This window comes from Thiocystis violascens DSM 198 (assembly GCF_000227745.2).
Taxonomy (GTDB): Bacteria; Pseudomonadota; Gammaproteobacteria; order Chromatiales; family Chromatiaceae; genus Chromatium; species Chromatium violascens.
This window is the reverse complement of sequence record NC_018012.1, coordinates 4227686-4285356: the sequence shown is the minus strand read 5'-3', so window position 1 is coordinate 4285356 and position 57671 is coordinate 4227686. Positions and strand designations below refer to the sequence as shown.

Sequence of the window (57671 nt, the reverse complement as noted above, 5' to 3'; positions counted from 1 at the left end):
ACCTCGCGATCCTTCACCTCGGCCGTGCCGTTGGTGTAGACCTTGATCTTGTTCAGGGTCCGGCTGTTGAGGTCGTTGTCGGCGTCCCAGAGACCGCTGACGCCATGCGCCTGTTCGAGCGGGGTATCATGGGACATCGGCATCGCATTGGCCGCCTTGCACTCGACTTCGCACGCCTTGCAACCGATGCACAGAGTGGCGTCATAGAGAATCCCGACGGCATCGGGCGACAGTTCCTTGGGCGGTCGCGCCTGGGCCGTGGGAGCGGTCAATGCCGTCGCGGCACCAGCGAACACGACCTTGAAAAAATCACGACGATCAATGTTCATTGGTTTACCTCCTCTTCCGTCTTCGACGCGGCCGAGGCTGCGGTCTCGGCCTCAAGCTGTTTGAGCTGTTTATGCGCGCCCACGGCGTACACCACGGCCCCGCCGCCGATGGCGCCAGCCACCGCCGCCGCGCCGACAGTGACGCCGCCCGCGTGCTCGGTGAAGATCTCCGGGAACAGCGACGGCGGTGTCACCGATTCGACATCCGACTGTTCGTGCAATGCCTTGTGGAAGCCGACGCCCTGCTCGGCGCAGCCGAAGCAGGGGTGACCGATCCCGACCGGCCAGGTATTGGCGCCGACATCGCCGAACTCGATGGCGGGACAATTGGCATAGGTCTCTGGCCCCTTGCACCCGAGCTTGTAGAGACACCAGCCCTGACGATGGCCCTCGTCGCCGAACTGCTCGGCAAAGCGGGCTGCATCGAAATGCGGTCGGCGCTCGCAGTTGTCGTGGATCAGGCGCCCATAGGCAAAGGTCGGGCGGCCCTTGGCGTCGACCTCGGGCAGTTTCTTGAGGGTCAGGTAATAGAGCACGGTCGACAGCAGGTTGTAGGGCGAGGCGGGACAGCCGGGCAGATTGATGACGGGCAGCACGGTGCCGTCGGCCTTGACGATGCCTTCGCGCGTCAATGCCTCCTGGAGACCGACCGCTTCGGTCGGATTCGGCGCCGCGCTCTGTACCCCGCCCCAGGATGCGCAGGAACCGATCGCGACCGCCGCTGCGGCGTGCGGCGCGATCTCGTGCAACAACTGCTGCGGCGTCTTGCGCCCGATCTTGCAGTAGATGCCGCCGTCACGCATGGGCACCGAACCCTCGACGACCAGGATGAACTGGCCCTTGTTCTTTTCCAGCGACTCGTGCAGCGCCTGCTCGGCCTGATGACCGGCGGCGGCCATCAGGGTCTCCGAATAATCCAGCGAAATCAGATCGAGGATTAGTGTCTCGACGGCGGGATGCGTGGCGCGCAGCAGGGATTCGGTACAGCCCGTGCACTCCTGAAAATGTAGCCAAATCACTGTGGGACGCGCCTGGCTCTGCTCCAGGGCCGCCAGCACCTGACCGGACATGCCGAACGGCAGACCCATGGCCGCGGTGATGCCCAGGGTGAATTTGAGGAAACCGCGCCGGCTGATCCCCCGGATATCCAACTGATCCGCCAGATAAGGTCCAATCGCCGTTTCATTTGAAAAAACATCAACGTCTTTCATGGATACCGCCTTGCCGCCAGGAGCGCCGTCTGGATTCCGAGGGTCAATCCACTGCGGATCGACACCGTGCCTATTCTCAAAGTTAGTAATAATATTCTTATGTACTAGAATAGTTATAAGCCCAATTTCTTAAATTGTCTAATCGGAGACGATTCAATGTGTGAGCTTGGTCAATGGAGTGGCTTGACGGGCGGGGACGGACGAAAACCGAATGAAATACTGCGGATAAAGACCGAATAAAACGCTGATCTATTCAACCAGGTTTATTGATCGACCCTGATTGACATCGATTGACATTGATTTCTTGATGGCCCATCAATGATGATTGTCACTGCGTCCCTTGGGTCTCCGTGCTGAATTGAGAGGCGAACCGAGAGCAGTGAGCCTGACATGTTTGATTGACGGGGCCTTGCGATGTGGTTGGTCCGGCTGCCAGACTGACCGGAACGCCAACCGACCGGGCCTTCCGCGGTCGTGAACCCGATGTACAACTTGCGGTGACTAACCTGCGATGACGAACCTGTTCGCGAATCCAACCAACCCGCGCGATCCCCACCGCCAACCCAGGGCGGGGTCGTTTCCGACCATCATGGCCTTGAGCGGAACGCTGTTACTGACGCTCATGACCATTGCGCCTCCCGCCACGCCTGCGGCGCCAGCGACAGACAACAAATCCTGTCTGCGTTGTCACGCCATGGCGACACTGGCCTATCGCGATCCCGGCACGGGCGAGATTGTCGATCTGGCGATCGAGCCGCATGCGTTGTCGCATTCGGTTCACGGAGAACTCGACTGCATCGACTGCCATGAGGGAGACTTCGACCGCTATCCGCACCCGTCGGACGCAGCGAACGAGACACTGTCCTGCATCGGTTGTCATGAGAAGGACGATACGCAGGACAACATCGCGCGGTACAAATCGATCGATGCCGAATATGCCGAGAGCGTCCACGCCACCTCGGATGCAGCCGAAGCCGAGGGGTTCAGTTGCCATTCCTGTCACGACCCGCATGGCTTCCGCGCCTCGCAGGTCGGCGAGGAGATTGCCGCCATCGTCCGCGACGACAATCAGGTCTGTCTGTCCTGCCATGAGAAGGTGCGCGATCCACTGAGCGACCCGCATGCCTGGCTACCCAACCGGGAAAAACATTGGAATGCCGTGCGCTGTCTCGACTGTCACACCCCAGTCTCGGAGAATGGGAAAACCGTCTCGCATCAGGTTCTGAAGGCGGCAGACAGCAACCGGGACTGCGTCAACTGTCACTCCCGGGAATCCAGTCTGCTGAACCGACTCTATCAATATCGGTCGGAAGAAGATCTGGCCACCAAGGGCTGGCTCAACAAGGCGGTCTTCAACGAGGCCTATGTGGTCGGCATGAGCCGGAACGCCACGCTCGACCTCCTCGGTCTGATCGTCACCGGCCTGACGCTGCTGGTGCTTGCCGCGCATGGCTTCGGGCGTTACAAAGCCTACCAACGGACCAAAGGGGATCCGAAATGAACGCGCTGTATCTCTATTCAGGTTGGGTGCGCGCCTGGCATTGGCTCAATGCACTGCTGTTCCTGGTGCTGATCGTCTCCGGGGCCAGCATGCATTTTGCCGGAACCGGATGGCTGCTGAATTTCGAGACCGCGCGGCCGATCCATAATGTCGCTGGCATTTTTGTGACCATCGGCTGGATCGGCTTTGTCATCGGCAATCTGGTGACCGACAACGGACGCCACTATCGAGTGCACTTGCGCGGCTTTTTCCAGCGGCTGTTCTCGCAGATGCGCTATTACGGCTACGGCATCTTTCGCAGCGAGCCGCATCCCTTCCATCCGAGCGCCGAGATGAAGCTCAACACGCTGCAACAGCTCAGCTATCTGGGCGTCATGTATCTCTTGATGCCGGTGCTGATCCTGAGCGGCTGGGCCTTCCTGTTCTCGATCTATCTCCCGGAGACGCTGTTCGGTCTCGGGAGTGTCTGGGTCGTCGCCATGACGCACCTGACGGTCGCCTATTTTCTGGCGCTCTTCGTCCTGGTACACCTCTATATCATCACCACGGGCGATACCCTGACGTCGAATCTGCGCGCGATGATCACGGGCTGGCACCGGGAGACGCACCCGGAGTCACAGGGATAAGGCGATTCCGGAAATGAGTCTCCCCACTCAGAATGGCTGCAAGTCTTGTAGGGGCGATTTTAATCGCCCCTATATCCCCTGTATCCGCGCCCCCAACACGGCGAATGAATTCGCCCCGACAGTGGTACTTCCTTTTCCGGAAATCACCTCAGTGGCGCCATCGCCACCGGTGCCCTGTTTTTTTGATAACCCCAAGGGTTACAAATGACTATGAACCCCATCGCTCTGAAACCGCTCTCCCCGACCGCCAAACGTCGGCTCATCGTCACCGCGCTCGTCCTGATCGGACTGACAGTCGCCTACAAGGTGCTCTATCCGCTCGCCTTCGAGTCCTATGTCGGCAAAACCAACGCCCCGCTGACCTATGCCAGCAGCACGGCATTGACCAAGACAGAATTCGAGGCGCTGGCCCAGGAACTCAGCACAGACGCGCGCCATCGCAAGGCCGCGGCCATCGTCGACACCGATCAGGAGCCGTTCGCACGCCAGATCAAGATCGAGATGCTGATGAACACGGAGTCCTTCATCCGCGACACCGAGCCATCGCATATCAAGTATTTTCGCGAAGCTGGCATCCATCGTTACGAAGGCCCGCAAACCTGTCTGCATTGTCATGCCACGATCCAGGTCACGCATGGCGACGGAACCGTCAAAACGGTCGACACGCTCGGCGACATCGTTAATTCGGTTCATTTCAAGTTTCAAAGCGAATCGGGCGGTTTTTCCACCTATGGCTATGACGGGCGTCAGGTCAACAGCGGCGCGCACAAAATCCCGGTCGGTAAGATCAACCGTGCCTGCGGGATTCCGGGGAGTTTTACCTGGACGGGCTGGGCCGCGCTGGTCGAGAGCCGCCCGGAGCATGGCCAAGGCGAAGTGACGATGCGCAGCGAGGGCTGCGGTCAATGTCATATCGGCGGCAACTATCAGCCCGCCACCGAAAAGATGATGCCGATCGGCGATGTCCCCGCCGAGGCCAAGGACGGCATCGACTGCCTAATCTGCCATTCCACCGCTTACGACATGAATCAGCGTCATGTGATCCAGGACGACAAGGGGCTGCGCTGGAATCAGGATCGCAGTCTGCGCGCTGCGCTGACGGTCGGGCCAATCAACTCCGAGACCTGTCTGCGCTGTCATCAGCACAACATGGGCGGGGATGCCTATCGGCACAATAAAGCCGCGCAGGCGTTGGGACATGTCAATCAGCGCATCCTCCACCGGGGCGCGAAACGCGGCAATCCCTTCAGCCCGCACGACGACACCCACGCGGCGGCGGGCATCCAGTGTACCGACTGCCACGTTCCCGAGGGGCACAAGATCCCCCGCGGACGCAAGGGCGTGGATCTGGTCGCCAACGACCTCCCGACCAAGGATGTCACCTGCGAAAGCTGCCACACTCAGGCGCCGCACAACCAGTCCGAGCACAAGGCGCTGCTCAACGGCCATATCGCGCGGCTGGCCTGCGAAACCTGCCACATCAAGGAACTGGAAGCCGAGAACGTGGTGCTGCGCGACTGGGTACACCCGACCTGGGATCCCGAGGAAGGGCTGTTCGAACCGACCGACATCTATCGGTCGGGCAAGCCCGGCAAGGGTTTCACCTTCCTTTGGTTCAACGGCAACGGAACGTTTCTGGCCAACGCGCTCGGCAACAATCCGAACGGCTCGGAGGTTTACAATCCGCTGATGCAGCAGGTGGCGCGACTCGACGACCCCGAGATCATCGAGGCAGTGAGAGCGAAGGCCATCGAACTCAAACAGCAGTATCCGGACATCGACGTCGACTCCTATGTCCGGATGGCGACCGATCCGCTCTCGCAGTTGTCCCCGGAAATGCTCGCCAAGCGCGAGGCCATGATCCAGAAGAACCTGCGCGCCGCGATGAACCAGGGCGAAAGCCGGATCTATCCGTTCAAACTCTTCAACGCCATGATGTTCGAGGACATGACGAACCAGGGGCCGTTCGGGGCCATGATCCTGCCGTTCGACTACGCGAGCTATTACGAAACCGGCAATACGCCGGAATCGGTCAAGAAGGCCATTTCGGATCCCATCGTGCAACGCATGTATCAGGAGCCATTCAAGCTCTACATGATGGACGAGTTCATGTCCTATTTCGGCATTACCGAGGGCTGGAAAACGGTCTATCCGCTGGTCGATGGGCGGCTGGAGAATGTCGAGCCCCACTGGATGCGCCAGATGGGTACGCTGATGGTCAACCACGGCATCCAGGGCAAGGGCCGCGATTGCATCGAGTGTCACTCACCGGATAGCATCATGGACTTCAGGCAACTCGGGTATACGCCGGAGCGCGTGGCCGAACTGCAGGATCTCGACATCATCGAAAAACTTGAGGAACGGCCCGACAGCGCGGCGGCTCGGTCAGACACCGTCCAGCAATGATGTCCCGAATCGCTGAAACCGACGGCCAAGTCGCCCGCAAGCGGGCTCCTACACGCCCCGTAGGAGCCCGCTTGCGGGCGACGCCGATCAGAGGGAGGTTGTTGATGAACGGCTCCTAATGCCGATCGTCATCGAGTCGCCGCAAGGCCGTGGCGACTCGATGACGATCACTCTGGACGCGGTTTCGGCAGAACGATCATCCGTTCCACGTCCGCGAGACGAATCTCCCGCCCATCGATGGTTTGGAAGCGCCGCCCCTCCACACTCCCCCTTCGCACCTCGAAAGCGGTGATCTGACCGGTATTGGCGTTGACGACCTGGACCAGAACGACCTCGCGCGCATGTCGCCATCCCGTATACAGATGCAAAGCGCTGCCGAGGACCATCAAGGTCAGAACCGCCGACACGGCGAGTCGCATCACACCCGGCGGCAGCAGCGGCGGCCTTGGCGGCTCCAGACCCCGGGCAACCCGGTCGGACCGGATACGCGCGCGGATGACGCCATAGGCACCGAGGATCACGGCGGCGGTCAAGAGTAGTTTCCAGATCATGGCATGTACGATAACACGGCAAATCGACAGAAGCAGGCGACTTGGCGATGCGCATCCCGATCAGTTGCAACTGACCGACGCACGGCCTTAACATCAGACTTGTTGCCAAGGTCAGCCGCGAACGCAATCATCCGAACATGTATCGCCTAATGCCTGCCGCGCTCCTGTTGATGGCCTTGGCGCTTGCCGGTTGCCAGGAACCGAGCCGCCCCACCATGAGCATGGATCGCGCCGTGAGCAGCAGCGATCTGGATCAGCTCAAGCGGCATCTGTATTGGAAATCGAATGTCAATCTCGCGGACATCAATGGCGATTTTCCGCTCCATGTCGCGGCGCGAAATGGCCGCGTGACGATCGCCCGCGAACTCGTCACCCATGGCGCGGATCCCGGCGTGTTGAACCGCCATGGCAAAACGCCGCTTGAGGTCGCGCTGGCGAACGGCAAGACCCAAGTCGCGCAGATGCTGATTGAGCACGGTGCGCCCTTGAATCCGCAAGACATGCTCCTGCAACTGGCACGCGAAGGGATCGCGGATCGGGATGTCTTTGAATTCCTGTTGCGACGCGGCGCGGACATCGATTTACCCGACGCACGGGGCGAGACGCCGCTGCATATCGCCATCTCGGAGGGTCACCTTGGGACTGTTTCGCGACTGATCGGATATGGCGCCGAGGTGAACCAAGCGGATGCCAAAGGCCGTTTGACCTTGGAGATCGCCCAATCGCAGGACAAGGGACCGAACTCGACCAACATCGTCGACCTGTTGATCCGTAACGGCGCACGCGCCACCACCCGCGCCGGAATCGCTCCCGGCCCAAACCAGTCACTCAAGACCCAGGGGAAGCAAGAATGAGCGAGAAGCTCGAAGACCTGACCGTCAGCTATTCGGAAGACGGCATCGAGACCACCAAAGAACTGGGGAAAGTGATTCTCTCCAAGGGTAGCTGGACCACCATCGTCTTCCGCTATCAGGATTGGGATCGGGCCAAGGAGGATTACGGCCCCGAGAAATACACCATTCGACGTTATCAAAAACGCAATGGCGAGTATCGACAACAATCGAAGTTTAATATTTCCAGCCGCGCGCAGGCCAAATCACTCATCGACGCCCTGCAAGGATGGCTGGTGGAAGAGTGAACCTGAATTTGGCAAATTGAACCGCAAAGGCGCAAAGGACACGAAGAAAAACAGAGGCGGCCATATTCGGACATTAGACCAGCCCCGGTGACGTATCCTCGCTGAGCGCCCGTCGATAGACAACCCGATCCCGGCCCTGCGCCTTGGCGGCATAGAGCCGCTCATCGGCTTGCATGATGAGTGTGTCGATGCCCTCGTCCGGCGCGAGATCGCCGCTATTGGCGACACCCGCGCTGAAGGTGACGCTCAATGGCGTTCCATGAAAGTCGAAAACCTGATGCTTCAGGCTCTCCCGCAGTCTGGCGAGCATGGTTTCGATCTTGCGCTGGTGGCTATCGGTGACCACGACAATGAATTCCTCGCCGCCATAGCGTCCCACCAGATCATAAGGGCGGACGCTCTTGCCAAGCAGGGCCGCGAATTCCCTGAGCACCAGATCCCCGGCCGGATGGCCATGGGTATCGTTGATCTTTTTGAAATAATCCAGATCGATGAAGGCAATGGCGAAGCAATGCGCTTCGCGGGTGAATTCGGTCATGAGCGCACCGAGCCGCTCAAGCATGTAGCGTCGGTTGTAGAGACCGGTCAGCTCGTCATGGATGGACACCCGGTACAGCTCGGCCTCGGCGCGTTTGCGGGCGGTGATGTCGATGATGAGCCCTTCGATCATCCAGACCTGGCGCTTGCCATGATCATGGACAAAGACGCCCTGTTCGAAGACCCACTTTTCCTGCCGGTCAGCGGTGATGATCCGGTACTCCAGCGCGGCGGGTCGGTCGGCATCCCTAGCCTCCTGCCAGATCGCCCTGACCTGCTCGCGGTCCTGCGGGGCGACCAGGTCATTGTAGGCAATGACGCGATTGTGCAGCAGATCCTCACTGCGGTAGCCGGTCAGCTGCAGACAGCCCGCGGAGATGAATTCCATCGTCCAGTCATGGTCATGGCGACAGCGATAGGCGACGCCCGGCAGGTTGGCGATCAGCACGGATTTACTGCGCTCGCTCTCGCTCAAGGCGTCATTGATTTTTTTGAGCCGCAGATTCCAGTAGAAGGAGACACCGATCAGCGCGGCCAGCGTCCCGGCGATCCGCAGAATGAAACCGTAATCCATCGGTTTGACGATGGTGATATTGACGTGCCGGTTGACAATCTCCTCGCGCTCGCGCGGACTGATGGTGGCAATCCCCTTGTCGAGGATGTCGCGCAGCAGGGGTTCGCTTTGCAGCACGCCCATACGCAGACGGTTGACGTACTGCTCGGGCGCTTGTCCGGCGATTTTCAGGTTGAACAACCCTTCCTTGCGAATGGTGTAGGCGGCAACGGTCAGCGAGCGTAGCGTGAGATCCGCCGCGCGGTTCGAGACGGCCTGGAAGGCGTCGTTTTCGGTCGGCACCTGGAGGATGGTCAGATTGGGGAAGTCGCGCCGGATGCGTTCCTCCATCGAGGTTCCGCTGGGCAGAACGATGGTGGCATCGCTCAACTGAGTGGCGTCGGCGATGAAGGGATGCTCTTCGCGGGTGATGAAGACGCTGGGATCGATGAGCAGCGGCTCGGTGAAGGTCAGCCATTCCTCGCGCGCGGAGGTTCGATTCAGAAAGGGGAGGATCAGGACATCTCCAGCCTTGGACAGTTCGACCGCCGCATCCCAGTCCCGCGCGATGACCGGCGTGATTTCGATCCCCAGTCGTTGGGCTGCGAGCTCGACCAGATCGATGGCGATGCCGGTGATTCCGCCGCTTTCGTCCAGATGTTCGAATGGCGCCCAGTCCGGATCCGGCGCCAGTGTGATGGGGCCGAGTCTCCGCAGATAGGTCGTTTCTTCCGCGGTGAGCGCGACCGACGGCCCCGCTGCTTGCGTGATCGGCACGCCCAAGAACAGTGCCAGCAGCAAGCAGGCGGGGTTTAAGACGACCGCCATCCAGGGCGCGCGTCGCAACAATGCCAGCAGGAGAATCAATGGACGCAAGCGTCACATCCTGGTCGATACCTTGGGGTCGCGGATCTCGTCGCGTCCGGCCAACAGCGACCGTCCACGAGACGCGCCTTAACGCATCTGCTCCTGCATCAGCGTGAGAATCCGTCGACCGCTCTCGGATTGATCTGGCTTCCCAGTCGAGTCGAGCACAGAAACTCGCGATTCGGTGTCGTTGCCCACCACCTGAATCCGATACTGCTTGACGGGATCGATCTCGTTCTTGCGCCAGAACGCAAGCCGCGAACCTAGGCCAGGTTTTTTGCCTTCCGACCGCTCCGCGCCATCCTTGCCCGCGTAACGCACATAGAAAAGACCGCCGCTCTGATCGCGATCCTCGACCGCGAAACCCGCCCGATCCAAGGCGGATCCGGTCAGACGCCATGCCCGACGGAATTCTTCCGGAATCAGCAGGACTTGAGCGCCGCCTTCGGTCACCAACCGCGACCTTGGCCCCTGGGCTGGAGCGCCGGCTGGATCCGCGGTCACGGCGGCGCTTTCCTTCGCGGCACCCATGAAGACCATCAGACGCCTGAGCATCTCGGCTTCCTTGGCCGAATCGGTCCCGCTCGGCTCCCAAACGGTCCGGCTTCCGTCGCCGATGGCATTGGTGACCAGTTTCTCTTCCATCCCCCGGTGGGTCAGATGAATATCCGTGGTTCCCGCGCTCGCCCCCTCTTCGATGCGCAGACTGTATTGATCGCGGGTGGAGGTCGCGTAGACGCCTTCGATCAACTTGCCAGCCATTCGCGTCAAAAAGTCCTGCCGGATTTCCGCGCGATTATCGAGCCAGTCGGTTCGCATCACACCCACGGCGGGATTCTGTTCCGCGAGCAGGATGCCCTGCTCGCGCCAGAAAGCGATGACTTTTGGCCAAACCTGTTGAGGGGGCGCCTGAACCGCCAGCCAGCGTTCGTTGCCGGTTCGCTTGAGTTCGATGTTCGATACCGCGGGCAGGACTTCGCCATTCGAGGCGACCTGCTGACGTTGCGCGCGACTTCCGGTGTACTCCGAGAACGTCGCTGCCCCGCCACCGGAAGGGATATCCAGTGCGTCGTCGAAGTGACTGCTCGTGAGATCCGGCGGAATTTCAAGATTTTGGCCCGCCTCGCGTTGCTTCTTGTAGACAAGCCGCTGATCCGGGATCGCCTCGTCGAGACCAAGCGAGCTACAGCCAATCAGTTGGGAAAGTACGATCGACAGAGCAATCGCACCGACAAGCTTAAAACCTGATCTCAATGTCTGGAACTCTCGGTCAGTGTGGTCATCCTGTGACGACGCGGTGTGAAGACGCTGGACGGTGGTTGCCTCAAACGAGGCCGGCCAGCTCCATGGCATAGCGGACACGCGCATGATATTCCTCGGAAAGCCAGGTGAGTGGCAGACGAATCCCCCGCGCGCAAAGCCCCATTTCGGCGGCCGCCCATTTGACGGGGATTGGATTGGACTGCACGAACAACTCATGATGCAGCGCATCGAGCGGCTGGTTGAGCGCATGCGCCCCTTCGCGATCGCCGCTCAAGGCGGCCTCGCACATGGATTGCATCTGGCGTGGCGCCAGGTTGGAGGTGACCGAGATGACGCCATCTCCGCCGAGCAGCATGAATTCGCAGCCGCTCGCGTCATCGCCGCTGTAAAGCAAAAAATCGTCCCCGCAATCCTGACGCAGCCTAGGAACCCGCGCGAGATCCCCGGTGGCTTCCTTCACACCGATGATGTTCTCGATCGGCGCCAGCCGGGCGACCGTCTCGGGGAGCATGTCACAGGCGGTGCGCCCCGGCACGTTGTAGAGAATTTGCGGAAGATCCACTGCCTCGGCCACGGCCTTGTAATGCAGGTAGAGACCTTCCTGGGTCGGTTTGTTGTAATACGGGGTGACGAGCAGCGCGGCGGCGGCGCCGACATCCCGGGCGCAGCGGGTCAGGGTGATGGCCTCGCGGGTCGAATTCGCGCCGGTGCCCGCGATCACTGGGATCCGGCCGGCCGCGAAGTCCACCGTGCGGCCGATGACCTCGCAATGTTCGTCTTCGTCCAGGGTCGCCGACTCGCCGGTCGTGCCGACCGCGACGATGGCCGTGGTTCCGCCAGCGACATGGAAATCGACCAGACGTTTCAGACTGGCATCATCGATCCCTCCATCCGAATGCATGGGCGTTATAAGCGCAACGATGCTGCCGCGAAACATGCTTCAACTCCACTCGACCAGATCATTGGATGCAGGCTGGCATGGTAGCTTGCGCGACCCTGTCGAGACAACCGCCGAACGCCCTCGGTCGTCAGACAAAGGCGGCCTGGCAGAGCGACAGCAGCGCTGCGGGGAACAGACCGAGCCCGAGCAAGGACAGGCCGTTGAGCGTCATGGCCGCCCGCACGCCACCAGTCGTGACCAGTACGGGGGCGTTCGGCGCCGGACGGTCGAAATAGATGAACTTGACCACGCGCAGATAGTAGAAGGCACCGATGATGGAAAAGGCCACGGCCACCAGGGCCAGCCAGACCAGATCGAGGCGGATCACGGACTCCAGCACCAGAAGTTTGGCCATAAACCCGACTGTCGGCGGGACGCCAGCCATGGAAAACATGATGATCGCCATCATGGCCGCATACCAAGGATCGCGATCGTTGAGACCCTTGAGATCGTCCAGATTCTCGGCATCGAAACCCTCGCGGCTCAGGATGAGCAAAATCCCGAAGGCGCCGGCGGCCATGACCGCATAGACGATGGCGTAGAACATGGCGGACGCATAGCCCTGAGCCGAGCCGGCGAGCAGACCGAGAAAGATGAAGCCGACATGCGAAATGGTCGAATAGGCCAGCATGCGCTTGATGTTCGATTGCGCGATGGCGACTAGATTGCCCAGGCCCATCGAGAGGACGGCCAGGATGATCAGCATCCCCTGCCAATCGGCCAACAGGCCCTGCAGGCCATCCGCCAGCATGCGGATTGCCAGCGCAAAGGCGGCGATCTTGGGGGCGCTGCCCAGAATCAGTACGGCGGGCGTTGGCGCGCCTTCATAGATATCCGGCACCCACATGTGGAACGGCACGGCGCCGAATTTGAAACCGATGCCGATGACCAGAAAGGCGATCCCAAACACGAGCACCTTGTTCGACATGCCCTGCTCGGCGACGGCCTGTGCCACCGGGCCGAATTCGATGGACCCGGTCGCGCCATAGATCATCGAGATGCCATAGAGCAGCATGCCGGAGCCCAGCGCGCCCAGCACGAAATACTTCATGGCGGCCTCGGCGCCCGCCTTCGAGTCGCGGTCAAAGGCGACCAGCGCGTAGAGACAGAGCGCCTGAAGTTCGAGCCCGAGATAGATGGTCAGGAAGCTGTTGGCCGACACCATGATCAGCATCCCGAGGACCGCCAGCAGACCGAGGACATAGAATTCCCCGACCAGCATGCCGCGATCCTTGAGCCAGGGGCGCGCATAGATAAAGGCAAAGAGACTGACCAGCAGGATCGCGCCCTTGAGCAGATCGCTCATGGCGTCCCGGACCAGATTCCCGTCGAAGAAAATCTCGCGTTCGCCGCCGCCGACGGCGCCGGTGAGCGCGATCGCGACCACCAGGCCGAGCAAGCTCAGGGTGTGATTGAAACCCTTGTCCTTTTCCTTCAGATAGAGATCGACCACGAGCACCACGCAGGCGGTGATCAGGAGGGCGATCTCCGGCAAGATGGGCAGCAGATTGGCGGCGTCAAATGGCATGTGGTTCTTCCAATTCTAATGTGTCATCAGTCGGTGCCGGGGTTAGTGCGTCGCCGCCACGGGTCTGCCGTTCAGCTCGGCGATCGGCTCGGGCCGCGCCAGGACGCAATCGGCGCTCTCGGCGGCGGGCAGCTTGCAGACGCTGACCTGAGTGACCAGATTCTCGACCGTCGCATGCATGACGTTCATCAGCGGCGCGGGCCAGAGACCCAGCGCCAGCACGGCGGCGGCCAGCGCGCCCAGGTTGAAGGTCTCGCGAGCGTTCAGATCCCGCAGGACCGCGACCTTGTCGTTCTTGACCTCGCCGAAGACGACCCGCTTGACCATCCAGAGGGTAAAGGCCGCCGCCAGGATCAGCGTGGTCGCGGCCAGCACCGCCCACCAGAAATCAGCGCGGAAGGTGGCCAGGATGACCATGAACTCGCCTACAAATCCGGAAGTGCCCGGCAGGCCCGCGTTCGACATGGCGAAGAAGACCATGAAGGCGCCGAACCAGGGCATGGTGTTGACCACGCCGCCGTAGTCGGCGATCTCGCGCGAATGGACCCGGTCATAGAGCACGCCCACGCAGAGGAAGAGCGCGCCGGAGATGAAGCCGTGCGAGATCATCTGCACCATGCCGCCCTCGATGCCCATGACCGAACCGGACGACAGCGCCGGGTTCTGGATGATGCTGAAGACGATGAAGAAACCGAGCGTCACGAAGCCCATGTGCGCAATGGACGAATAGGCGATCAGCTTCTTCATGTCCTGCTGTACAAGGGCGACGAAGCCGATGTAAAGGATAGCGATAAGCGACAGCGCAATGATCAGCCAGGCCAGCGAGGCGCTGGCGTCCGGCGTGATCGGCATGGAGAAGCGCAGGAAACCGTAGCCGCCGATCTTCAGCATGATCGCCGCCAGGATCACCGAGCCGCCGGTCGGCGCCTCGACATGGGCGTCCGGCAGCCAGGTATGGACCGGAAACATCGGCACCTTGACCGCGAAGGCGAGCAGGAAAGCGATGAAGATCAGAATCTGCGCGGTCATGCCGAGTTGCAGTCCCTGGAAGTCCAGGATGCTGAAACTGCCGGACTGGAAGTACATGTAGATCAGCGCGACCAGCATGAAGACCGAGCCGAAGAAGGTATAGAGAAAGAATTTGATGGTCGCGTAGACCCGATTCGGTCCACCCCACACCCCGATGATGATAAACATCGGGATCAGCATCGCCTCCCAGAAGACATAGAAAAGGATGGCGTCCAGCGCCGCAAAGACCCCGACCATGATGCCGTTCATGATCAGGAAAGCAGCCATGTACTGCGACGGCTTGTAGGTGATGACCTCCCAGCCCGCGACGATCACGAAGATGGTGATGAAGGTCGTCAGGATGATCAGGGGCATGGAGATGCCGTCGACGCCCAGGAAATACTCGACGTTGAAGGTCGGAATCCAGGTCGAGCGTTCGACGAACTGCATCTGGGCGGTGGTCGAATCGAAACCGATCCAGAGTCCGAGGCTGACCAGGAAGGTCAGCACGGCGAAGGTCAGCGCGATCCATTTGGAGAGATTCGCGGATTTGTCGCCGCTCGCCAGGACCACCAGGCCGCCGATAATCGGCAGCCAGATGACCAGTGTCAGCAGGGGGAACTCATTCATTCAGGGTGTCTCCCTTGCGCGTCAGAGCGTCACGAAAAGCGTCAGCAGGCCAACCAGCCCGACGATCATCGCAATGGCGTAATGGTAGAGGAAACCGGTTTGCAGATGGCGCGCCGACTGGGCCATGCGGGCGACCCACTGGGCCGAACCGTTGACGATCGCCCCGTCGATCACCGCCCGGTCGCCGGTCATCCAGAGCGCCCGGCCCAGGTTGCGGCTCCCTCCGGCGAAGACCCGCTGATTGAAGTCGTCGAAACCATATTTGTCCTGCAGGATCCGGGTGACGGGTCCGCCCAATGCCTGCAACTGTTCGTCAATGCGCGGTTTGAACGCAAAGATACCCCACCAGATGACGGCCGCCAGCCCCAGTCCGGTCATGGCCAGGAAGAAGGGCAACGCGGTGAGTCCATGCTGGACGAAGGCCGCCTGACCGTGCCAGTGCTCTCGCAGATGATGAAGCGTGTCGTGCTCGTGGGCGACGACGATGGGACTCCAATCGCCAGAGGTGAACCAATCGGCGACCAGCAGCGGCTCGACGGTATACCAGCCGATAAAGACCGACGGGATCGCGAGCAGCACCAGCGGGACCGTCACCACCCAGGGCGTTTCATGCACATGATGCTTGGTGTGTTCGTCCATGCGCTCCTTGCCATGAAAGACCAGGAAGTACATACGGAAGCTGTAGAGCGCGGTGATCAGCACACCGACGGTGAGCAGTACCGAGGCATAGCCGGCGCCGAAGAGTTGCGAGGCGCCCACGGCCTCGATGATCGCATCCTTGGAAAAGAAGCCCGAGAAGCCGGGAAAGCCGATCAGCGCCAGCGAACCCAGCAGCGCCGTCACCCAGGTGATCGGCATGTATTTGCTTAAGCCCCCCATGTGACGGATATCCTGTTTGTGGTGCAGCGCGATGATGACCGAGCCCGCCGCCAGGAACAGCAGCGCCTTGAAAAAGGCGTGGGTCATGAGATGAAAAATGCCCGCCGCGTAGGCCGAGGCGCCCAGCGCCGTGACCATGTAACCGAGCTGCGAGAGCGTCGAATAGGCGACCACCCGCTTGATGTCGTTCTGGACCAGTCCGATCAGGCCCATGAAGAAGGCCGTGGTCGCGCCGATGATCAGCACGAAGCTGAGCGCCGCCTCGGAGAGCTCGTAGAGCGGCGACATGCGCGCCACCATGAAGACGCCGGCGGTGACCATGGTCGCGGCATGGATCAGTGCCGAGATCGGGGTTGGGCCTTCCATCGAATCCGGCAGCCAGACATGCAGCGGAACCTGGGCCGACTTGCCCATGGCGCCGATGAACAGCAGCACGCAGATCAAGGTCATCAGCGACACGCCGCCGAAGAGCGCGACCTGGGTGTCGGCAAATTCCGGCGCCCGAGCGAAGACCTCGGCGTAATCCATCGAATTGAAATACATCCCGACCGCGGCGATGCCGAGAATGAACCCGAAGTCGCCCACCCGATTGACCAGGAAGGCCTTGAGATTGGCGAAGATGGCGCTCTCGCGGGTGGACCAGAAGCCGATCAGCAGATAGGACACGAGGCCCACCGCCTCCCAGCCGAAGAACAACTGCATGAAGTTGTTCGACATCACCAGCATTAGCATCGAGAAGGTGAAGAGCGAGATATAGCTGAAGAAACGCTGATAGCTGTTCTTGCCGGTCAGCGCGCCATGCGGCCAGTTGTGCTCGTCATCGGCCATGTAGCCGATGGTATAGATGTGCACCATCAGCGAGACGAAGGTCACCGTGGCCATCATCAGGACCGTGAGCTTGTCGACCAGGAAGCCGACCTCGAAGCGGATGCCGTCCGAGACCATCCAGGTATAGACGGTGTCGTTGAACACTGGTTGATCGTGCCAGATGAACCGCGACAGCACCCAGAGCGAGAGTCCGGTGGAGATGCCCACGCCGGCGATCGTCACCGAATGCGAGGCGCGCCGCCCGATCTTGCCGCCGAGAAAACCGGCAACGATGGCGCCGATGAGTGGCGCGAGCACAATGGTCAGGTAGACGTTTTCCATCTCTTCATCACCCCTTCAGCGAATCCAGATCCTCGACATTGATGGTCTGCCGATTGCGGAATAAAACGACCAGAATCGCCAACCCGATGGCGGCCTCGGCCGCGGCGACGGTCAGGATGAAGAAGACGAAGACCTGTCCGGTCATGTCGCCGAGAAAATGCGCGAAGGCGACGAAGTTCATGTTGACCGCCAGCAGCATCAGCTCGATGCACATCAAGAGCAGGATGACGTTCTTACGATTCAGAAAGATCCCGGCAACGGCGATGGAGAAGAGAAAGCCGCCAAGGATCAGATAGTCGGAGAGTGCGATCATTCGGTCTCTTCCTTATCCTGAGAGTGGCCGCCCGCCAAGGCTGGCATCGGAACCCGGTCTTCCGTGGCCATCTTGACGATCCGAATCCGGTCCGGTCCCTTTTTGACGCTGACCTGACGGGACGGGTCGATGTACTTGGTGTCGGGCCGATGACGGAGCGTCAGCCGGATGGCGGCGACAATGGCGACCAGCAGAATCACCGAGGCGATCTCGACCGGATAGAGATACACCGTGTAGAGCAGCAGTCCGAGTTCGCGGGTATTGCTGACATCCGCGCCCAGTGGCGCGGGCGCTGGGAAGGTGTCCAGGCCGAAATTCGCCGGCCCCACGACCAGTAACATCTCGATGGCCATCACCACGGTCACCAGGGCGCCCAGCGGCAGATAGCGGATGAACCCGGCCCGCAGGGTCGCGATGTCCACATCGAGCATCATGACCACGAACAGGAACAGCACCATGACCGCGCCGACATAGACCAGGATCAGCACGATCCCCAGGAATTCGGCCTCCAGCAGCACCCAGAGCGCCGCGCTCGTGACAAAGGCCAGCACCAGGAAGAGCACCGCATGAACCGGATTGCGCCGGGTGATCACCATCCCCGCGGCCCATAGGGTGATGAGCGCGAAGACATAAAAGAGAAATTTTTCAAAGCCCATAATTAAACCGCGTCCAGAGCGATAGGTGGAGTTGTGAGTGAGAACAGGCTCACAGGAACCAATGAACGTCACCGCCGACGCGGTTTAAGCTATTTGATTCTTTCATCTTCTTATTCTTTGAATCGCGTCCAGCGCCAACGTCCGAAGTCGTCGCAACGGTGGATTTCAGTAACAACATTACATGCCACTCCAAGACGCGGTTCAACGGTAGGGCGCGTCGGCCGCGCGGGCCGCGGCAATCTCGGCCTCGTATTGATCCCCGATGGCGAGCAGTTTGTCCTTGGTCATGATGTGCTCGCCGCGATTCTCGAAGTGATATTCATAGATGCCGGTTTCGACGATGGAGTCGACCGGGCAGGACTCCTCGCAGAATCCGCAGTAGATGCACTTGAAGAGGTCGATCTCGTAGCGCGTGGTCCGCCGCGATCCATCCTCGCGCGGCTCGCACTCGATGGTAATGGCCAGCGCCGGACAGACCGCCTCGCACAGCTTGCAAGCAATGCAGCGTTCCTCGCCGTTCGGATAGCGACGTAGTGCGTGCAGCCCGCGGAAGCGCGGCGAGAGCGGTGCCTTCTCCTCCGGATACTGGACGGTGAATTTGCGCTTGAACAGATAGCCGCCGGTCAGGGAGAGCCCCTTGAACAGCTCGATCATGAACAAGCTCTGGAGATAGTCGCGCGCGGCTTTCAGCATCGGTTGTCTCCGGTTCAAGCGGACCACCAGGGCGGCAGTCGGTAAATCACCGCCAGCGCCACGACCAGGATCCAGACGATCGTGATCGGAATAAAGACCTTCCAGCCCAGGCGCATGATCTGGTCATAGCGGTACCGGGGAAAGGTCGCCCGGAACCACAGAAAGAGGAACATGAAGAAGAAGGTCTTCAGCAGCAGCCAGTGGAAGCCGTCATCGAGCAGAAAGACGCCGTCCACCCAGGACTGCGGAAGCGGCGACAGCCATCCGCCCGTAAACAGCAGGGCCGCCAGGGCCGAGACCAGGATCATGTTGGCGTATTCGGCCAGGAAGAAGACCGCGAAGGCCATGCCCGAATATTCCACATGGAAACCGGCGACGATCTCCGACTCACCTTCCGCCACGTCGAATGGCGCGCGGTTAGTTTCGGCGACCCCGGAAATCAGATAGACCCCGAACAGCGGCAGCAGCGGTAGCCAGAACCAGGTGAGGATACTGCCCGACTGGGCGTTGACGATATCGCCCAGATTGAGGCTCCCGGCCGCGACCAGTACCCCGACCAGCGCGAACCCCATGGCGATCTCGTAGGCGACGATCTGGGCGGCGGAACGCATGGCGCCGAGCAGCGCGTATTTGGAATTGGAGGACCAGCCGGCGATGATGATGCCATACACGCCGAGCGAGGTGAGCGCCAGGATATAAAGCAGACCGGCGTTGATATCCGCCAGCACCAGCCCTTCGTCGAAGGGGAACACCGCCCAGGCGGCCAACGCCGGGGCGATGGCGATCATGGGCGCCATCAGAAACAGGACTTTATCGGCCTTGGTCGGGATGATGATCTCTTTCATCATCAGCTTGACGGCGTCCGCGATCGGTTGCAGCCAGCCACGCCAGCCGACGCGATTCGGACCGATGCGGACCTGGATGTAGCCGATGACCTTGCGTTCGGCATAGGTGTAATAGGCCACCAAACCCAGCAGGGGCAGGACGATGACGGTGATCTTGAGCAGGATCTGGATCACCAGCGGGAGTGCGTTCCAAAGTTCGATCATCGTTGCCTCGTCACTACTCGCCAGTGGTCGACGGTTCGGTCATGCGCACGAGTCTGACCGGACCGATCTGATCGCCCAACCCCGCGCTCCCCTCGACACCGGCGGGGATGCAGGCGCAACCCGGCGGCACCCGCTCGTCGATGAAAACGCGCGCCAGCACCTCACGCTCGCTCACGTCGACATCGCTTGGCGCGGGCTGTTTCACCAGGACCAGATCCATGGCGGCGAGTCCCTCGCGGGCAGCCTGCTCGGGATGCAGATAAACACCGAAGGACGATCCCGGCAGTTGCGTCTGCTGAAGGGCTGGCGCGCGCCGGACCAGTGGGTCCGCGGCATAGATGGGTACGCCGCCGATCCGCATCAGGTCCGATTGGACCGGATGCTTGGTCACCTCGAAGTCATCGCGCGGGCGGTTATCAAACTCGATCTCGCCACAGATCGCGGCGAGCTCATCGTGCACCTGAGCCCCATCGCGATAATCGAAGCCTTTCAGATCCAGCAGATTGCCAAGCACCCGTAGCACCTTCCAGCCCGGACGCGCCTCGCCCGGCGGTGGTACGGCACCCTGGAAGCGCTGCCAGGTTCCGCTGGCATTCACATAAGTTCCCGAGGTTTCGGCGAAGGCGCCGATGGGCAGCAATACATCGGCCGCCGTCTCCAGGGACGGTGAACGGAAGGCCGAGCAGGCGACCACGAAATCGGCTTTGGCGCAGGCATCCATGGCTGCGGCGGGGTTGCCCAGATCGAGATCCGGTTCCACGCCCCAAAGGACCAAGGTCTTGAGCTGAGCGTTCAACATTCCGGCAACTGAAAAACCAGGTTGATCGGTCGGTCGAGCACCGGGCAAGCGATCCGGATGCGCTCCAGCCAGATAGGCGCCGACGCTGTTGGCGGAGGCAGGCAGATAGCCCAAGCGGCAATGAGCGGCATCGGCAATCGCATGGGCCAGCGCCTTGAGCAGCGCGTAATCCGGATGCGCCGCGGCGAGTGCGCCAAGCAGAACCAAGCCGACCCCCTGCTGGCCGACCTGACTCAGACAGGCTGCGGCGGCGGTATGCTCTTCGGTCGGCTCGCTCGCCGAGATGACAGCTCTCAGCACACCCGAGTCGGATACCCCAAGGGTTTTAGCGATCGCAGCCAGATCCGCGATCATCGCCGACGGCGTGCCGACCATCTGACGCGCCGGATGGTTCAATTCCAACCGGAGCGGATTGACGCAAACCACTTCAGCGCCCGCCAGAACCGCCTTGCGGACGCGGTGCGCCAGCAGCGGCTGTTCCTGACGAAGATCGCTGCCGATCAGCAGAATGCCCTGCTGAACCTCCAGTTCCGCGATCGGCACGCCCAGCCAGGGCAGGAGCGGATCGGCGGCGTCGCCGCTGAAATCCTGCTGACGCAGACGGTGATCGAGATTCGGGCAACCCAGATCGCGCGCGATCCGCTGGGCTAGATAGAATTCTTCCAGGGTCGCATTAGGGGCCATGAGCCAGCCCATGTCGGCGGCCTCGGCGGATTTAAGCCGTTCGGCGACCAAGGTCAGGGCATCCGACCAGTCGATCTCGCGCCAGACCCCATCCTGTTTGATCATTGGGCTATTGAGTCGGTCGTCGCTGTTGAGTCCGGCATAACTGTAGCGGTCACGATCCGAGATCCAGGTCTCGTTGACCGCCTCGTTCTCGTTCGGGTGTACGCGCATAACCCGCTGGCCGCGCACATGCAGACGCAGATTCGAGCCGACGCCATCGTGCGGCGCGATACTGTTCGCGCCGATTAGCTCCCAGGCGCGGGCGGTAAATCGATAGGGTTTAGAGGTCAACGCGCCCACCGGGCACAGGTCGATGACATTGCCCGAGAGTTCGTGGCTGACGGCGTGGGCGACGAAGGTGCCGATCCGCATGTCCTCGCCCCGGCCGGTCGCGCCCAGTTCGCGGACACCGGCAATCTCGGCGCAAAAACGCACGCAGCGGGTGCATTGAATGCAGCGCGTCATGTCGGTCGCGATCAACGGACCCAGATCCTCGTCCTTGACCACCCGCTTGCGCTCGGTGAACCGGGAGACATCGTCGCCATAACCCATGGCGACATCCTGTAACTCGCACTCGCCGCCCTGATCGCAGATCGGACAGTCCAGCGGGTGATTGATCAGCAGGAATTCCATCGTGCCCTGTTGGGCCTCGATCGCCTTGGGCGAGCGCGTCCAAACCTTCATGCCATTACCGACCGGCGTCGCGCAGGCGGGCACCGGCTTGGGGAAGGGGCGACCGCCCTGCTCCGCCTCGACCAGACACATCCGGCAATTCGCGGCGATGGACAGCTTTTTGTGATAACAGAACCGGGGAATGGAGACGCCCACGCGGTCGGCGACCGCGATGATCATCTCGCCCGGCGCCGCTTCGCAGGCGCGACCGTCGATCTCGATGGTGATCTTATCCGTCATGAGAGTGTCTTTCCTAAGCCGCCAGCGCGCGGCCATGCTCGATCAGATAGGCAAACTCGTGCCGATAGTGCTTGAGAAAGCTTTGCACCGGCATCGCCGCCGCATCGCCCAGGGCACAGATGGTGCGTCCGCCGATCCGACCCGCGACGCTTTCGAGCAGATCCAGATCCTCGGGGCGGCCCTTGCCGTCCAGAATCCGGCCAAGAACCCGTGCGAGCCAACCGGTTCCCTCACGGCAGGGCGTGCACTGACCGCAGGATTCGTGCATATAGAAGTGCGCCAGGTTGTGCAGCAGCTTGACCATGCAGGTACCCTCGGCGATCACGATGACCGCGCCCGAGCCCAGCATGGAACCCGCCTTGGCGATGCAGTCGTAATCCATGTCGACGCCCATCATCATTTCGCCCGGCACCACCGGCACCGAGGATCCGCCCGGAATCACCGCCTTCAGCGTCCGGCCATCCAGGACACCGCCCGCCAGTTCCAGCAGATCCCTGAACGGGGTACCCAAAGGAACCTCGAAATTGCCAGGGCTGTTGACATGACCGCTGACCGAAAACAGCTTGGGGCCACCGTTGTTGGGACGCCCCTGCTCCAGGAACCACTGGCCGCCCTTCTCCAGGATGACCGGGACCGAGGCGAGCGTTTCGGTATTGTTGATGGTCGTGGGCTGGCCATAGAGTCCGTATTGCGCCGGGAACGGCGGCTTGAAGCGCGGCTGCCCCTTCTTGCCCTCAATGGATTCGAGCAGTGCCGTCTCCTCGCCGCAGATATAGGCGCCGGCGCCCATGTGCGTGTAGAGATCGAAATCGACCCCGGAACCCTGAATGTCCTTGCCGAGCAGACCCGCCGCGTAAGCCTCCTGGATGGCGGCCTCGAAGCGTTCGATGGGCTCGTAAAATTCGCCGCGAATGTAGTTATAGCCGACGGTCGCGCCAATGCAGTAGCCGGCGATCGCCATGCCCTCGATCAACTGATGCGGGTTGTAGCGCAGGATGTCGCGATCCTTGCAGGTTCCCGGCTCGCCTTCGTCGGAATTGCAGACGATGTATTTCTGACCAGGCGCGGTGCGCGGCATGAAACTCCACTTGAGCCCGGTCGGGAAACCCGCGCCGCCGCGCCCGCGCAGATTGGATTTTTTGACTTCGTCGATCAACTGGTTTGGATCGATCTGGTCGCGCAGGATCTTTTCCCACTGCGCATAGCCGCCAAGGCCGCGATAGGCGTCCAGGGTATGACGCACATCCGCAGCGAGATGCAGGTTACGAAAGCAGACCGTATTCTGATTCTGGACCATGATCTCACTCCAACCCGTCGATCAGCTTGTCCAGCGACTCAGGGGACAGATTCTCGTGGTAGGTCTTGTCCACCAGCACCGCCGGCGCATCGCGGCAGGCGCCCAGACACTCGACCTCCTTGAAGGTGAAGCGGCCATCCGCCGTCGTTTCACCGGGATGCACGCCATACTTGGATTCGACGTGATGGATCAAGTCCTCGGAGCCGCGCAGCAGACAGGAAATACTGTTGCAGACACAGACCTTGTGTTTGCCCTGAGGCTCCAGATCGTACATCCCGTAAAAGGTCGCGACCTCATAGACCGAAACCTCGGGCATGTCGAGATAGACCGCCACCTCGTCCATCAACTCGCGCGTCAGCCAGCCGCCATTGGCATCCTGTACGAGGCTCAACGCGGGCATGACCGCCGATTGTTGCCACTCGGATGGATATTTCGCGATCAGGGCGTCGATGGCCGCGCGAATCTCCGCAGTGAAGAGGGTCGATTTGTCGCGATCATGGATGACGGCGAGGGGTACATTACGAAAACTCATCAGCGGTCGATCTCCCCGAACACGATATCCAGTGTGCCAATGATCGCCACGACATCGGCCAGCATGTGCCCCCTGGACATCTCGTCCAGCGCCGCCAGATGCGGGAAGCCGGGCGCGCGCACCTTCAGCCGATAGGGCTTGTTGGCGCCATCGGACACGATATAACAACCGAACTCGCCCTTGGGCGCCTCGACGGCGGCGTAGACCTCGCCGGGCGGCGTGCAATACCCCTCGGTAAAGAGTTTGAAGTGATGGATCAGGCTTTCCATGTCGTCCTTCACGGCCGCGCGCCTGGGCGGCATGACCTTGTGGTCATCGATCGCGACTGGTCCCGGATTGTCGCGTAGCCACTGCACGCATTGTTTAATGATTCGGTTGGATTGGCGCATCTCTTCCATGCGCACCAGATAGCGGTCATAGCAATCGCCATTGACGCCGACCGGAATATCGAAATCGACCTCGCCGTAGGCGGCATAAGGCTGCTTTTTGCGCAGATCCCATTCGACTCCGGAGCCGCGCAGCATGGGGCCGGTAAAGCCCAACTGGAGCGCGCGCTCGGGCGACACCACACCGATACCGACGGTACGCTGTTTCCAGATGCGGTTGTCGGTCAGCAGGGTTTCGTACTCGTCGACATGCGCGGGAAAGCGGTCGGCGAAATCGTCGATAAAATCGAGTAGCGAACCCTGACGGGCGTCGTTGCGCTTGGCAATCGTCTTCGCGCTATGCCATTTGGAGCTGCCCTGATACTGGGGCATTCGATCCGGCAGATCGCGATAGACACCGCCCGGACGATAATAGGTCGCGTGCAGTCGCGCGCCCGAGACCGCCTCGTAGCAGTCGAGCAGATCCTCGCGCTCGCGGAAGCAGTAAAGGAAGATACTCATGGCGCCGATATCGAGCCCATGCGCGCCGAGCCACATGAGGTGATTCAGGATGCGCGTGATCTCGTCGAACAGGGTACGGATGTATTGCGCGCGCACCGGCGCCTCGACCCCGAGCAATTTTTCGATAGCGCGCACATAGCCGTGCTCATTGCACATCATGGACACGTAGTCCAGCCGATCCATGTACCCGATACTCTGGTTGTAGGGCTTGGACTCGGCCAGCTTCTCGGTGCCCCGATGCAACAGCCCGATATGCGGATCGGCGCGCTCGATGACCTCGCCATCCATCTCCAACACCAGACGCAGCACGCCATGGGCGGACGGATGCTGAGGACCGAAGTTCAGGGTGTAATTGCGGATCTCAGGCATTGGCCGACTCCTTGCCATCCTCGGCCTTGACGTAGCGGCTATCCGCGCGGATCACCTTGGGAACCAGCACGCGGGGTTCAATGGACACCGGTTGATAGACGACGCGACGCTGCTCGGGGTCATACCGCATCTCGACCTGGCCGCTCAGCGGAAAATCCTTGCGGAAGGGATGACCGATAAAGCCATAGTCGGTCAGGATGCGCCGCAGATCCGGATGGCCACGGAAAAGAATCCCGTAGAGGTCGAATGCCTCGCGCTCGAACCAATTGGCCGTGGCCCACACCGGAATCACCGAGTCCACCATGGGCCGGTCACCACCGGCATAGACGCGCAGACGCAGACGACGATTGTGCGCCAGCGAGAGGAAATGGTAGACCACGGCAAAGCGCTTCGGATCGTCGGTCGCGACATCGAGATCCCGATCCACGCCTCGCCCGAAGCCGGTATTCGACGCCTCCTCGGTCTCCCACTCGGACTGACCGAAGGCCGCGTAATCCACACCGCAGAGGTCGATCAATTGCTCGAAGCGAAAATCCGCGTGATCGCGCAGAATCCAGGCGACCTCAAGCAGACGATCCGCTGGAACGATCAGCGTCAACTCGCCAAACTCGTCGAGCAGATCGCAGCCAAATTCCGCGAAGCGTTCGAGAATGGCGGCGGCAAGCGCATCGAGCCTGGCATTGCGGGTCAGGGAATGTATAGCCATGTGATCTGAAAACACTCAGCGGGCGATGGTATTCGTGCGGCGGATTTTATTCTGTAGCTGCAGAATGCCGTAGAGCAGCGCCTCCGCCGTCGGCGGACAGCCCGGCACATAGACATCGACCGGTACGATCCGATCACAACCGCGCACGACCGCATAGGAATAGTGGTAATAACCGCCGCCATTGGCGCAGGAACCCATCGAGATCACCCAACGCGGCTCGGCCATCTGGTCGTAGACTTTGCGGAGCGCCGGGGCCATTTTATTGACCAGCGTCCCGGCGACGATCATCACGTCCGACTGACGCGGACTCGGGCGAAAAACGATGCCGAAGCGGTCCAGGTCATAACGCGCGGCGCCGGCGTGCATCATCTCGATGGCGCAGCAAGCCAGACCAAAGGTCATGGGCCAGAGCGAACCGGTGCGCGCCCAGTTGATCAGCTTATCGGCGGTCGTAGTGACGACGCCTTCTTCAAGGATGCCTTCTATTCCCATTCCAGCGCCCCCCTTTTCCACTCGTAGAGAAAGCCAACGACCAGGATGCCGAGGAAGACCGCCATCACCCAGAAGGCAAGAATTCCGAGATCGCCGATCACGACAGCCCAGGGAAAGAGAAAGGCGATTTCCAGATCGAACACGATAAACAGGATCGCCACCAGATAGAAACGCACGTCGAACTTGAGACGGGCGGTCTCGAATGCTTCAAAGCCACATTCGTAAGGGGCGTCTTTGTCTTTGTCCGGCCGACGCGGCCCAAGCAGGTAGCCGAGCACGAGCGGACCGACGCCTACCAAGATCCCGACGAGGATGAAGAGCAGGATCGGAAGATAGTTCTCAAGCACTGTCCCCTCACTGTTATTTTTTTCATGCGTCTAGGCGATGAGGGAGTCTAGTGCAGCCGTTGCTTATATGTCAACCCGAAGATCAATCCAAAATATTAAGTTTTTCAAGCATTTGGGCCACTTTATTACCAAAAAAAAACGGCATGCCGCGTAGGCGGCATGCCGTAATTTTTTGCGATTGGTGCCGACGGCCAGACTCGAACTGGCACGGCTTACGCCACTACCCCCTCAAGATAGCGTGTCTACCAATTTCACCACGTCGGCAGGATAAATCATTTAGTCGTCTCTTCATTCGGAGCTGGAGTCACGTCCGCTGCTGGCGCTGAATCAGCCCCGTTATTCGCTCTCTCTGATGGCACCCCACCCTGAATCTCGGGAACTGTCTCAACCGCTCCAGGCAATGCGGGCACATCGGTCGCGGTATCAGCCTTGATCGATCCCGGCTCACCAGGAATCGCCGGGATGTCAGAGACCGGAGCCGGGTTCGGCTCGATCGCCTTGGGAGACTCATTGATGATCGCGGTATCGCCAAGGTCGTCCATCAAGCCGGCGGGTTCGTTCCCCTGAGTGGCATAATACGCCAGCGCCATACTTGTCAGGAAAAACAGGGTTGCTACGATAGCAGTGATTCGCGTCAAAAACGAGCCCGACCCCTGAGATCCGAAAACCGTCTGAGAGGCGCCACTCCCGAAGGCAGCGCCAGCATCCGCCCCTTTGCCATGCTGAATCAGCACCAGACCGATCAGTCCGAGCGACAAAAAGACTTGGGCAACTGTCAAAATGGTTTGCATGCGCTACTCTTTTTGGAAACTCAGCGGACGAGCCTTAGCCCGCCACCAGATCGCCAGCCTGACAGATCGCTAGAAAATCAGCAGCAACCAGAGAAGCTCCACCGATCAGGCCTCCATCGATATCGGCTTGCGACAGCAGATCGCGGGCATTCGCGGCTTTCATGCTGCCGCCATAGAGAATCCGGATCTTCTCGGCAATCGTTTGACTGCGTTCCGCGATCCGCTGACGGATGAACGCATGCACATCCTGAGCCTGCTCGGGAGTCGCAGTCATCCCCGTGCCAATCGCCCAGACCGGTTCATAGGCAATCTCGGCCTGATGGAACGCATCGATCCCAATTTGACTGATAACACCGTCGAGCTGACCGGCAATCACGTCTTCTGTCAGTCCCTGCTCACGCTGTTGCAGGGTTTCGCCGACGCAGAGAATGGGGATCATACCCTGACTCGCGCAGGCGGTCAGCTTTTCCGCGATGATCGCGTCCGTTTCGCCATAATATTCGCGGCGCTCGGAATGACCGCAGATGACATAGCAACAACCGAATTCGGCCAGCATAGCGGCGGACACTTCACCCGTGTAGGCGCCGACATCCTTGGTGCAGACATTCTGCGCGCCGAGTTTCACCGACGCGCCGGAAAGCAATCGTTCACCGAGAGACAGAAACGGAAACGGCGGGCAAACCACGATTTCCGTTTTGGAGATCGTCGACGCGCCAGCAACCACACCAGACAACAGCGCTTCGGCGCTCGCCCTGGTGCCGTTCATTTTCCAGTTTCCCGCGATCAATGGCTGGCGCATAACGGAACTCCATAAAGTGAGCCAGCGATCATAGCCATTTTTTTGCAGAATTCAAGCGCAAGTTTGGCGGCGGGCCGAGAATCGAGGCAACATTCAGCCAAGGGAACCATTTATACCCCCGGCCTCTTTCCTTTAAACTGACGACATGACAAAAGATAAAAAGAGCAAGACCCCCGGCAACGCGACCATCGCCCTCAACAAGAAGGCGGGCCACGATTTTTTCATCGAGCAGCGCATCGAGACCGGCATGGTCCTTGAGGGTTGGGAGGTCAAGAGCCTGCGCGCGGGGCGGATCCAGCTCAAGGAAAGCTACGTCAAGATCCTGCACGGCGAAGCCTTCCTCATCGGCACCCACATCTCGGCGCTGGCCGCCGCCTCCACCCATATCAATCCGGACCCCACGCGCAGCCGCAAGCTGCTGCTCAAGCGCCCCGAACTGAACCGACTGATCGGACTGATCGAACGCGCCGGATACACCCTGGTGCCAACCGCGATGTACTGGAAACGGGGCCGGGCCAAGCTCGAAATCGGCCTCGCCAAGGGCAAAAAACAGCACGACAAGCGCTCGACCGAGAAGGATCGCGACTGGCAGCGCGACAAGGAACGCCTGTTCAAGACCGGCTGAGCTTGCCGGGGAACCAAAGCGCGTCTATAGTGACCAATCGATCACCTGGGGGCGACATGGCTTCGACGTGGGTCGCAAAACCTGAGGTGCATGCCGAGGCGCGGTTACCTCGTAAATCCATCCGCAAACTTATAGTTGCCAACGACGACAACTACGCTCTCGCTGCTTAACCCAGCGAGCCTCTGACCGTTTCTCGCCTGTGGGCGACGGGTTCCAGGGGTAAAATTACACAGGATCGCGGAGATGGGCGTCCGGACCTGATCCGCTAAAACCTAACGGAATCGCTGACCGACCGCCCTGCCCTTCGGGCAATCGGGAAGCTAAAAAACAATAGAATGGGCTAAGCATGTAGAGCCAATGGCAGAGGGCTTGCGGACGCGGGTTCGATTCCCGCCGCCTCCACCAATTCAACATCCGCGACACTCCGTGAACGATCAAAACCCGCCTACGTGCGGGTTTTTTATTGCATTGCTTGTCCGAACCACGGGGAGCGGATCACCTGCCGCCTGTGCGCGACATCATTAGTAGTAGGGGCGAATTCATTCACCCCTTGTGCGGTGATCGAGATGTCGGTGTCGGACTAAGCGAAGACGCATCGACTCGGCGTACCCGTCTCGCATCAGCCCGCTGGCAAGGGCGCCACCAAAGAACCATAGAGTGAACGATTCAGAATGACAGGGAATGCCCTTAAAGACATCGAGCAGGTCGAATCCAGCCTCTGGGAGGCCGCCGATCAGCTCCGCGCCAACTCCAAACTGACCTCCAGCGAATACGTGATGCCGGTACTCGGCATCATCTTTCTGCGACACGCCTTCAACCGCTACAAGGCGGCCCGAGCCGCGATCGAGGCCGACCAGACGGCGGGCAGGATGCCCAAGCGCCCACTGGTCAAGGCCGACTTCCTCAAGCGGCGGGCGATGCTGCTGCCGCTGGAGGCGCGCTTCGACACCTTGCTCGAACGGCCAAAAGACGCCAACCTCGGCGCGGCACTGGTTGGGGCCATGAACGCCATCGAGGCCGACTTCGCGCCGCTCGCCGGTCAGCTCCCCAAGGACTACGAAGGCTTCGACCCCGATTTGCTCGAAAACCTGCTGCGCATCTTCGACAGCGAGGCGCTGCGCACCGCCTCGGGCGACGTGTTTGGGCGCATCTACGAATACTTCCTGATGAAGTTCGCCATCCAGGGCGCGCAGGACAGCGGCGAGTTCTTCACGCCGCCCGCGCTGGTGCAGACCCTCGTCAACGTCATCGAGCCCGATCATGGCATCGTCTTCGATCCCGCCTGCGGCTCGGGCGGCATGTTCGTGCAGTCCAGCCACTTCATCGAGGATCGCGGCGGGGACACCAGCCATCGGGTGACCTTCTACGGTCAGGAGAAGACCGGCACCACCATCCGGCTGGCCAAGATGAATCTCGCCGTGCATGGCCTGGAGGGCGACATCCGCGAGGCCAACACCTTCTACGAGGACGTACATAGCCTCTACGGTCGGTGCGACTTCGCCATGGCCAATCCGCCCTTCAACGTGGACATGGTCGATGCATCCCGCGTTGCGGGCGATTGCCGCCTGCCGTTTGGACTGCCAGGCACCACGAAGAACAAGCAGACGAAGAAGGAGACCGTCTCCAACGGCAATTATCTCTGGATCTCCTACTTCTGGAGCTACCTGAGCGAGACGGGGCGGGCCGGTTTCGTCATGTCCTCCCAGGCGTCTAGTGGTGGCCATGGGGAGGCGTTGGTGCGCCGCAAGCTGGTCGAGACCGGCGACGTGGACGTGATGATCGCCATCCGCTCCAACTTCTTCTACACCCGCACCGTTCCCTGCGAGCTGTGGCACCTGGACCGCAGCAAGCCCGAGGAACGGCGCGACCGGGTGCTGATGATCGACGCCCGTAACGTCTACCGGAAGGTGACGCGCAAGATCTACGACTTCAGCCCCGAGCAACTCGCCAATCTCACCGCCATCGTTTGGCTGTACCGAGGTCAGCGGCAACGCTTCCTGGATCTGGTCGCGGGCTATGTCGACCGCATCCGCGACGAGATCGCCCTGATCGAGGAGGCCGTGCTCGCCTTCGAGGAACGGCTCGTCGAGATCGAGGACGGGCTCAAGGCATTCGCCGATGGCATCGGCGCCATCGCGGACATCGAGGAGGCGCAACGGCAACCGCTGTCCGATGCACTGGCCGAGTTGACCGAGGCCGAGAGCGCCTACGAGACCGACCGCACGTCCCTGATGGATGCCCTGGCGACCTTCGCCGCGATGACAGCCAAGACACCGCCCGCTGGCAACACGGATCAGCACGCCGCCCGGCACGCCTTCGCCCCATTGGCCGAACGCATCAAGGGCCTGGTCAAACAGATCGATCTGCTCTACAAGCTCGCCGCCCGCGCCGCGCAATTGGCTCAGGATCTCGCTCGCGACGAGCCTGTAGGGGCGAATTCATTGGAGCTTGTAGGGGCGAATTCATTCGCCCGCGACGCCAAGGCCCTGTCACGCCGCCTCAAGCCGCTCGATGCCGAGCGCAAGACCGCCGTCGAGCAGATCAAGCTCGCCGTCTATTTCCACCGTCAGATCGTCTGGCTCCAGGAACGCTTTCCCAAGGCCGAATTCGTCGCCGTGCCGGGTCTGTGCAAGTCCGTCACTCGTGCAGAAATCGAGACCGCCGACTGGAGCCTGACCCCCGGTCGCTATGTCGGCGTCGCCCCACCCGAGGAGGACGAGGATTTCAATTTCGAGCAGACCCTGCTTGACATCCATGTTGAGTTGGCGGACTTGAATCGTGAGGCGGTCGAGTTGGCGACACGGATTCAGGCGAATTTTGAGGAGTTAGGCGTGTGAGGTTCGCTCCTATTCCATTCGTCACGCTTTACGCTGAGCCTTCCCGAAATGGGGTTTACAAGCCAGCTCCGTTTCGAGGGCGCGGAATCAAGTTGGTCAATATGGGCGAACTCTTTGGAAATGAGTTCATTGGATCCCAAGAAATGGAGCGCATCGAGTTATCCGCAGCTGAGCTGGGCAGGTCAGGACTTCAAGATGGTGACCTTTTATTTGGTAGGCGCTCTGTCGTCGAGGCTGGCGCCGGAAAATGTGCCTTAGTCGTTGCTCCAACAGAGCCGCTAACTTTCGAGTCATCAATCATCAGGGTGAGGCTGAATCAGGACAAAGCCAACCCGAGATTTTTCCATTATTTTTTTGCGTCCCCAGAAGGACGCGGATTAATCAGAACTATTGTCTCTGGCGCAACTGTAAAGGGGATACGTGGAAGTGAGCTTGCAAGGCTGCCGGTAGTTGCTCCACCCTTGCCTTTGCAGAATACAGTCGCCGAAATTCTGAAAGCCTACGACGACCTGATCGAAAACAACCGCCGGCGGATGGCGCTGCTGGAGGAGTCTGCGCGGCAGATCTACCGCGAATGGTTCGTCCGCCTGCGCTTCCCCGGCCATGAGCACACTCGCATCATCGAAGGTGTACCGGAAGGATGGGAGCGGACGACTTTTGGTGATCTGTGCTGCGAAATACGAGAGACCGTCAATCCCGAAGCGCTCGATCCGGACACTGCCTACATTGGCTTAGAACATATTCCCCGCCGATCAATCGCCCTGACTGAGTGGGGCACAGCGGAACAGGTGACGAGCAGCAAGCACCGATTCGCGGCGGGAGATGTCCTGTTCGGAAAGATCCGTCCGTACTTTCACAAGGTAGGGATCGCATTTCTGGACGGAGTAGCGTCCTCTGATGCGATCGTGCTTCGCCCTTACCACCCGCACCATCTTGGTTTCGTCTTGATGACCGCGTCGAGCGATCCGTTTGTGGCCACCACCGCTCAGACAATGCGAGAGGGCTCCAAGATGCCCCGCGCGGATTGGAAGCAGATGCGGGCATATCCTGCACCACTACCGCCGCCCGGACTGTTGGATAGCTTCCAGGCGACCATCGAGCCGATCGTGGAACAGTTAAGGACTCTCACGTTCGCCAACCAAAAACTCCGCACCGCCCGCGACATCCTCCTCCCCCGCCTGATGAGCGGCGAGATCGCGGTATGACGCTGGAAGACCAGCACACCGACCGCAAGTCGCTGCGCACCGTCACCGGCAAGAACCCGCATTGGGACGAGATAGCCAAGGACTGCGTCTGCTTCGCCAATAGCCAAGGCGGTCGACTCTTGATCGGGATCGAGGATAACGAGACAGAGCCGCCTGCCGGACAAGGGATTCCACCGGAACTGATCGATCGGCTGCGCAAACGGATCGGCGAGCTGACGGTGAACGTCCAGGCGTTGCCCGGCGTGCAGCGGGCCGCGAACGGTGGCGAATTCATCGAGTTGCTGATCGACCGCTCGCCGAGCGTCGCCTCGACCACGGATGGGCGCTACTTCCTGCGGGTGGGCGATAGCTGCCGACCGATCCTGGGGGATGACGTGCTGCGCTTGGCCAACGAGCGGCCAGGCCGCTCCTGGGAGTCGATGGAGGCCGGTGTCGTGTGTGCCGCGACGGATCCTGCCAAGCTCGCCGGTTTCGTGCAGGCGATCCGCGACTCCGACCGGGTCAAGGACTCGGTGAAGGAAAAAGGACCGGATGAGCTGCTGACCCATTACGGGCTTGCCCAAGGGGCAACGCTGACGCGGCTTGGTGTTCTGTTGCTCGGCACCATGACCGATCGGCGGGCCCTGGGCACCGCGCCCTTGGTGCAGGCGATCAAGTACGACATGCTGGGGCAGAAGATCAACAAGTGGGTGTGGGACGATTGTGCCTTTTCGCCGGTAGAACTGCTGGATGCCGTCTGGCAAGAGATCCCCGACTTTCGCGAAAGCTATGAAGTCCCGGAGGGGATGTTTCGATCCAGCGTGCCGGCCTACGACGAAAAGGTGGTGCGCGAGCTATTGGTCAACGCACTGGTGCACCGGCCCTACACGCAGCAGGGCGACATCTATTTGAATCTGCATCCGGATCGCCTGGAGGTGGTCAACCCCGGCCGGCTGCCCCTGGGGGTCACCCCACGCAACATCCTGCACGCCAGCCGCCGCCGCAACGACGCGCTGGCGCGGGTCTTTCACGACTTGAAGCTGATGGAGCGCGAGGGCAGCGGTTTCGATCTCATGTACGACCGGCTGTTGTCTCAGGGCCGACCGGCGCCGCTGATCGAGGAAGGCGCGGATTGGGTCAAGGTGACCATCCAGCGGCGTATCCTCAAGCCGGAGGTCATCCGGTTAATGGCCGCAGCCGATGCGCGTTTTCAGTTGACTCAGCGTGAGCGCATCACCCTCGGCGCCCTGGCGCAAACCGAAGGCATGCCGGCGCGCGCGCTGGCCAACATGCTGGAGACGGAGACCCTTGAACCCCTGGCGCTCTGGCTGGGGCGACTCCTCGAATGGGGCCTGGTGCACACGACCGGAAAGACCTCTGGGACGCGCTACTTCGTTGCGCCGGAGTGGTTACGCCAGGCAAATCTCGACGATAGAACCACCTTGACGCGGATTACACCGCATCGGTTGACGGCGCTGATCCTGGAGGACTTGGGGCGCTACCCCGACTCGTCCACCCCGGAGATCAACCGTCGGATCGGTACGGAGATTTCCGCCAAGACCGTCAAGCGCGCGCTGGATGGATTGGCGGCAACGGGCCAGGTGACCTATCGGGGAGAAAAGCGCTGGCGCCGGTATCGACTGGCTGACTCGTCGCCGGCAGCCTAAAGGACAACGGCAGCGGAAGTGTTTGAGCGAAGTCCTTCTCAGCGTGGCGCTGATTCGCTAAGGTCTCGACTGGAAAGGGTATTCATAAAGGACAAAGGGTGGTGAATGTCCTTTATGGTTCGATGGAATGTCCGATAGAGGAAATCCGATGGCCGTGACCGACATCAACAGCGAAGACCGCCTGGTCCAACAGACCTTCGCCAACCATCTGCATGAGGTGCTGGGTTGGGACCGTCTCTACGCCTGGAATCAGGAGACCTTCGGGCCGAATAGTACGCTTGGGCGCAACGACACGACCGAGGTCGTCCTGATCCGCGATCTGCGCGCGGCGCTCGTCCGGCTCAACCCGGAACTGCCGGAGCAGGCAATCGAGGAGGCCATCACCAAGCTGACCCGACAGGATTTCAGCCGCTCGCTGTTGCAGCACAACCAAGCGTTTTACCGCTTCATCCGCGACGGGGTGCCGGTCAGCTATCGGGATGCGAAAGGGCAGATGCGCCAGGGCTATGCCAAGGTCATCGACTTCCGTCAGCCGGAGAATAACCGCTTCCTGTGCGTGCGCGAACTGAAGCTCACCGGGCGACGCACCCCCAACTACAATCGTCGCGCCGATCTGGTCTGCTTCGTCAATGGCCTGCCGTTGGTTTTCATCGAACTGAAGGCGGTCTACAAGAACATCCGCGCCGGCTTCGACGGGAATCTGCGCGATTATCTGGATGAGCATGTCATCGCCCATGCCTTCCACCACAACGCCTTTCTGATCGTCAGCAACGGACATCGGGCGCGCTACGGCTCCATCACCAGCGGCTGGGAGCACTTCGCGGAATGGAAGCGCCAAGACGAGCGCGACCAGGGCAGCGTGGAGGCCGAGGTGCTGCTGAACGGTATGCTCGCCAAAGACCGCTTGCTCGATCTGGTGGAGAACTTCATCCTGTTCGACGCCAGCAAGGCAGGTGCCGTCAGGAAGATCGTCGCCAGCAATCATCAGGTTCTTGGCGTGAATCGAGCCGTTGATTCGGTCGTTCGACAAGAGGCGCTGAAACGCGCGTTTCCGCCGGGTCAACGCCTGCGCAGCCGGGTCATCGAGCTGCCGCTCGAATCCCGACAATTTCTCAAGGCGGCCGAAGAACCCAGCCCCTACATCCCCAAAGGACCGCTGGAGCTGATCGAGCGCGCGCATCCGGACCTTGGCCGGCTTGGCGTGTTCTGGCACACCCAGGGCAGCGGCAAGTCGTATTCGATGGCCTTCTTCACCGAGAAGGTCCGCCGGAGCGTACCGGGCAATTTCACCTTCGTCCTCATGACGGACCGCAACGACCTGGACAGCCAGATCTACAAGACCTTCGCTGGTTGTGGGGTGGCGGACGAACGGACGCCGCGGGCGGGCTCGGGGAAGGAACTGGAACAGTTGCTCAAGGAGAACCATCGTTACGTCTTCAGTCTGATCCACAAATTCAACCAGGACGTGAAGCCGAACGAGCCCTACAGCGAACGCGACGACATCATCGTGATCTCGGACGAGGCGCACCGGACCCAGGCCGGCAAGCTGGCGCGCAACATGCGACTGGCCCTGCCGAATGCCGCCTTCATCGGCTTCACCGGTACGCCGCTGTTCAAGCACGACGAACTGACCAAGCGCATCTTTGGCGGCTACGTCTCACGCTACGACTTCAAACGCTCCGAGGAAGACGGCGCCACGGTCAAGCTGGTCTATGAGAATCGCGGAGAGAAGCTCGGCATCGCTAGGCTCGATCTGAACGACCGCATCGCCGAGAAGATCGAGGAGGCCGAGTTGGACCCCGATCAGGAGGCGCTGCTGGAGAAACTGCTCGGCAAGGACTACGAGATCATCACGGCCGACGAGCGCCTGGACAGGATCGCCGACGACTTCGTCGAGCATTGCGCGACCCGTTGGGCGTCCGGCAAGGCGCTGTTGGTGTGCATCGACAAGATCACCTGCGCCCGCGTCCAGCAGCGGATCCTGCCGCGCTGGCAGGCCAAGGCGGCCGCCGTGCGCCGCGACGCGGATGCCAGGGAAACGGATCTCAAGGCCGCGACCGATCCGGACCTCCGGCAACGGCTGTACGCGCAACGCGATCGGCTGATGGAACAGGCCCGATGGCTCGACGAGACGATCATCGAGATCATCATCAGCGAGGGGCAGAACGAGGTCGCCGACTTCAGGAAATGGGGCTTCGACATCATCCCGCACCGAGCATTGATGAAGCAGGGTTTCGAGACGGTGGACGGCAAGCGGGTGGATGTCGAGACGGCCTTCAAGAACCCTGAACATCCCTTCCGTGTCGCCATCGTCTGCGCCATGTGGCTGACCGGGTTCGATGTGGAGTGCCTGTCCACCCTCTACCTCGACAAGCCGATGAAGGCCCACACCCTGATGCAGGGCGCCAACCGGCGCTACCCTGGTAAGGACTTCGGCCTGATCGTCGACTACAACGGCATGCTCAAGAGTCTGCGCTCGGCGCTCGCCCAGTATGCGCTTGGCGATGAAGGCGAGGGTGAGGAGGAGATCGTCGCGCCCATCGAGGAGCGGGTGCAGGCATTGTTGGAAGCCATCGAGGCGACCGAGGCCCATGTCCGTGGGCTCGGCTTCGAGATGCAATCCCTCATCGGCACTCAAGGATTTGCCCGCATCAAAGGCATCGCGGATGCCGTGGATGCCGTCTACACCAACGATGAGTCCAAGCGGCGTTTCGAGATCCTGGCCCGTCAGGTCTTCGTCCGTTTCCGGGCGCTGCTGATGGAACCGTCGGCGTTTGCCTACGCCGAACGGCACGACAACATCGAGGCCATCGACAAGAAGCTCACGGAGCGGCGCGACACGGCGGATGTCACCGAACTCTTGAAGGAACTGCATCGCATCGTGAATCAGGCGATCCGCGCCGAAAAGCCGGGCAATGACCAGGCCGAAGGGCTGACCTTCGACCTCAGCCAGATCGATTTGGAACAACTCCGCGACGAGTTCGCGACAAAGGTCAGGCGCAAGGCGACGGCGCTTCAGGACATCCGCGAGATCGTCGAGCAGAAGCTCGCCGAGATGCTCAGGCACAATCCGCAGCGGATGGATTACGACAAGCGCTACCAGGAGATCATCGCCGACTACAACCGCGAGAAGGACCGAGTCACCATCGAGGAGACCTTCAGCCGTCTGACGGACTTTCTGGCCGGTCTCGACGAGGAGCAACGGCGCGCCGCCGAGGAAGGCTTGGACGAGGATGAATTGGCGCTGTTCGATCTGCTGAAGAAAGACCATCTTCGGTCAGGCGGAGCGCGAACAGGTCAAACAGGCAAGCCAGAGGCTGTTGACCGCGCTGCGCGGACTGCTGGCGCCGCTGGAGCGCTGGACCGATAAGGAGCAGACCCAAGCCGAGGTGGAAATCTTCATTCTGGATCGGCTTTACAGTGATTTGCCGTCGCCGTCCTTCACTGAAGCGGACAAGCAGGAAGCGGCGGCGATCGTTTATCGGCATGTCTGGCAACAGTCGGTGAGCGGTGCGTTCCTTTCAGGATAGCGAATGGCCAAGCGATCCTGGACCCGCGCCAGCGATCGCCATCCAACGAAGTATCCACACATACCCTTTCGATTATTCTTCGGGAATCAAGGGGAGCAGTTTCGAGCCCTTCGGCTTCGCTCAGGGCGAAGAGCATAGCCGACGCAAGGATCGGCTTGTCGAATGGAACGAACGGGAAATCCTCGGACTCGGAGCGTGAAGCCGTTCGTGGTTCGAGTGCCTCACCACGAACGGCTTCAAGCGGCGAATCACACGAGCGGCTTCAAGCGGCGATCAAGGATTCCCGATCAGCACATAGATCGTGCTGTCGCCGGTCTCCGACAACCCGAGCCCCAGATAGGCGGGGCCGATCCAGGTATCCGATCCGAAGAAGATGCTCCCGCCGAAACGAGTCTCCTCCGGACTCAGGATCACATCCTCGCCCGTTCTCGGATTTTGGACGACACCGTCCGAAAGCCAGCCTCCCTCCAGCGAGGCACCCAAGTAGAGTCCACGTCCGATCGGCGGCGGCAGCGAGGCGATCTGGCGGTAGTAGGCGAGCGCGCCGAAGACCATGTCGTTGCCGCGGAACTGCTCGTTGGCAAAACCGGAGAGCTTGAGAAAACCGCCCAGCGGAAACTGATCGTAATACGGCATGGTGGCGCCGAAGCTGCTTCCGGCGCGGAGTCTGCCGGTGATCGTATTCGCCCCGAAGCTGTGGGCGGTGGTGGCGCTCAGCAGCGCGCGCGTGTAGTCGACATCCGCCCCCAGCGCGTGCAGCGGACTCAGCGACTCCAGCGCGATGCGCGTACCCGAGCGCGGCGCCCCGGCGCTATCGAGCGTGTCGTAGACGATGCGCCCATGCAGGCCGGTATCCGTGATCCGATCCTCCGGGAGTTCAAGCGAGCCGGTGTCCAGCGCAACCTCTGTCTGGCCGACATAGGGGCCGATCCGCAACTCCACGCCTCGCAGCGTGGTACCGGCATCCGCGCCGACCCGCACCCGCGTCACGTCGTAGCGCGCGACCCGCTGATCCCCGACAAAGACGCTGTACGGACTCTGGCTGTAATCCAGAAAAGGCGCGACGAAGGCGGCCCGGTCGAGATCCAGCGGCTGGTAGAGTTCGGTGTGCAGGCTCGGCGCATTGCCGAGCGTCAGTTCGGTGCTCCATTCGGCCCCGAGCTGGTTGACCCAGGTCTGATCGTAGGTGGCGCGCAATCCGAAACGGCTGTCGCCTTGATTGTCGGATGCCAGACCCAGCCCAAATCCCAAATAGCCCGGCCCCCATGCCTTCTCGACCGCATCGACAATAAGCAGATCGGAGCCGTCGCGCCGGGGCTCGAAACGGTAGCTGATTCGCTCGAAGTCGCCACGCCCATAGACCTTCTCAATTTCCGCGTCCAGCCGCGCGCGGTCGAAGGGCTGCTGCGCCTGGTTCTCGACCAGGCCATCGAAGACGCCGGCGTTCACCCGCTCCAGACCCGCGATCCGCACCTCGCCCACTCGCTGGACCGGTTGGCCGGGGCCAAAACGCGCGCGCTTCCAGGCCGCGTACTCGGCCTCGCTCAGACGGTAGCGCGCCAGCCTGGGAGCGGCCTTGCGGGCCGCCGTCACGCCGGTGGCGATCGCATCGGCGGCGCGCGCGAAGTCGCCGGAGCCGATGTCGCCTAGATCCGGGACGATCAGCACATCACGCTTGGGGTCGATCTGTTTGAGCGAGGCTTCCACGTTCTGCTCGGTCAGGATGGCGATCATCTGACCGGTGACGCCGAGAATGCTGCCAAGCTGCTCGCGCGGGAGAAACCCGGATCCCAGGTTGACCACGATGAGCGTATCGACCCCCATCGAACGGGCCACGTCGACCGGCAGGTTGCGCACCAGTCCGCCGTCCACGTAGATGCGTCCCTCCCATTCCATGGGCGCGAACACGCCAGGCACCGCCATGCTGGCGCGCATGGCGACCGGCAGCGGCCCCCGGTCGAAGACCACCATCTCGCCGTTTTCCAGATTGGTGGCGACGGCTCGGAACGGGATCGGCAGGGCATCGAAGTCCTGGACCGTTTCCACGCCCTTGACCAGATCGTTGAAGAACAACTGGACCTTCTGACCCGAAATAGCCCCCTTGGGCAGGCGCAGATTGCCTTCGCGCACCCCGACCGTGAAATTCCAGGTCGGGTTGAAAGAAGTTTCCTTGCGCCGCGCCGCCCACGCCTCGCGCGGCGGGTTGTCGTCGAAAAGCGCGCCCCAGTCCACCTGCGTCACCCGCCGTTCCAACTCGTCCGCCGGCACGCCCGCCGCATAGACCCCACCCACCAACGAACCCATGCTGGTTCCCGCGATGGCGTGAATGGGGATGCGCAGTTCCTCCAGAACCTTGAGCACGCCGATATGCGCCGAGCCTTTCGCGCCGCCGCCCGCGAGCACCAGGCCAATGCGCGGACGCTGAGGCTCGCGCGCGTCCGCCGGGACGGCCAGCGACAAGGCAACGAGCAGCGTGGCGAAGAGTGCGAACAGGTTCCGTTTCATGAGAGCCTCGTCAGAATCCAGCGGAGTAAAGGGGCAGCGGCGCGTATCGATCGACACGACGGCCCCAGCGGGATACATATCATACCGGCAACCGCGCACCGATCGACGCTGCGACATCCAGACGCTGGCGACAACTCGGACCGCTCCGGTCATCAACGGGATCGACCCTTGTGATACGCTCGCTATTCTGGCGCATCTAGATCCCATGACCAACCGCGATTCCGAGACACCAACGATGTACGCGACACCCGAGACCGGCGACGGCTGGATCACCGCTCTGCTCGACACGGACGACGTCGGTTTCGTCGTCACGGCGCGTTTCGCCATCTCGACAGCCTTTCGCGACCTCGTCGGCGATCGCGAAGCGGACCTGGTCTTCGCGGCGCGCAGCCGGCTGGCGCGCATGGGGATCAATATCCTCCCGCTCGGCGCCCCCAGTTTCAACAGTCATCACTGCGACCTCCAACTGCACATCGCCGCCGCCATCCACTCCTATGGCATCGCGCCGCATCTGGAACGCATCGTGGTGCCCGGACTGCGGGTCGGCCGGCTGGTGTTCTGTCCGACGGACAATCGGCTCGGTTCGTCGGACATCCATCGGCTGATTCGCGAGAACGCGCTGCAAGTCCCGGCCGGATTCTCGCTCGACGGCAACGGTTATCTGATTCTGCGCCCGCAACGTCAGATCTTTCGCTTCCAGAAACCACTGACCCCCGAGGAGGTCACCGCCATCGCGACCCACGCGGACGGCAAGGATCTGCTCAACCGGCTGCAAATCCGCGAAGCGGTCGACCATATCGAGCTGTTGCCCAAGGACGGTCTGGTGACCGCCTGTTCCATGTTCCTGCACCGTCACTACGTGGTGCTGCGCAACCTGGACGATTCGCTGGGCTTCCATCTCCAGGCCACGGTCCTCGACCCGGTCTCCACGCGCGGCACCAATGTGTATCTGGAATTCGTCAATCGCACCGAGCAGCTCATCATCAATCCGAGCGTCGCGGCCTCGGTGCACGAGGCGATCCTGCTCAAGCCCAAGCCCCGATACTGGCATGGCCACGGCATCCCCACGGCGCCACTGTCAACCGCGACCGACAGCGAAACAAGCGCTCTGTCTCATCTCATTGGAGCGAGCGGTGACATTGCCTGCAAGTCGCTGCTGGCGATTTTCGACCGACTGGAGGCGAGCCCGGTCACTGACCGCTATTCGCATCGGATGATGGCCGTTTCCCGCGAGCCGCGCGCCTTATTGGATGGAGCGGACCCCGATCAGGTCTGGACCCAGCCGCGCGAACCGCGCGATCCGCGCGGGGGCACCGATCTGGCGGCGGGCCTGGTGGCCGAGGGGCTGGATCTGCACCTGCGCACCGAGTACGGGACGCGCATCCTGGCGGATCTGCCGGACGGCGCGCGCGCGACCCTGCTGCTCGGCTATTTCCCGAATCTGATCGAGCACACCGAGATCTGCGCCGCCGCCCTGCGTCAGCGCGTCGCCCGCATCGTCTTCCGGCGCGCCTCCTTCGAGCATGGCCCCTTCCTCTCCTCGCGCGACCATGGCCGACTGGCCGATTACGAGGGTCTGGGGCTGGAGGTCTTCTGGTGCAACGAATCGCGCGGCCAAGTCGTTCGGCATGTCTTCCGGGGCTTGCGCGGCTATTTCACCACGCCGGACAAGGTCGACCGTTTCCGCTCCTGCCTGATCTTCGCCATCTATGGCTCGGTCAAACCCTTGAACGATAACGCCGCCCACCAAATCGAACGTCTGCTCGGCAATCTGAAAAACCTGTTCGGCAGCGACATCGGCATTCTGACCGGCGGCGGACCGGGCGCCATGCAGCAGGTCACGGACGCCGCTCACAAACTTGGACTGATGGTCGGATCGAGCTTCATCGAGACCATCGACCAGGAACTCAACCAGACCGCCGAGTTCTACCAGACCTTTCAGGCGCGCAGCCGTCAGGCCCGCCAGCGCTGGTTCGAGATCGCCAGCTTTCATCTCTTTCTGGTGGGCGGGGTCGGCACGCTGGAAGAGGTCGGACTCACCCTGACCGACATGAAACTCGGCGTCATCGAGACCAGTCCGGTGGTCTTTTTCGACGGCTCGGGCGGCGATTTCTATTGGGAGGGCCTGCGTCTGCAACTCGCCGAAATGGGCCGCCAGGGCCGCGTGCCGGCCAGACTACTCGACCACATTCTGATGACGACCGACCCGGACGCCATCCCGGACTTCTACAAACGGACATTGCGTCTGGGCTGATGGGGCTCGTGACATCGCGCGGGAAAACCGCGAGAATTCAAGCAATCCAATCGCGCGCAAGCCTTCCGGCCATCGAGCCGCGGATCGGCCGGCGCGTGATCCGCATCAAATCGACGCGCATCCCGACCACACTTGAGACATCAACGTGTCCACATCGATCACCTTCGAACATCCGCTTAACGAACGCATCCGAATCTTTCTGCGGCTCGAACATCTGTTCGAGCGATTCGAGCATTTCGTCCGTCAATTCGACCCCTCCGCCACGCGGGCCGCGATCGATGCCTTGCTGGAGATCGTCGCCATCACGGCACGCTCGGACATCAAGAACGAAATTCTCAAGGAGCTTGAACATCATATCGGCGCCATCCATCGGCTCGCCGACAAGCCCGGCGTCGACCCCAAGGCGCTCGAACAGGTGCTGAGCGACCTTGACGATGCGATCGACGGCGTCCGACACATCGGCAGCCCCATTGGTCAGACGGCCCGCGAGGACGACTTTCTCAAGGCCATCGCTCAACGCAGCAGCATTCCTGGCGGCGCCTGCAGCTTCGACCTGCCGCACTACCATTTCTGGCTGATCCAACCTCCCGAGATACGTCAGACGCGCTTCGACCATTGGCTGCTTGACCTCACGCCAGCCTTCAGCGCCATCGATCTCGCGCTCTCCCTGATTCGGGGCAGCACCGCGCCGCGCCGGGTCTTGGCCGAGGGGGGCTTCTTTCAAGAGGCGTTGGATCTCGATGCATCGGCGCAGATGCTGCGCGTCGGACTCGACGCCTCCGAGGCGCTCTACCCCGAGATCAGCGGACATAAAAACCGCTTCAGCATCCGGTTCATGGCGATCGAATCCAGCGGCCGCCCCGCCCAGCGTTGCGATGACGTCTCCTTCAAACTCACCTGTTGCGTGTTGTAACCATGGCTACGATCGTTGCCTGTCCCCATTGCGGAAAGCCGGTGGAATGGACCGAAACCTCGACCTGGCGTCCCTTCTGCAGCAAACGCTGCCGTCTGATCGATCTCGGCGACTGGCTGGAAGAAAATCACCGGATCAGCGATTGCGCGGATGACCCGAGCGAGGATCCGCCGCCATCCGACGCACACGATACCCATCATTAGACTTGCGGCGATTGCATTTCAAAGACGACTTGCGGATTCAACCGCCCACCCATGACTTTTTTCGTCGTCACGGTCTTCCTGCTGGTCTATCTGGGCATGCTCCTCGGCGGTCTGCCCTTCCTGCAACTGGACCGCACCGGCGTGGTGCTGTTGGGCGCGATCGCGCTGGTGGCATCGGAAACCGTCCCCATGGATCAGGTCTGGCGGGCCATTCACCTGCCGACGCTGGCGCTACTGTTTTCCTTCATGGTGATCTCGGCGCAACTGCGACTCGGCGGTTTTTACGGCTGGGCGGTCGGGCGGCTGGGCCGGCTCGACCTGTCGCCGCCCGCGCTGCTGGGCGCGCTGATCGCCGTCGCCGCCGGTTTGTCGGCGGTCTTCAGCAATGACATCGTCTGTCTCGCCATGGCGCCGGTGCTGGTGGAGGTCTGTCTTGACCGGCGACTCGACCCCATCCCCTACCTGCTGAGCCTCGCCTGCGCCGCCAATGTCGGCTCGGCGGCGACCCTCATCGGCAACCCGCAAAACATGCTGATCGGCGAGACCCTGGCGCTGTCGTTCGCCGAGTATCTGCTCGTCGCCGCCATTCCAGTGATGCTGGGACTGATCGTCACCTGGGGCATCGTCGCGGGACTCACCCGAGGACGCTGGCAACTTCGGGCGTCGCCGCCAGAACCGCCGACACACGAACGCACCGCCGAACACTGGCCCACGCTCAACCGCTGGCAAAGCATCAAGGGGCTGACGGTCGCGACGGTGCTGTTCGCCGGTTTTCTCTTCATCCCCTGGCCGCGCGCGCTGATGGCGCTGGCCGGGGCCGCGCTCCTGCTGACCAGCCGACGACTGCATTCGTTCCGCATGCTGGGGCTGGTGGACTGGCAATTGCTGGTACTGTTCATCGGCCTTTTCATCGTCAATCACGCACTGCAACAAACCGGCCTGCCCGCCCAGGCCGTCGCCGCGCTGGCGACCCAGGGCGTCGATTTGCACGCGCCGACACCACTCTTCGTGACCAGTTTCCTGCTCAGCAATCTGGTCTCCAATGTCCCGGCGGTCATGCTCCTGCTGCCCGTGGCGACCGACCCGATCAGCGGCCCGCTGCTGGCGCTGTCGAGTACGCTGGCGGGCAATCTGCTGATTGTCGGCAGTATCGCCAACATCATCGTCATCCAGGCCGCCGATCGGCGGGGCATCCGCATCGACTGGCGCGGCCACGCGCGTATCGGCGTGCCGGTGACATTGGCGACGTTGGCGATCGCGGCCCTCGCATTGTGGCTGGGACAGCGACTGGACGGCTAAGGTGATTTCCGGAAATGACTTGACCAAGCGTCAAACCCCGTAGGAACCCGCTTGCGGGCGACGGTTGGGCACACGGAAGGCAGCCTGGCGGGTCACGTCGCCCGCAAGCGGGCTCCTACGGGTAGGATCAATCACCTTAAGCCATGCGCCCACGCGAGCATCGCCCCTGGGATAAGGAGACAGGCGCGGGCTTTTGTGGGATCTTAAGACCCCAAGCACCGCCTGACTCCAACCGCCACGCCAGCAGCGGCATTTTTTTTGCTTATCTCTCCCAACTCAAGCCAAGGAATTCACCCCAGATGTCGATTTTGGTTGCCCTGAACCACAAGACCGAATATCACTTCGATCGCTCGGTCAACCTCTCGCCCCATGTCGTGCGTCTGCGCCCCGCGCCGCACTGCCGCACGGCGATCCGCTCCTATTCGCTCAAGGTCGAACCGGCGGAACACTTCATCAACTGGCAGCAGGACGCCTACGGCAACTATCTGGCCCGCTTGGTCTTCCCGGAAAAGACCCGGAAACTCTCGGTCGAGGTCGATGTGATCGCCGAGATGATCACCATCAATCCCTTTGATTTCTTTCTGGAAGATTACGCGTTTTATTATCCCTTCGAGTACGACCCCGAGCTGCGCAAGGAACTGGCGCCCTATCTGGAGATCACCGAGGACGGCCCGCTGCTGAAAAAATGGCTGAAGGATGTCGACCGCACCAAGCGCGAGACCGTCTATTTCCTGGTCGACCTCAACCAGCGCCTTCAGCAGGACATCGGCTATGTCATCCGCCTGGAGCCGGGCGTGCAGACCTGCGAACAGACCCTGGGCACCGGCAAGGGCTCCTGCCGCGACACCGGCTGGCTTTTGGTGCAGATCCTGCGCCATCTTGGACTGGCCGCACGCTTCGTCTCCGGCTATCTGGTGCAGTTGACGGCGGACGTGAAGTCGCTCGACGGTCCGTCCGGCCCCGAGAAGGATTTCACCGACCTGCACGCCTGGGCCGAGGTCTATGTGCCGGGCGCCGGCTGGATCGGGCTCGATCCCACCTCCGGCCTCTTCGCCAGCGAGGGTCATATCCCGCTCGCCTGCTCGCCCGCCCCGCGCAGCGCCGCGCCCATCACCGGCGCGACCGACGAGTGCGAGGTGGAGTTCTATTTCCATAACGAGATCGCGCGCATCCACGAAGACCCGCGCGTCACCAAACCTTACACGCCCGAGCAATGGGAGTCGATCGAGTCGCTCGGCCATCAGGTCGACGCCGAGCTGAAGGCCAATGACGTGCGTCTGACCATGGGCGGCGAGCCCACCTTCGTCTCCATCGACGACATGGACGGCGCCGAGTGGAATATCGACGCGCTGGGGCCGACCAAGAAGCCGCTGGCCGAGGATCTGATGCGCCGGCTGAAAAAGCGTTTCGCGCCCGGCGGACTGCTGCACATCGGTCAGGGCAAATGGTATCCGGGCGAGCAACTGCCGCGCTGGGCGCTGTCCTGCTACTGGCGCAAGGACGGCGAGCCGGTATGGCACGACCCCGATCTGTTCGGGCTGGAGAACACCAGCTACGGTCACGGCCCCGCCGAGGCCGAGCGCTTCATCCGCACCCTCGCCCGCCATCTGGGCGTCGATCCGGACCACGCCGACAAGGCCCACGAGGATGTCTGGTATTACCTCTGGAAGGAGGCGCGTCTGCCGGTCAACGTCGATCCGCTCGACAACAAGCTCAAGGACCCCAACGAACGCAAGCGCATCGCCCGGCTGTTCAGCGAGGGGCTGGATAAAGTCACCGGCTACCTGCTGCCGTTGCGCTGGTGGGGCTTCGGGATCGATGGGGGCTGGAAGAGCGGGCGCTGGACCTTCCGTGACGGCAACCTCTTTCTGATCCCCGGCGATTCGCCGATGGGCTTCCGTCTCCCGCTGGATGCCCTGCCCTATGTCCCGGACAGCAAACTGGACCGGGTGCCCGAACGCAACCCCTTCGAGCCGGTCGCGCCGCTGCGCTCGCCCTTCGACGAGGTCGCCCGCCGCTACAGCCGGCTGGTCGAACCGGCCCAGGCGCCCCAGACCATCCGCGAACAGGGCGTGCAGCCGCGCGATCTGGCCGCGCGTTACGGACGGCTCGCGCCCGCCGATCACGCGCATCAGGACGTGCGCCAACAGATCGCGCTGCCCGACGACCTGCACCCCGACCTGATCCGTACCGCGCTCTGCATCGAGCCGCGCGAGGGCCGGCTCTACTGCTTCATGCCGCCGCTGACCCATCTGGAGCACTGGCTGGATCTGGTGATGTGCATCGAGGACACGGCCGCCGAACTCAAGCTGCCGATCATCATCGAGGGCTATGAGCCGCCGAAGGATTTCCGCTTGCAGAAGCTCGCGGTCACCCCGGACCCCGGCGTCATCGAGGTCAACATCCACCCGGCCGAACGCTGGGACGACATGGTGCGCGACACCGCCATCCTCTACGAAGAGGCGCGGCTCGCCCGGCTCGGCACCGAGAAGTTCATGCTCGACGGACGCCACACCGGCACCGGCGGCGGCAACCATGTCACCCTCGGCGGCCCCACGCCAGCGGACAGCCCGCTGCTGCGCAAGCCCGATCTGGTGCAGAGCCTGATCGCCTACTGGCAGCATCACCCGAGCCTGTCCTATCTCTTCTCCGGCATGTTCATCGGCCCCACCAGTCAGGCCCCACGGGTCGACGAGGCGCGCGACGACCGGCTCTACGAACTGGATATCGCCTTCCAGCAGATGCCGACCGGCGAGATCCCCCAGCCCTGGATCGTCGACCGGGTGCTACGCAATCTGCTGACCGACGTCACCGGCAACACCCACCGCACCGAGTTCTGCATCGACAAGCTCTACTCGCCCGACTCCTCGGCGGGCCGACAGGGTCTGGTGGAGTTCCGCGGCTTCGAGATGCCGCCGCATTATCAGATGAGCTTGGCGCAGTTGCTGCTGCTGCGTACCCTGGTCGCCCGTTTCTGGAAAGAACCCTACGCCCGCAAACCCATCCGCTGGGGCACCGAGCTGCATGATCGCTTCCTCCTGCCGCATTTCGCGCGGCAGGACTTCGAGGACGTGATCTGCGACATGCGCCGCGCCGGCTATCCGATCGACGCAGCCTGGTTCGATCCCTTCTTCGAGTTCCGTTTCCCGCATTACGGCGATCTCGTCACCGAGAACGGCATCAACATGGAACTGCGCGCCGCCATCGAACCCTGGCATGTGCTGGGCGAGGAAGTCACCGCGCAAGGCACCTCGCGCTTCGTCGACAGCTCGGTGGAACGCATGCAAGTCAAGGTCAACGGCATGGTCGGCGACCGCCATGTGCTGGTCTGCAACGGTCGGCGCGTCCCGCTGCGCCCGACCGGACGCAAGGCCGAATTCGTCGCCGGCATCCGCTTCAAGGCGTGGAGTCCGCCATCGGGTCTGCACCCAACGATCCCGGCCCACAGCCCGCTGGTCTTCGAGATCGTCGATCTCTGGAACCGGCGCAGCCTGGGCGGCTGCACCTACTATGTCGCCCACCCCGGCGGCCGCAGCGAGAGCAACTTCCCGGTCAACAGCTATGAAGCCGAGAGTCGACGCATCGCCCGCTTCCGGCTGATGGGGCATACGCCAGGGGTGATCGATCCGCCGCCCGAGGAGCCGGCGGGCGAGCATCCCTATACGCTGGATCTAAGGTATCGTCCGGGATGCTGAGTCACCCCTCACGTCAGCGTAGCCAGGGCTTCCAGCCCTGGAGAACCAGGCCGGGATGGCCTGACTACGCAGCTCCAAGTGCGCGTTCCTACTGGTTCGGGAAAACCGATAGGTGGCGAGGAGTCGATGAGCGGCATCAAATCTCCCTCCAGACCCGTGATGTTACAACGCGAGACTCTTTGCCTCCTCGGTCTCCGTGTGCCTCGTGGGCTATCACTGAACGTGAGTGACAGGCTACGATAAACGCTCGTCCATGCAAGACAAGGCTCTTTTATGGCTACACTTCACGCCAGTATCCCCGACGACCTGCAACGGCAGGTTCAAGCGATCGCTCGGGCGCGCGGCGTTCCCTTGCGGCTTGTGGTTGAGGAGGCCCTGCGGTGCATCGTCGCATCTGAACCGTTCGCGAGCGATGCCGAAGCCGATGCAGAGATCGAAAGGCTGCAAGCGGATGTGTTGAAGGACCACCCGTGGGAGACATAAGGCGTGGGGATATCGTGCTCGCGGCGGCAGCGGGCGACTACGGTAAGCCAAGACCCTGGCTGGTCGTCCAGGCCGACAAGTATATTGGCGCCGACGGTCCGGACTCTATCCTCGTCTGTCCCTTTACCAGTCACCAAGAGACCCTGCCCTACCGCGTTCCGGTTAGTCTTCCATACGGAGACGCTGTCCGAGCGTCCTGGGCAATGACGGATAAGCTCATGGCCGTGAAACGGGAACGTATTCGAGCGTCCGTCGGCAGGGTGTCGTCTCAGGAATTCGCCGCAATCGAATCCGCGATCGCAGATCTTCTGGGATTGGCCTTGGCGCAGTAGGCCAGTTGAAAATTCAAGTTCACACAGTAGATCGACATCAGGCCGGACGGGGTATTCACCCCGTCCGGAACGTTTCTCCACAGGTGCGGCGGCAACGGTTGGCGGCCGATAAACGTGCGGGACGGGGTGAATATACCCCGTCCCGCCTCAGACATCGCAAAGGACGCTCATCAGGCCACGCGTCGCAGCGGCTCACCAGACACCAGCAGGCAGGCAGGCATAGTGCAGACAGGCCAGGATGTCGTCACGCTCCAATTCCGGATGATCGGCCAGGATCTCATCCCAGCCCATGCCAGCGGACACGAGGTCGAGGATCACCTCCACCGGCCAGCGCAGATGGCGGATGCAGGGTTTGCCATGGCAAATGTCCGGGTCGAGAGTAATACGGCTCAAATCAGGCATGACGGGATCTCTACGGTGTCCATGCACGAAGGCTAGTCACATAGCATTACCCATATCTCGACAGCGGGCTGACGCTGGCGAGGCTGGACATCAAGCCCAGTCGCGTGTGACATTCGCTCCCTTTAAATCGATAGGGGCTGAGACCGATGTTGCAGGTGCACGATGAGGCAGGCAGCTGTGGTGTGCAAACCAAGACCAAGGGGTTGTCATGAGCGCACTGGCCAGCGAATTTGCGAGCATCGACCTTGGCGACCAGCGTCTCAATCGGCGCGCGCGCCGCGTGCTGGAGAAGCTCGGCACGAAACCGACGGTGAGCATTCCTACGGCGTGCGGCGGTTGGGGCGAGACCCGCGCCGCTTACCGCCTGTTCGACCAGGCGAAGGTCACCGCCGAGCGTGTGCTCGCGCCCCATCTCGCCTGCACCGAAGCACGGCTGCGCGCGCATCCGCGGGTGTTGTGCATCCAGGATACGACCGAGCTTGATTTCACGACCAAGAAGGCACTGATCGCGGATCTGGGGCCGCTGAATTATGAGCGTCGCTGGGGGATGTACTTGCATCCCACCTTGGCGGTCACACCCGAGCGCGTTCCGTTGGGTCTGCTGGATCTCCACAGTTGGGCGCGTGAACCGGGCAGTCTCGGGCAATCGAAGGGGCCGCATCGCCCCTTGGAGGAGAAGGAGAGCGTGCGCTGGGTTGATGGCTTTGCCCGCGTCAATGCGCTGGCCGAGCAGCTGCCTGACACGCGGTTGACGTACCTGGCCGACCGGGAGGGCGACCTCTATGATCTGTTTGTCGAAGCGCCTTGTCCGGAGCAGGGTGCCGACTGGCTGATCCGTGGTCAATATCATGACCGCCTGCTGGCCGATGGGCGCAAGCTGCGCGCGGCGCTCGATGAGGCGGCGGTGCTGACCGAGGTCACCTTTGAGCGTCCGCCCGCGCGCGGGCGCCGCGCTCGCACCGTCGAGCAACAGATCAAAGTGGTGCGCGTCACCCTGAAGGCGCCGTGGCGACCCGATCGCACCCTGGCGGATGTCACGGTGACCGCGTTGCTGGCCACCGAGGTGAATCCACCGGCCGACGAAGACCCGCTCGACTGGTTATTGCTGACCAACCTCACCGTCGAGACCCCTGCGCAAGCCCTTGAAAAACTGGCTTGGTATCTGTGCCGCTGGCAGATCGAGGTGTTTTTCAAGATTTTGAAAAGCGGCTGTCGCATTGAAGAATTACAACTCGAAAAGCGCGCCCGCCTGGAGCCAGCGATCGCGTTCTATCTGATCATTGCCTGGCGCGTCCTGTTCCTCACGCGACGCGGGCGCGACTGTCCGGAGATGCCGTGCGATGTCGTCTTTGACGAGGCCGAATGGAAGGCGGTCTATCTCGTCACCCAGCGAAAAGCACCCCCCGCTGAACCGCCCTCTCTCGATACCATGGTGCGCCTGGTCGCCACCTTGGGCGGTTTCCTCAATCGCAAAAGCGATGGCTTTCCGGGTCCTAAAACCCTCTGGATCGGGCTTCAGCGGGCGGCTGACTTTGTGCTGGCGCTCCAAGCTCAACGCTCCGTCGACGCGAGTTGTGGGTAATGATATGGCTTAGTCTGTCAGGCCGTACCAGCAGGACCGCTTTAATTCTACTTTGTTAGCTTGACATAAGCTTATGATTTTCAAATATTATTTTCAGGGAAAATTTTATTTGGAAATGGCAGATCATGGCTAACGCGATTGGTAGCGAAACCAGGGCAATCGCATCAACGCATTAGCGCATACTGTTAGACAATCCGTACTGCGGCCCCAATGATTTGAGTCTTTAGAATCTTGGGGAGATCTCGCCGATGTGCGACTTGAGTGTGGAGCGATCGATTGCGCACCATTTTGCCCCGCTGGACGAGCCGCGCAGCGCGATCCAACGACGGCACCTCTTAAGTGAGATGATCGTGATCACCATCGCGGCGTCCTTCAGTGGCGCCGACGGTTGGGTGGGTGTCGAGACGTTCGGACAGGCCAAGGAGGCGTGGCTGCGCACGTTTCTGAAACTGCCCGCGGGCATTCCGTCGCACGACACCTTCGGGCGGGTGTTTGCGCTCATCGATCCCGCACAGTTTGCCGCCTGCTTTCGCCAATGGAGCGCGTCGGTGGCCGAACTGATCCCCGAAGAGATCATTGCCGTCGATGGCAAGACCCTGCGCCGCTCCCACAGCCGCGGCAAGGGCTTGGCGGCGTTGCACCTGGTCAGTGCCTGGGCGACGGCCAATCGGGTGGTGCTCGGACAGGTCGCCACCGACGCCAAATCCAATGAGATCACGGCCATTCCACGTCTGCTGGAGTGGCTGAAGCTGGAGGGCTGCATCGTCACCATCGACGCCATGGGCTGCCAGACCAAGATTGCCGCGCAGATCATCCACCAGGGAGGGGACTATGTGCTCGCGCTCAAAGGCAACCAGGAAACGCTGGCCGCCGAGGTCGAGGAGGCGTTCATCGACGCCGACGCCAGAGGCTACGCCGGTGTCGATTCGGCATTCCTCGAAACCGTCGAGCGAGGGCATGGTCGTCTCGAAACCCGTCGCTACCAAACCTTGGGCGATCTTTCCGGCGTGCCGCACAGCGCCTCGTGGGAGGCAATGAACATGATCGGCATGGTTGAATCGCGCCGTGAGGTCGCCGGCAAGGTCTCGGTCGAGACCCGCTATTTCATTGGCAGCATCGGCACCAGCGCCGCGCGCTTTGCCCACGCAGTACGCGGTCACTGGGGCATCGAAAACGGGTTGCATTGGAATCTCGATATCGCCTTTCGTGAGGATGAGTGCCGTGTCCGCGATCCGGTGGCGCGCGAGAATCTTGCCGTCCTGCGTCACCTCGCCCTCTCGCGCCTCAAGAATGACGGCACCAAGCTCGGCATCCAGAACAAACGCTTGAAAGCCGGTTGGGACGAGTCCTACCTGTCGAAATTGCTCTTCGAGTCGCCTCAGAGGAAGGGCGACGCTGATACATCGGTACCCGCTAATGTTAGCAGCGCTTGATGCGATTGCCCTGGTAGCGAAACCGATGCGATGTTAAAAAACATGGTTGGTAACCTCTCCGCTCATCTGGAGGATTATCACGAATTTTTTCAAAACGAAACAGCTGATGGTCATGAACTGAGTCGAGCTTACATCATGGGTCTTCTCAAAACTGAAGCCGGAAAACGGAATCTCGAACGCATCAACGAAGAAATTGATGTGTCCGGTGGTGATGGTTATCAACGGATCCAACAGTTCATCACAGATTCACCGTGGTCGGCGGGAAACCTCATCGGTGCGATCGCCCAAGACACCTCAAGTCTGTATGCGAATCAGCCGAATTATCGCGGTCGGGATGTCGGCTACATCATTGATGAGTCAGCGCATCTCAAGAAAGGCAAGTATTCCGTTGGCGTCGCGCGGCAATATGCCGGTGTCATTGGTAAGGTTGAGAATTGCCAGGTGGGCGTTTATGCCAGCTTAGTTTGGGAATCACAGAGCACGTTAATTAATGAGCGGTTGTTCCTTCCAACGTCCTGGACCGCTGATTTAAAGCGATGTGACCAAGCGGGTATTCCTGAAGAGGCACGTCAGTTTAAAACGAAGATCGAACTCGCACTGGAGATGATTCAATCCGATCTGGCGGCGGGCGTAGACATTGGTTGGGTGGGCGGTGATGGCCTGTACGGACACGGGTTAGAGCTTGGTGTTTCTTTAGATAACATAGGGTTAAATTTTCTGCTTGATGTTCATTGCGATCAGATGATCTATCCCCTCAAACCCATTCTATCGGTTCCGGAATCCGCTGGGCGAGGACGAAAGCCAACCAAACTTCAAGCTGATCGCGACCCCACGCAAGTGAGATGGTATGCCGACCATCTTTATCCTTTCCAATGGCGCACGATGGCCGTTCGCAATGGGGCCAAAGGGCCGATCACGCTGTCCGTTCATACCGCTCCCGTGTGGGTTTGGGATGGCAAGTCGGAGCGCGTGACCGAGCGGGTATTGGTCATCAGCCGAAATCACGCGGACAACAAGATCAAATACTCACTCAGTAATGTCGATTATCGGAGCACCCCGATCGAAAGGCTGGCTTACATGCAAGCACAGCGCTATTGGGTTGAACGGGCATTTCAAGAAGCCAAAAGCGAATTAGGAATGTCAGATTATCAAGTCAGAAAATGGAATGCCTGGCACCACCATATGGCGCTGGTGATGTTGTCGCTGTCCTTTATTGTTAAAGAGCGTCTTTTGCACAAAACCGATTATCCATTGGTGAGTTGCCGTGATCTTCGGCTTCTCATCATCGCTTTACTACTCAACGATCCGGATGCGGTCGAAAAAAGAATCCAGCAAATGCGGGTCAGGCATGAGCAAAGGCGCAAGGATATCGAGCGTTATTACAAGCTGACCGCGACGGGATAGTCAATGCGTTTGAATTAAAGTAACAAAGTAGAATTACAAGCTGACCGCGACGGGATAGTCAATGCGTTTGAATTAAAGTAACAAAGTAGAATTAAACATTCCATTAAAATTGATGCCTCCTTTACAACATCTATATTAAAAATGCAACTGTATCACTACACAGACGTTAATGCTCTCAAATCTATTCTTGAAAATCAAAAACTATGGCTTACAGAAATAAAATACATGAATGATTTTAATGAACAGACTGAAGGAATTGAAATAATTAGAGCTGTTTTTGGCAACGATTATAATCCTCTACTAAACTCATGTATCGATCAACGCACTACATCTCTCAGAACATTTGTTGGTTCTTTTTCCCGTGACGAAAATAAATTAAGTCAGTGGAGAGGATACTGCCCAAAAGATGGAGGCTACTGCATTGAATTTGAATTGCCAGACGTAAGTGATGAGTTGTACGCCTGCGTATATAAAGATACAGATAAAAAGGAATTATCCGAGAAACTGCTTCGCGAAGTGGCAGATTTTTATAGTGAATCAACCCATGGAAAAAACGAACAAATTAGATTAAGGGTATGGCGCACAATTTCAACTTTTAAAAATGAAGGTTTTTTTGAAGAAAGCGAACACAGGCTACTAAAGGCATGCTGGACCAACTCTAAAGACTTGAAATTCAGGACAAAAGGAAACACAATTATTCCTTATGTGGAGTACGAAATTAAACCAGAATTCATTAATTCGATTAGAATTGGCCCCTGTGCAAATACAAATCTGGCCAAAGATGGTTTAGAATTACTTATTGAACATTTGCATTTCACAAAAGGATTTTTTGAAACCTCTGCCCCAGAAATAAAAGTGTCAAATATAACATTGCGGCCATAAGATGGGAAAAGAGTCAGGTCTCGCGACAGGGCGAACGCGTTTAAACATTCCGTTTTTCGGGTAGTTGACGGATGCTCGCGAGAAACGACTGTCGGAGTTTCTCATGTCAGCCAGCTTTCTTGAGCATTTTGCGTCCCGGAAGGTCCCCGGATCGAGCGTCACAAGCGGCATGCCCTAGCCGATCTTGTGCTGTTGACGATCTGCAGCGGTCGTCAGCGGGGCGAACGGTTGGGAGGCCATTGAGGAGTTCGGGCACGAAAAGCCGGATTGGTTGCGTCAGTTTGCCCCCTTTGAAAATGGCGTGCCTTCCCATGACTGCGTTGCGAACGTGATCGCGCGTCTCTCCCCGAAGGGATTTCAGGCGTGTTTGTTGAGTTGGACCCAGTCGATCGCCGAGATGACGGACGGGGAGGTGGTCGCCGTCGACGGGAAGACGGCACGCGGTTCGCGTGACCGCCGGCGGGGGCGTTCGCCGTTGCAGATGGTCAGTGCCTGGGCCTGTCACAATCGCCTCGTGTTGGGCCAGGAGGCGACGCGCGAGAAGTCCAATGAGATCACGGCCATCCCCAAGTTGCTGGAACTGCTGGAACTGCGTGGTTGTTTAGTGACCATTGATGCCATGGGCTGCCAGACCGCGATCGCGGCTCAGATCATCGCGCAAGGCGCTGATGATGTCCTGGGTCTGAAGGGCAACCAGAGCACCCTGCAGGAGGCCGTTGAAGACTATTGGAGCGTCGCGCAGCAGGCTGATTTTGCCCATGTCCAGGCTGACTTCACGGAGGAACTGGACAAAGATCATGGTCAGATGGAGGTGCGCCGTTACTGGATCACCGACGATCTGCGGACCCTGCCCAACGTGGCCCGGTGGGCCGGCTTGCGCAGCATCGGGATGGTCGAGCGCGCCTGTGTTAGCAACGGCCAGGAAAGCCTTGAGCGCCGGTACTTCATCAACGCCATGGCGCCCGAGGCCGCCCGTTTCGCCCACGCCGTGCGCGAGCACTGGGGCGTGGAAAACCGCCTGCACTGGCGCCTGGACGTGATCTTCGGTGACGATGCCAGCCGCATCCGCAAGGGCCAGGCCCCCGCCATCATGACCTCGGTGCACCACCTGAGCATGAACCTGTTCGATCAGGAGGGGTCGGCGATCAGCTTGGCCAAGAAGCGCCGCAAGGCCGCGTGGAACGACGGCTACCGCGCTAAGGTGGTGTTCGGCTGAGAATTTAAACGCGCTCGCCCTGGGTCTCACGAGACTCGTCCAATGACCTGCCCCGTCCGTTGGCAACGATGCGAGCCCCTACAGGATCGCTAACCCTACAGACCCGACTCGCCCGCCAAGCGTCGCAGTTTTTCAACCAGCCTCGGGTTATAAAAGGGAACGCATCGCGTACCTTACTCTTGGCCCGCTCCCAATATTTCAGTTGTTTTGGAGCCGTCCCCAACCGGCATGATGTGATTGGACAGCTCGTGTTTCTTCATGGGAATGAGAGCCGAATGGTAAGCGACGCGCACCCTACCGGGCTATCGAGCTGACCCGCTTTCCACGGATCGCGACGGGGCTTCCTTTGATGATGAGCTTGTCGGCAGTCTGGGCCGAAGGTCGACAAACTAACGACAGCGCCAGCGCGACTTTCGTCATCGCCAAACACCGAGAACGCCCGTCCTCCCAGCGATCAGGTATGCTGTTTTCATCACCTGGTCATTCTCAACGATGCCAAACTCAAACCCCGGATCTGTTCACTGCCCGAGGAGGAGCCGGGGATGCGCTTTTTCAACACCGAAGGTCCGAATCGCGCGGACGACCATTACTCCCTGCCGCCCCTGTCGCGCTGGGATCTGGACGCCATTCTGACCCTAATCGAGCAAAAGAAGTATTTTCTGCTCCACGCCCCGCGCCAGACCGGCAAGACGACCTGTCTGCTGGCGCTGATGGACTATCTGAACCGGGAAGGCCGTTATC

48 protein-coding genes, 1 tRNA gene, 1 other RNA gene and 1 pseudogene (2 of these 51 running past the window's edge) are annotated in these 57671 nt (G+C 60.8%); 26 read left to right on the top strand and 25 right to left on the bottom strand.

Annotated features, from left to right (window positions below; genetic code table 11):
* On the bottom strand, nucleotides 1–329 hold the 5' portion of the coding sequence (gene hybA, locus THIVI_RS19025) for a hydrogenase 2 operon protein HybA (RefSeq protein ID WP_014780160.1). Its footprint begins 703 nt before the window's first position; the window shows 329 of its 1032 coding nt (coding positions 1–329); the start codon lies at nucleotides 327–329; its stop codon lies beyond the left edge, outside the window.
* Entirely contained in the window at nucleotides 326–1540 is a 1215-nt protein-coding gene (locus THIVI_RS19020; RefSeq protein WP_014780159.1) for a hydrogenase small subunit, read from the bottom strand. Before THIVI_RS19020 ends, hybA begins: the two co-directional genes overlap by 4 nt.
* A gap of 511 nt (nucleotides 1541–2051) precedes the next feature.
* Here THIVI_RS19020 and THIVI_RS19015 point away from each other — a divergent pair.
* From THIVI_RS19015 to THIVI_RS19005, 3 genes are all read left to right on the top strand, one after another.
* Nucleotides 2052–3041 (top strand): ammonia-forming cytochrome c nitrite reductase subunit c552, encoded by a 990-nt coding sequence (locus tag THIVI_RS19015; RefSeq protein WP_014780158.1) that lies wholly within the window; start codon nucleotides 2052–2054, stop codon nucleotides 3039–3041.
* On the top strand, nucleotides 3038–3667 hold the full coding sequence (locus THIVI_RS19010) for a cytochrome b/b6 domain-containing protein (protein ID WP_014780157.1): 630 nt from the start codon (nucleotides 3038–3040) through the stop codon (nucleotides 3665–3667). Before THIVI_RS19015 ends, THIVI_RS19010 begins: the two co-directional genes overlap by 4 nt.
* Before the next feature lie 204 nt (nucleotides 3668–3871).
* On the top strand, nucleotides 3872–6073 hold the full coding sequence (locus THIVI_RS19005) for a multiheme c-type cytochrome (protein WP_014780155.1): 2202 nt from the start codon (nucleotides 3872–3874) through the stop codon (nucleotides 6071–6073).
* Nucleotides 6074–6240: 167 nt separating this feature from the next.
* On the opposite strand, the gene THIVI_RS19000 is transcribed toward THIVI_RS19005, so the two are convergent.
* Nucleotides 6241–6624, bottom strand: a complete 384-nt coding sequence (locus THIVI_RS19000) for a hypothetical protein (RefSeq protein ID WP_014780154.1) — start codon at nucleotides 6622–6624, stop codon at nucleotides 6241–6243.
* Nucleotides 6625–6773: 149 nt separating this feature from the next.
* On the opposite strand from THIVI_RS19000, the gene THIVI_RS18995 reads away from it, so the two are divergent.
* Both THIVI_RS18995 and THIVI_RS18990 read left to right on the top strand, forming a co-directional pair.
* Nucleotides 6774–7478 (top strand): ankyrin repeat domain-containing protein, encoded by a 705-nt coding sequence (locus tag THIVI_RS18995; protein WP_245537312.1) that lies wholly within the window; start codon nucleotides 6774–6776, stop codon nucleotides 7476–7478.
* On the top strand, nucleotides 7475–7762 hold the full coding sequence (locus tag THIVI_RS18990; protein ID WP_014780152.1) for a hypothetical protein: 288 nt from the start codon (nucleotides 7475–7477) through the stop codon (nucleotides 7760–7762). The genes THIVI_RS18995 and THIVI_RS18990 overlap by 4 nt, the downstream gene beginning before the upstream one ends.
* 73 nt (nucleotides 7763–7835) lie before the next feature.
* On the opposite strand, the gene THIVI_RS18985 is transcribed toward THIVI_RS18990, so the two are convergent.
* The gene (locus THIVI_RS18985; protein ID WP_157174668.1) at nucleotides 7836–9680 is read right to left on the bottom strand and encodes a diguanylate cyclase; all 1845 of its coding nucleotides are present in this window, start codon (nucleotides 9678–9680) and stop codon (nucleotides 7836–7838) included.
* On the opposite strand from THIVI_RS18985, the pseudogene THIVI_RS25905 reads away from it, so the two are divergent.
* Nucleotides 9667–9756: pseudogene (locus THIVI_RS25905) on the top strand (IS5/IS1182 family transposase); the annotation flags it as partial. The gene THIVI_RS18985 and the pseudogene THIVI_RS25905 overlap by 14 nt on opposite strands.
* A gap of 50 nt (nucleotides 9757–9806) precedes the next feature.
* Here the strand turns inward: THIVI_RS25905 and bamC are convergent.
* The 19 genes from bamC to tpiA all read right to left on the bottom strand — a co-directional run bounded on the left by bamC (nucleotide 9807) and on the right by tpiA (nucleotide 28484).
* Nucleotides 9807–10973 carry an outer membrane protein assembly factor BamC gene (bamC, locus tag THIVI_RS18980; RefSeq protein ID WP_041447098.1) on the bottom strand — a complete coding sequence of 389 codons (1167 nt, stop codon included), beginning with the start codon at nucleotides 10971–10973 and terminating at the stop codon, nucleotides 9807–9809.
* 70 nt (nucleotides 10974–11043) lie between these two features.
* Nucleotides 11044–11919 (bottom strand): 4-hydroxy-tetrahydrodipicolinate synthase, encoded by an 876-nt coding sequence (gene dapA, locus THIVI_RS18975; RefSeq protein WP_014780149.1) that lies wholly within the window; start codon nucleotides 11917–11919, stop codon nucleotides 11044–11046.
* A 91-nt stretch (nucleotides 11920–12010) separates the two neighbouring features.
* Nucleotides 12011–13450 (bottom strand): NADH-quinone oxidoreductase subunit NuoN, encoded by a 1440-nt coding sequence (gene nuoN, locus THIVI_RS18970; protein ID WP_014780148.1) that lies wholly within the window; start codon nucleotides 13448–13450, stop codon nucleotides 12011–12013.
* Between the two features lie 42 nt (nucleotides 13451–13492).
* Nucleotides 13493–15088, bottom strand: coding sequence for an NADH-quinone oxidoreductase subunit M (locus tag THIVI_RS18965; protein WP_014780147.1), 1596 nt, complete (start codon nucleotides 15086–15088; stop codon nucleotides 13493–13495).
* Nucleotides 15089–15109: 21 nt separating this feature from the next.
* Complete coding sequence (nuoL, locus tag THIVI_RS18960) at nucleotides 15110–17116, bottom strand: NADH-quinone oxidoreductase subunit L (protein WP_014780146.1); 2007 nt, start codon at nucleotides 17114–17116, stop codon at nucleotides 15110–15112.
* A 7-nt stretch (nucleotides 17117–17123) separates the two neighbouring features.
* Nucleotides 17124–17429: an NADH-quinone oxidoreductase subunit NuoK gene (gene nuoK / locus THIVI_RS18955; protein WP_014780145.1), complete on the bottom strand. Its 306-nt coding sequence runs from the start codon at nucleotides 17427–17429 to the stop codon at nucleotides 17124–17126.
* Nucleotides 17426–18085 carry an NADH-quinone oxidoreductase subunit J gene (locus THIVI_RS18950; protein WP_014780144.1) on the bottom strand — a complete coding sequence of 220 codons (660 nt, stop codon included), beginning with the start codon at nucleotides 18083–18085 and terminating at the stop codon, nucleotides 17426–17428. Before THIVI_RS18950 ends, nuoK begins: the two co-directional genes overlap by 4 nt.
* 201 nt (nucleotides 18086–18286) lie before the next feature.
* Nucleotides 18287–18778, bottom strand: a complete 492-nt coding sequence (nuoI, locus tag THIVI_RS18945) for an NADH-quinone oxidoreductase subunit NuoI (protein ID WP_014780143.1) — start codon at nucleotides 18776–18778, stop codon at nucleotides 18287–18289.
* Between the two features lie 14 nt (nucleotides 18779–18792).
* Nucleotides 18793–19827: an NADH-quinone oxidoreductase subunit NuoH gene (gene nuoH, locus THIVI_RS18940; RefSeq protein WP_014780142.1), complete on the bottom strand. Its 1035-nt coding sequence runs from the start codon at nucleotides 19825–19827 to the stop codon at nucleotides 18793–18795.
* Nucleotides 19828–19840: 13 nt separating this feature from the next.
* A complete protein-coding gene (gene nuoG / locus THIVI_RS18935) occupies nucleotides 19841–22264 on the bottom strand; it encodes an NADH-quinone oxidoreductase subunit NuoG (protein WP_014780141.1) in 2424 nt (807 codons plus the stop codon).
* Nucleotides 22265–22277: 13 nt separating this feature from the next.
* Nucleotides 22278–23561: an NADH-quinone oxidoreductase subunit NuoF gene (nuoF, locus tag THIVI_RS18930; RefSeq protein WP_014780140.1), complete on the bottom strand. Its 1284-nt coding sequence runs from the start codon at nucleotides 23559–23561 to the stop codon at nucleotides 22278–22280.
* 4 nt (nucleotides 23562–23565) lie between these two features.
* Nucleotides 23566–24093, bottom strand: coding sequence for an NADH-quinone oxidoreductase subunit NuoE family protein (locus tag THIVI_RS18925; protein ID WP_014780139.1), 528 nt, complete (start codon nucleotides 24091–24093; stop codon nucleotides 23566–23568).
* A complete protein-coding gene (locus THIVI_RS18920) occupies nucleotides 24093–25349 on the bottom strand; it encodes an NADH-quinone oxidoreductase subunit D (RefSeq protein ID WP_014780138.1) in 1257 nt (418 codons plus the stop codon). The genes THIVI_RS18925 and THIVI_RS18920 overlap by 1 nt, the downstream gene beginning before the upstream one ends.
* Nucleotides 25342–26055 carry an NADH-quinone oxidoreductase subunit C gene (locus tag THIVI_RS18915; RefSeq protein ID WP_014780137.1) on the bottom strand — a complete coding sequence of 238 codons (714 nt, stop codon included), beginning with the start codon at nucleotides 26053–26055 and terminating at the stop codon, nucleotides 25342–25344. The genes THIVI_RS18920 and THIVI_RS18915 overlap by 8 nt, the downstream gene beginning before the upstream one ends.
* Before the next feature lie 15 nt (nucleotides 26056–26070).
* Nucleotides 26071–26547 (bottom strand): NuoB/complex I 20 kDa subunit family protein, encoded by a 477-nt coding sequence (locus THIVI_RS18910; RefSeq protein WP_014780136.1) that lies wholly within the window; start codon nucleotides 26545–26547, stop codon nucleotides 26071–26073.
* On the bottom strand, nucleotides 26538–26894 hold the full coding sequence (locus THIVI_RS18905) for an NADH-quinone oxidoreductase subunit A (RefSeq protein ID WP_014780135.1): 357 nt from the start codon (nucleotides 26892–26894) through the stop codon (nucleotides 26538–26540). The genes THIVI_RS18910 and THIVI_RS18905 overlap by 10 nt, the downstream gene beginning before the upstream one ends.
* A gap of 179 nt (nucleotides 26895–27073) precedes the next feature.
* A tRNA-Leu gene (locus THIVI_RS18900) sits at nucleotides 27074–27158 on the bottom strand.
* Between the two features lie 8 nt (nucleotides 27159–27166).
* On the bottom strand, nucleotides 27167–27685 hold the full coding sequence (secG, locus tag THIVI_RS26360) for a preprotein translocase subunit SecG (RefSeq protein WP_014780134.1): 519 nt from the start codon (nucleotides 27683–27685) through the stop codon (nucleotides 27167–27169).
* Nucleotides 27686–27719: 34 nt separating this feature from the next.
* Nucleotides 27720–28484: a triose-phosphate isomerase gene (tpiA, locus tag THIVI_RS18890; protein WP_014780133.1), complete on the bottom strand. Its 765-nt coding sequence runs from the start codon at nucleotides 28482–28484 to the stop codon at nucleotides 27720–27722.
* 145 nt (nucleotides 28485–28629) lie between these two features.
* Here tpiA and smpB point away from each other — a divergent pair, with 145 nt between their 5' ends.
* The 7 genes from smpB (at nucleotide 28630) to THIVI_RS25400 (ending at nucleotide 38327) form a co-directional block, all read left to right on the top strand.
* Nucleotides 28630–29109 carry an SsrA-binding protein SmpB gene (gene smpB / locus THIVI_RS18885; RefSeq protein WP_014780132.1) on the top strand — a complete coding sequence of 160 codons (480 nt, stop codon included), beginning with the start codon at nucleotides 28630–28632 and terminating at the stop codon, nucleotides 29107–29109.
* Nucleotides 29110–29156: 47 nt separating this feature from the next.
* Nucleotides 29157–29514, top strand: a transfer-messenger RNA (tmRNA) gene (gene ssrA, locus THIVI_RS24045).
* A 266-nt stretch (nucleotides 29515–29780) separates the two neighbouring features.
* A complete protein-coding gene (locus tag THIVI_RS18880) occupies nucleotides 29781–31946 on the top strand; it encodes a type I restriction-modification system subunit M (protein WP_014780131.1) in 2166 nt (721 codons plus the stop codon).
* Nucleotides 31947–32047: 101 nt separating this feature from the next.
* Entirely contained in the window at nucleotides 32048–33151 is a 1104-nt protein-coding gene (locus THIVI_RS18875; protein WP_014780130.1) for a restriction endonuclease subunit S, read from the top strand.
* On the top strand, nucleotides 33148–34797 hold the full coding sequence (locus THIVI_RS18870; protein WP_014780129.1) for an ATP-binding protein: 1650 nt from the start codon (nucleotides 33148–33150) through the stop codon (nucleotides 34795–34797). Before THIVI_RS18875 ends, THIVI_RS18870 begins: the two co-directional genes overlap by 4 nt.
* A gap of 148 nt (nucleotides 34798–34945) precedes the next feature.
* Nucleotides 34946–38167 (top strand): type I restriction endonuclease subunit R, encoded by a 3222-nt coding sequence (locus THIVI_RS18865; protein WP_217160916.1) that lies wholly within the window; start codon nucleotides 34946–34948, stop codon nucleotides 38165–38167.
* Nucleotides 38118–38327 (top strand): hypothetical protein, encoded by a 210-nt coding sequence (locus tag THIVI_RS25400; protein ID WP_217160915.1) that lies wholly within the window; start codon nucleotides 38118–38120, stop codon nucleotides 38325–38327. Before THIVI_RS18865 ends, THIVI_RS25400 begins: the two co-directional genes overlap by 50 nt.
* 273 nt (nucleotides 38328–38600) lie before the next feature.
* Here the strand turns inward: THIVI_RS25400 and THIVI_RS18860 are convergent, their stop codons facing one another.
* Nucleotides 38601–40832, bottom strand: coding sequence for a patatin-like phospholipase family protein (locus THIVI_RS18860; protein ID WP_014780128.1), 2232 nt, complete (start codon nucleotides 40830–40832; stop codon nucleotides 38601–38603).
* 235 nt (nucleotides 40833–41067) lie between these two features.
* On the opposite strand from THIVI_RS18860, the gene THIVI_RS18855 reads away from it, so the two are divergent.
* From THIVI_RS18855 to THIVI_RS26355, 7 genes are all read left to right on the top strand, one after another.
* The gene (locus THIVI_RS18855; RefSeq protein WP_014780127.1) at nucleotides 41068–43086 is read left to right on the top strand and encodes an LOG family protein; all 2019 of its coding nucleotides are present in this window, start codon (nucleotides 41068–41070) and stop codon (nucleotides 43084–43086) included.
* A 145-nt stretch (nucleotides 43087–43231) separates the two neighbouring features.
* Nucleotides 43232–43999, top strand: a complete 768-nt coding sequence (zapD, locus tag THIVI_RS18850) for a cell division protein ZapD (RefSeq protein ID WP_014780126.1) — start codon at nucleotides 43232–43234, stop codon at nucleotides 43997–43999.
* A 2-nt stretch (nucleotides 44000–44001) separates the two neighbouring features.
* A complete protein-coding gene (locus THIVI_RS18845; RefSeq protein WP_014780125.1) occupies nucleotides 44002–44202 on the top strand; it encodes a DNA gyrase inhibitor YacG in 201 nt (66 codons plus the stop codon).
* A gap of 51 nt (nucleotides 44203–44253) precedes the next feature.
* On the top strand, nucleotides 44254–45501 hold the full coding sequence (locus THIVI_RS18840; protein ID WP_014780124.1) for an ArsB/NhaD family transporter: 1248 nt from the start codon (nucleotides 44254–44256) through the stop codon (nucleotides 45499–45501).
* Between the two features lie 299 nt (nucleotides 45502–45800).
* Nucleotides 45801–49196, top strand: a complete 3396-nt coding sequence (locus THIVI_RS18835) for a transglutaminase family protein (protein WP_014780123.1) — start codon at nucleotides 45801–45803, stop codon at nucleotides 49194–49196.
* A gap of 273 nt (nucleotides 49197–49469) precedes the next feature.
* Complete coding sequence (locus THIVI_RS18830; RefSeq protein ID WP_014780122.1) at nucleotides 49470–49679, top strand: hypothetical protein; 210 nt, start codon at nucleotides 49470–49472, stop codon at nucleotides 49677–49679.
* Nucleotides 49667–50011: a type II toxin-antitoxin system PemK/MazF family toxin gene (locus tag THIVI_RS26355; protein WP_014780121.1), complete on the top strand. Its 345-nt coding sequence runs from the start codon at nucleotides 49667–49669 to the stop codon at nucleotides 50009–50011. Before THIVI_RS18830 ends, THIVI_RS26355 begins: the two co-directional genes overlap by 13 nt.
* 192 nt (nucleotides 50012–50203) lie before the next feature.
* Here THIVI_RS26355 and THIVI_RS18820 read toward each other — a convergent pair whose 3' ends face one another.
* Nucleotides 50204–50413, bottom strand: a complete 210-nt coding sequence (locus THIVI_RS18820; RefSeq protein ID WP_014780119.1) for a DUF433 domain-containing protein — start codon at nucleotides 50411–50413, stop codon at nucleotides 50204–50206.
* 208 nt (nucleotides 50414–50621) lie between these two features.
* Between THIVI_RS18820 and THIVI_RS18815 the strand changes: the two genes are divergently transcribed.
* From THIVI_RS18815 to THIVI_RS18795, 6 genes are all read left to right on the top strand, one after another.
* Nucleotides 50622–51995: an IS4 family transposase gene (locus THIVI_RS18815; protein WP_014780118.1), complete on the top strand. Its 1374-nt coding sequence runs from the start codon at nucleotides 50622–50624 to the stop codon at nucleotides 51993–51995.
* A gap of 248 nt (nucleotides 51996–52243) precedes the next feature.
* Nucleotides 52244–53428 (top strand): ISAs1 family transposase, encoded by a 1185-nt coding sequence (locus THIVI_RS18810; protein ID WP_014776993.1) that lies wholly within the window; start codon nucleotides 52244–52246, stop codon nucleotides 53426–53428.
* A 30-nt stretch (nucleotides 53429–53458) separates the two neighbouring features.
* Nucleotides 53459–54832: an IS701 family transposase gene (locus tag THIVI_RS23040; RefSeq protein WP_014780117.1), complete on the top strand. Its 1374-nt coding sequence runs from the start codon at nucleotides 53459–53461 to the stop codon at nucleotides 54830–54832.
* Between the two features lie 225 nt (nucleotides 54833–55057).
* Nucleotides 55058–55714 carry a DUF2971 domain-containing protein gene (locus tag THIVI_RS24905; RefSeq protein WP_157174509.1) on the top strand — a complete coding sequence of 219 codons (657 nt, stop codon included), beginning with the start codon at nucleotides 55058–55060 and terminating at the stop codon, nucleotides 55712–55714.
* Nucleotides 55715–55952: 238 nt separating this feature from the next.
* Nucleotides 55953–56930, top strand: a complete 978-nt coding sequence (locus tag THIVI_RS18800; RefSeq protein WP_245537452.1) for an ISAs1 family transposase — start codon at nucleotides 55953–55955, stop codon at nucleotides 56928–56930.
* Nucleotides 56931–57472: 542 nt separating this feature from the next.
* Nucleotides 57473–57671 carry the 5' end (the start) of an AAA-like domain-containing protein gene (locus THIVI_RS18795; protein ID WP_014780115.1) on the top strand. The gene runs 1376 nt beyond the window's last position, so the window shows 199 of its 1575 coding nt (coding positions 1–199); its start codon is at nucleotides 57473–57475; its stop codon lies off the right edge, out of view.

Excerpts from the sequence above, each read along its gene's own strand:
- secG (WP_014780134.1), bottom strand. The coding sequence starts at position 27,685 with ATGCAAACCATTTTGACAGTTGCCCAAGTCTTTTTGTCGCTCGGACTG.
- THIVI_RS18815 (WP_014780118.1), top strand. The coding sequence starts at position 50,622 with ATGAGCGCACTGGCCAGCGAATTTGCGAGCATCGACCTTGGCGACCAG.
- THIVI_RS18920 (WP_014780138.1), bottom strand. The coding sequence starts at position 25,349 with ATGCCTGAGATCCGCAATTACACCCTGAACTTCGGTCCTCAGCATCCG.
- THIVI_RS18810 (WP_014776993.1), top strand. The coding sequence starts at position 52,244 with ATGTGCGACTTGAGTGTGGAGCGATCGATTGCGCACCATTTTGCCCCG.
- dapA (WP_014780149.1), bottom strand. The coding sequence starts at position 11,919 with ATGTTTCGCGGCAGCATCGTTGCGCTTATAACGCCCATGCATTCGGAT.
- THIVI_RS18925 (WP_014780139.1), bottom strand. The coding sequence starts at position 24,093 with ATGAGTTTTCGTAATGTACCCCTCGCCGTCATCCATGATCGCGACAAA.
- THIVI_RS18950 (WP_014780144.1), bottom strand. The coding sequence starts at position 18,085 with ATGGGCTTTGAAAAATTTCTCTTTTATGTCTTCGCGCTCATCACCCTA.
- THIVI_RS19010 (WP_014780157.1), top strand. The coding sequence starts at position 3,038 with ATGAACGCGCTGTATCTCTATTCAGGTTGGGTGCGCGCCTGGCATTGG.
- THIVI_RS18845 (WP_014780125.1), top strand. The coding sequence starts at position 44,002 with ATGGCTACGATCGTTGCCTGTCCCCATTGCGGAAAGCCGGTGGAATGG.
- THIVI_RS19020 (WP_014780159.1), bottom strand. The coding sequence starts at position 1,540 with ATGAAAGACGTTGATGTTTTTTCAAATGAAACGGCGATTGGACCTTAT.
- THIVI_RS18910 (WP_014780136.1), bottom strand. The coding sequence starts at position 26,547 with ATGGGAATAGAAGGCATCCTTGAAGAAGGCGTCGTCACTACGACCGCC.
- nuoG (WP_014780141.1), bottom strand. The coding sequence starts at position 22,264 with ATGACGGATAAGATCACCATCGAGATCGACGGTCGCGCCTGCGAAGCG.
- THIVI_RS18865 (WP_217160916.1), top strand. The coding sequence starts at position 34,946 with ATGGCCGTGACCGACATCAACAGCGAAGACCGCCTGGTCCAACAGACC.
- THIVI_RS24905 (WP_157174509.1), top strand. The coding sequence starts at position 55,058 with ATGAATGATTTTAATGAACAGACTGAAGGAATTGAAATAATTAGAGCT.
- THIVI_RS18820 (WP_014780119.1), bottom strand. The coding sequence starts at position 50,413 with ATGCCTGATTTGAGCCGTATTACTCTCGACCCGGACATTTGCCATGGC.
- THIVI_RS18855 (WP_014780127.1), top strand. The coding sequence starts at position 41,068 with ATGTACGCGACACCCGAGACCGGCGACGGCTGGATCACCGCTCTGCTC.
- nuoF (WP_014780140.1), bottom strand. The coding sequence starts at position 23,561 with ATGGTCCAGAATCAGAATACGGTCTGCTTTCGTAACCTGCATCTCGCT.
- THIVI_RS18875 (WP_014780130.1), top strand. The coding sequence starts at position 32,048 with ATGGGCGAACTCTTTGGAAATGAGTTCATTGGATCCCAAGAAATGGAG.
- smpB (WP_014780132.1), top strand. The coding sequence starts at position 28,630 with ATGACAAAAGATAAAAAGAGCAAGACCCCCGGCAACGCGACCATCGCC.
- THIVI_RS18990 (WP_014780152.1), top strand. The coding sequence starts at position 7,475 with ATGAGCGAGAAGCTCGAAGACCTGACCGTCAGCTATTCGGAAGACGGC.
- THIVI_RS18870 (WP_014780129.1), top strand. The coding sequence starts at position 33,148 with ATGACGCTGGAAGACCAGCACACCGACCGCAAGTCGCTGCGCACCGTC.
- THIVI_RS18860 (WP_014780128.1), bottom strand. The coding sequence starts at position 40,832 with ATGAAACGGAACCTGTTCGCACTCTTCGCCACGCTGCTCGTTGCCTTG.
- THIVI_RS18835 (WP_014780123.1), top strand. The coding sequence starts at position 45,801 with ATGTCGATTTTGGTTGCCCTGAACCACAAGACCGAATATCACTTCGAT.
- nuoN (WP_014780148.1), bottom strand. The coding sequence starts at position 13,450 with ATGCCATTTGACGCCGCCAATCTGCTGCCCATCTTGCCGGAGATCGCC.
- THIVI_RS18965 (WP_014780147.1), bottom strand. The coding sequence starts at position 15,088 with ATGAATGAGTTCCCCCTGCTGACACTGGTCATCTGGCTGCCGATTATC.
- THIVI_RS18840 (WP_014780124.1), top strand. The coding sequence starts at position 44,254 with ATGACTTTTTTCGTCGTCACGGTCTTCCTGCTGGTCTATCTGGGCATG.
- nuoI (WP_014780143.1), bottom strand. The coding sequence starts at position 18,778 with ATGCTGAAAGCCGCGCGCGACTATCTCCAGAGCTTGTTCATGATCGAG.
- THIVI_RS19000 (WP_014780154.1), bottom strand. The coding sequence starts at position 6,624 with ATGATCTGGAAACTACTCTTGACCGCCGCCGTGATCCTCGGTGCCTAT.
- nuoH (WP_014780142.1), bottom strand. The coding sequence starts at position 19,827 with ATGATCGAACTTTGGAACGCACTCCCGCTGGTGATCCAGATCCTGCTC.
- THIVI_RS18830 (WP_014780122.1), top strand. The coding sequence starts at position 49,470 with ATGGCTACACTTCACGCCAGTATCCCCGACGACCTGCAACGGCAGGTT.
- tpiA (WP_014780133.1), bottom strand. The coding sequence starts at position 28,484 with ATGCGCCAGCCATTGATCGCGGGAAACTGGAAAATGAACGGCACCAGG.
- THIVI_RS23040 (WP_014780117.1), top strand. The coding sequence starts at position 53,459 with ATGTTAAAAAACATGGTTGGTAACCTCTCCGCTCATCTGGAGGATTAT.
- THIVI_RS18915 (WP_014780137.1), bottom strand. The coding sequence starts at position 26,055 with ATGGCTATACATTCCCTGACCCGCAATGCCAGGCTCGATGCGCTTGCC.
- nuoL (WP_014780146.1), bottom strand. The coding sequence starts at position 17,116 with ATGGAAAACGTCTACCTGACCATTGTGCTCGCGCCACTCATCGGCGCC.
- THIVI_RS18880 (WP_014780131.1), top strand. The coding sequence starts at position 29,781 with ATGACAGGGAATGCCCTTAAAGACATCGAGCAGGTCGAATCCAGCCTC.
- nuoK (WP_014780145.1), bottom strand. The coding sequence starts at position 17,429 with ATGATCGCACTCTCCGACTATCTGATCCTTGGCGGCTTTCTCTTCTCC.
- THIVI_RS19015 (WP_014780158.1), top strand. The coding sequence starts at position 2,052 with ATGACGAACCTGTTCGCGAATCCAACCAACCCGCGCGATCCCCACCGC.
- THIVI_RS18995 (WP_245537312.1), top strand. The coding sequence starts at position 6,774 with ATGCCTGCCGCGCTCCTGTTGATGGCCTTGGCGCTTGCCGGTTGCCAG.
- THIVI_RS18985 (WP_157174668.1), bottom strand. The coding sequence starts at position 9,680 with ATGGCGGTCGTCTTAAACCCCGCCTGCTTGCTGCTGGCACTGTTCTTG.
- THIVI_RS19005 (WP_014780155.1), top strand. The coding sequence starts at position 3,872 with ATGACTATGAACCCCATCGCTCTGAAACCGCTCTCCCCGACCGCCAAA.